We start from the raw sequence: 50769 nt of genomic DNA, 5'->3' as shown, positions 1-50769 counted from the left end.
CCGCAGAAACGGATATGTACTCAGTCGCTTTTCAGAGCGGCTCCACACCCTCGACAATAATCACCTCAGCCAAAGCCACACCCTCACGGTGCCCCCTAGCCTCCTGATACAACGCCGAGTGATAGCACGCCACCGCCTGCTCATAGGAATCGAACTCAATCACCACACTGCGTTGCGGCGTAGGCCGGCCTTCCATCGCCTCACTGCGCCCACCGCGAGCCAGAATCCGACCGCCATACAGAGCAAACGCCTGCGGCGCCCGTTGAGTGTATTGGCTGTATTGATCAGGGTCGGTGATATCCACATGAGCAATCCAGTACGCCTTCATAGTGACCTCTCGGTTTATTTTGTATTATGGTATACCACATTACCAATCCAACAAACACTGAGACTCCAGCATGGCCTTCAACAGCATCGAAGAAATCATCGAAGATTACCGCCTCGGCAAAATGGTCCTGCTGGTCGACGACGAAGACCGGGAAAACGAAGGCGACCTGTTGCTGGCCGCCGACTGCTGCACGCCCGAGGCGATCAGCTTCATGGCCCGTGAAGCCCGGGGCCTGATCTGCCTGACCTTGACCGACGAACACTGCAAACGCCTGGGCCTGGAGCAGATGGTGCCGAGCAACGGCAGCGTGTTCAGCACCGCCTTCACCGTGTCCATCGAGGCCGCCGTCGGCGTGACCACCGGTATCTCCGCAGCAGATCGCGCCTGCACCGTGGCCGCTGCCGTCGCCGCCCATGCCGGCCCCGCCGACATCGTGCAACCCGGCCATATCTTCCCGTTGCGCGCCCGGGAAGGTGGCGTGCTGACCCGCGCCGGCCATACCGAAGCCGGCTGCGACCTGGCACGCCTGGCCGGCCATACGCCCGCCTCGGTGATCGTCGAAGTGATGAACGACGACGGCACCATGGCCCGGCGCCCGGACCTGGAAGTGTTCGCGCGCAAGCACGGGATCAAGATCGGCACCATCGCCGACCTGATCCACTATCGCCTGAGCACCGAGCACACCATCGTGCGCATCGGTGAGCGTGACCTGCCGACGGTGCACGGCACCTTTCGTCTGATCACCTTTGAGGATCGCATCGAAGGCGGTGTCCACATGGCCATGGTCATGGGCGATCTGCGCCGCGAGCAACCGACACTGGTGCGCGTGCATGTGATCGACCCATTGCGCGACCTGGTCGGCGCCGAATACAGCGGGCCGACCAACTGGACGCTGTGGGCCGCCTTGCAGCGTGTCGCCGCCGAAGGCCACGGCGTGGTGGTGGTACTGGCCAATCACGAATCCTCCCAGGCGTTGCTCGAGCGGGTACCGCAATTGACCCAGCCGCCCCGGCAGTTCAGCCGTTCGCAGTCACGGATTTATTCGGAAGTGGGCACCGGTGCGCAGATCCTGCAGAACCTGGGTGTCGGCAAGCTTCGTCACCTCGGGCCGCCGCTGAAGTATGCGGGCTTGACCGGGTATGACCTGGAGGTGGTGGAGAGTATTCCATTCACCGAGTGATTCCGAGTTTCCTCCAATGTAGGGGCTTGCCTGTGGCGAGGGAGCTTGCTCCCGTTGGACTGCGCAGCAGTCCTTTTTGGGGCCGCTCCGCGACCCAGCGGGAGCAAGCTCCCTCGCCACAGTCATGCTCACTTGAGCAACAAAATATTCGCTTTCGGCTGATAGCCGGTACGGCAAAGTGCTTGCACAAAGTTTGGAATACCATAATATGATATTCCATAGACCGGACAGTCAGCACTGACTCGCCGGACCTACTGCTCCCGATAGGCGGGCACAAAAGCCCCGCTCATAAACACAACAATGAGGGCGTGAAAATGGTGTTGAACAAACGTGCGACCGCAGTTCTTTTTGCGGGACTGCTGAGCGTGACCAGCCAGGCATTGCTGGCGGCTGAAAGCGTCAACTTCGTCAGTTGGGGCGGCAGCACCCAGGATGCGCAGAAGCAGGCCTGGGCCGACCCGTTCAGCAAGGCCAGCGGCATCACCGTGGTGCAGGATGGTCCGACCGACTACGGCAAGCTCAAGGCCATGGTCGAAAGCGGCAACGTGCAGTGGGACGTGGTCGACGTCGAAGCCGACTTCGCCCTGCGCGCCGCCTCCGAAGGCTTGCTCGAACCCCTCGATTTCAAAGTCATTGATCGCGACAAGATCGACCCGCGCTTCGTCAGCGATCACGGCGTCGGCTCGTTCTTCTTCTCCTTCGTCCTCGGCTACAACGAAGGCAAGCTCGGCGCCAACAAGCCTCAGGACTGGTCCGCGCTGTTCGACACCAAGACCTACCCCGGCAAACGCGCCCTCTACAAATGGCCAAGCCCTGGCGTGCTCGAATTGGCACTGCTGGCCGATGGCGTACCTGCCGACAAGCTCTACCCGCTGGACCTGGACCGCGCCTTCAAAAAGCTCGACACCATCAAGAAAGACATCGTCTGGTGGGGCGGCGGTGCGCAGTCGCAGCAGCTGCTGGCCTCCGGTGAAGCGAGCATGGGCCAGTTCTGGAACGGCCGGATTCACGCGCTACAAGAAGACGGCGCTCCGGTCGGCGTAAGCTGGAAGCAGAACCTGGTCATGGCCGACATCCTGGTCATTCCCAAGGGTTCGAAAAACAAGGACGCGGCGATGAAGTTCCTGGCCAACGCCAGCAGTGCCAAGGGCCAGGCGGACTTCTCCAACCTGACCGCCTACGCCCCGGTCAACGTCGACAGCGTACAGCGCCTGGACTCGGTGCTGGCCCCGAACCTGCCGACCGCTTACGCAAAGGATCAGATCACTCTTGATTTCGCGTACTGGGCCAAGAACGGTCCGGCCATCGCGACACGGTGGAACGAATGGCTGGTCAAATGAAAATGACGGCAACCGCGTCTCGTCCATCCACTGCCACCGGGAGCGCCACGGGCGCTGCCGGTTCGGCGCCTGCCAAGGCAGCTGTGATGACGCAATCTCCTTCCCTGGCGCAGCGCTGGCGTGGCGCGAGCAACCTGGTGCCCGCCCTGCTGTTTCTTGGCCTGTTCTTTCTGGCGCCGTTGATTGGCCTGCTGCTGCGCGGCGTGCTGGAACCGGTGCCGGGCCTGGGCAACTACGAACAACTGTTCGCCAACTCGGCCTATGCCCGGGTCTTGCTCAACACCTTCTCGGTGGCTGGCCTGGTGACCCTGTTCAGCCTGTTGCTGGGCTTCCCGCTGGCCTGGGCGATCACCCTGGTACCCCGTGGCTGGGGTCGCTGGATCCTCAGCATCGTGCTGCTGTCGATGTGGACCAGCCTGCTCGCCCGCACCTACTCCTGGCTGGTGCTGCTGCAAGCCTCCGGGGTGATCAACAAGGCGTTGATGGCCATGGGCATCATCGATCAGCCGCTGGAGATGGTGCACAACCTCACCGGCGTGGTGATCGGCATGAGCTACATCATGATCCCGTTCATCGTGCTGCCGTTGCAGGCGACCATGCAGGCCATCGACCCGATGATTTTGCAGGCCGGTTCGATCTGCGGCGCCAGCCCCTGGACCAACTTCTTCCGGGTGTTCCTGCCGCTGTGCCGGCCGGGACTGTTCTCCGGCGGCCTGATGGTGTTCGTGATGTCCCTCGGTTACTACGTGACCCCCGCACTGCTGGGCGGTGCGCAGAACATGATGCTGCCCGAGTTCATCATTCAGCAGGTGCAGTCGTTCCTCAACTGGGGCCTGGCCAGCGCCGGCGCCGCGTTGCTGATCGTGATCACGCTGGTGTTGTTCTACTTCTACCTGAAGCTCCAGCCGGAATCACCGGTTGGCGCCAGCAACGCGAGGTAAGCCGTTATGCTCCTGACCCCCAATGCCATGAGCCGGCGCATGCGCTTCGGCCTGTATGCCACCACCGGGCTGATCGGTCTGTTCCTGCTGCTGCCGATCGTGTTCATCGTGCTGCTGTCGTTCGGATCGTCGCAATGGCTGGTGTTCCCGCCACCGGGCTGGACGCTGAAATGGTACGGCCAGTTCTTCTCCAATGCCGACTGGATGAACGCGGCCATGGCCAGCCTCAAGGTCGCGGTGCTGACTACGTTCTTCGCCGTCGCTTTGGGCCTGCCAACCGCGTTCGCCCTGGTGCGTGGCCGCTTCCCCGGCCGGGAAATGCTCTACGGCCTGTTCACCCTGCCGATGATCGTGCCGCTGGTGATCATCGCCGTGGCGGTGTACGCGCTGTTCCTGAAACTGGGTTACACCGGGACCATGTTCGCCTTCGTGGTCAGCCATGTGATCGTCGCGTTGCCGTTCACCATCATCTCGATCATCAACTCGCTGAAGCTGTTCGATCAGTCGATCGAGGATGCGGCGGTGATCTGCGGCGCCTCGCGCCTGCAAGCGGTGTTCAAGGTGACCTTCCCGGCGATCCGTCCGGGCATGGTGGCCGGCGCCCTCTTCGCCTTCCTCGTCTCGTGGGATGAAGTGGTGCTGAGCGTGATGATGGCCAGCCCGACCCTGCAAACCCTTCCCGTGAAAATGTGGACCACCCTGCGCCAGGACCTGACGCCCGTGATCGCCGTCGCTTCGACGCTGCTGATCGGCCTCTCGGTATTGGTCATGGTGATCGCCGCCGCTCTGCGCCGGCGCAACGAAATCAGCGCTTGAGCGCCAGGAGTACGACATGAGTGCAGTGATCAAAGATTCCGCGCAGCAAAATGACAAACCCCTGGTCAGCTTGCGTAACCTGAACAAGCACTACGGCGACTTTGCCGCCGTGGACAACATCTCGCTGGACATCAAGGACGGTGAATTCCTCACCTTCCTCGGCTCCAGCGGCTCGGGCAAAAGCACCACGCTGTCGATGCTGGCCGGCTTCGAAACCCCGAGCAGCGGCGAGATCCTGGTCAACGGCCAGTCGCTGGTGAACGTGCCGCCGCACAAACGCGACATCGGCATGGTGTTCCAGCGCTATTCGTTGTTCCCGCACCTGTCGGTACGCGACAACATCGCGTTCCCGTTGGCCATCCGCAAACTGGCCGCCGCCGAGCGTGAGCGTCGGGTCGATGCGATGCTCAAACTGGTGCAGCTTGAGCAATTTGCCCATCGCCGCCCTTCGCAACTCTCCGGTGGCCAGCAGCAACGGGTCGCCATTGCCCGGGCGCTGGTCTATGAGCCGCGCATCCTGCTGATGGACGAACCCCTCGGTGCGCTGGACAAAAAACTGCGCGAAGACTTGCAGGATGAACTGCGCCAGCTGCATCGGCGCCTGGGCATCACCATCGTCTACGTGACCCACGATCAGGAAGAAGCCATGCGCCTGTCCCAGCGCATCGCGATTTTCAGTCACGGCAAGATCGTCGGCCTGGGCAGCGGCTATGACCTGTACCAGAATCCGCCGAACGCCTTTGTCGCCTCGTTCCTCGGCAACTCGAACTTCCTCAAGCTCAAGGCCCAGGGTAATGCGGTGGCGACCTTCGAAGGGCAACCGCTGTCGATCCGACTCACCGCCGGCCTGCAAACCGATCAGGACGTGCTGTTGATGGTGCGTCCGGAAAAAGCCCTGGCCCTGAGCAATGAACAAGCCCTTGCCGAACCGCTGGCCGCCGGCTGGAACGAAGTCTCGGCCAAGGTCGTGGAAGTGTTGTTTCTCGGCGAAAGCCAGACCTGCAGCGTGATCACCGCTGGCGGCACCTCGATGACGGTCAAGGCGCTGTCAGCCGCCGGCATGCCGCTCAAGGCCGGCGACCCGGTGCGAGTGCGCTGGGCCACCGCCGATGCCTGCGTGTACACCGAATGGACCGAAAGCGACCTGAACAAGGCCGCCGGCGCTCACTGATCCTTTGGCCTGCGCGTGCGGGCCACTATAATGAGTCACCCTCGGGCCACCACAACGTCGGGTTGTGGTGGCCTTTTTTCTGTCACCTGTAAGATAAATTGGACAACGGATTCCTAAAATCCCGGTTTAATGCTAAATAGTGCTCAGTATTTTTAACACCCGACCCTGTCGTGCCACACAGTGCAACGAGAATAACGATATGAAAGTCCATTTCGAGAAAAGTGAAGTGTTTGGGACCCTCCACCTGCAAGCGGCGGTGGCAGCATGATCGAAGTTACCGAAGTTTCCATTGCCGAGCTGCGCGCCGCGCTCGAATCCGGCCAGACCACCTCGGTTGAACTGGTCCAGGCTTATCTCGCGCGGATCGACGCCTATGACGGCCCCGAAACGCCTACCGCATTGAACGCCGTCGTGGTTCGCAACCCCGAGGCGCTCGCCGAAGCGCAAGCGTCCGACGCCCGTCGCGCCAAGGGCCAGACCCTGGGAGCACTGGACGGTATCCCTTACACCGCCAAGGACAGCTATCTGGTCAAGGGCCTCACCGCCGCTTCCGGCAGCCCGGCCTTCAAGGACCTGGTCGCCTATCGCGACGCGTTCACCATCGAACGCCTGCGCGCCGCCGGGGCCATCTGCCTGGGCAAGACCAACATGCCGCCGATGGCCAACGGCGGGATGCAGCGCGGCGTCTACGGCCGCGCCGAGAGTCCGTACAACGCTGACTACCTCACCGCCCCATTCGCCTCCGGTTCGTCGAACGGCGCGGGTACTGCCACTGCCGCGAGTTTCGCGGCCTTCGGCCTGGCGGAAGAAACCTGGTCGAGCGGTCGTGGCCCGGCCTCGAACAATGGCTTGTGTGCCTACACCCCTTCACGCGGGGTGATCTCAGTGCGGGGCAACTGGCCGTTGACCCCGACCATGGACGTGGTTGTGCCGTTCGCCCGGACCATGGCTGACCTGCTGGAAGTGCTCGACGTGGTAGTGGCCGATGACCCGGACACCCGTGGCGACCTGTGGCGCCTGCAACCCTGGGTGCCGATCCCGAGCTCGTCCTTGGTGCGCCCCAAATCCTACGCCGCACTGGCCGCCAACAGCGAAGCGCTCAAAGGCAAGAAGTTCGGCATTCCACGCATGTACATCAACGCCGACCCTGAAGCCGGCACTTCCGAAGCACCGGGCATCGGTGGGCCGACTGGCCAACGCATCAACACCCGTCCTTCGGTGATCGGGCTCTGGGAACAGGCGCGCAAGGCCCTCGAAGCCGCGGGCGCCGAAGTGCTCGAAGTGGACTTCCCGTTGGTCTCCAATTGCGAAGGCGATCGCCCTGGCGCGCCGACCGTGTTCAATCGCGGCATCGTTTCCAAGGAATTTTTACACCATGAACTGTGGGACCTGACCGCCTGGGCGTTCGATGATTTCCTGCAAGCCAACGGCGATCCGAAACTGAATCGTCTGGTGGATGTCGACGGCCCGCAGATCTTCCCTCACGACCCGGGCACCCTGCCCAACCGCGAGGGCGACCTGGTCGCCGGCATGGATGAATACGTGCGCATGGCCGAACGCGGCATCACCCCGTGGGACCAGATCAGCACGATGCCGGACGGCCTGCGCGGGCTGGAAAAAACCCGCAAGATCGATCTGGAAGACTGGATGGATCGCCTGGGCCTCGACGCGGTGCTGTTCCCGACGGTTGCCGATGTAGGCCCGGCAAATGCCGATGTCGATCCGCAATCGGCGGATATCGCCTGGAGCAACGGCGTGTGGGTCGCCAATGGCAACCTCGCCATCCGTCACCTCGGCGTGCCGACGGTCACCGTGCCGATGGGCGTGATGCCGGACATCGGCATGCCGGTCGGCCTGACGTTTGCCGGGCGCGCCTATGACGACTCTTCGCTGCTGCACCTGGCGTCGGCGTTCGAGTCGACCGGCAGCAAGCGCATGATCCCACCGCGTACCCCGCCATTGGTCGCTGACAAGCGCTAACCGGTAAGACCGTGGCGGCTCACTCGAGCCGCCACGGCTGGCAAATCAGGGATCAACCTGGGCCATCAGTTCCGGAATCGATTCCGGTCGGTTGGCATAACGCTGCGCCAACATCGCACAGACCATCAGTTGAATCTGGTGGAACAGCATCAATGGCAAGATCAGCAAGCCAATGGTGCTACCGGCAAACAACACCTGCGCCATCGGCACCCCGGTCGCCAGGCTTTTCTTCGAACCGCAGAAGAGAATGGTGATGCGGTCTTCCTGGTTGAAACCGAATGCCTTGCCCAGTACGGTCGAGGCCACCAGCACCAGCGCCAGGACCACGCAGCACGCCACCACCAGCCCAACCAGATCCAGCAACGGAATCTGGTGCCAGAGGCCTTCGATTACCGCCTCGCTGAACGCACCGTAGACCACCAGCAGAATCGAGCCCTGATCGACGAACTTCAACCAGCTCTTGTTGCGCGCCACCCAATTGCCGATCCAGCGCCGCGCGATTTGCCCGGCAATGAACGGCAGCAGCAACTGCACGCTGATCTTGAGGATGGCGTCGAGAGTCGAGGAGCCTTCGCCGTGCACGTTCAACAGCAGGGTCACCAGCAACGGCGTGAGGAAAATCCCGAACAGGCTGGACGCCGCCGCGCTGCAAATCGCCGCCGGGATGTTGCCCCGCGCCAGCGAAGTAAAGGCAATCGCCGACTGCACCGTGGCAGGCAGCGCGCACAGGTAAAGCATGCCCATGTACAGGTCATTGCCGATCAGCGGCGACAGCAGCGGCTTGAGCGCCAGGCCGAGCAGCGGGAACAGCACGAAGGTCAGGCTGAACACCAGCAAATGCAGGCGCCAGTGTCCGGCACCGGCAATGATCGATTCGCGGGACAGCTTGGCGCCATGCAGGAAAAACAGCAGCGCGATGGCGATGTTAGTCAGCCAGCCAAAACCGACCGCGACCTGGCCGCTGGCGGGCAGCAGGCTGGCGAGCGTCACTACGCCGATCAGGGTCAGGGTGAAGTTGTCGGGTAACAGACGGGGGCGAGTCATGGGGTTGATCATCCGGGGGTTGCCAGTACGTGAAAACGACTCTAACGTGACTGGGAATTACCGACTAACGCCGATGAGCCAGCTGATGCCGCCTAAAGGACATGACAAGAGTGTTCGACGCAGTATTCCCGGGCTGTCCAGCCTGCCACGACCGCTCTACGGCCGTACCGAATCGCTGCCCAATCGCGCCCTGACCCGGCGCCACAGCCACCCGTGGGTGCAGCTTTCTTATGCAATTCAGGGCGTACTCGAAATACAGACCGGCGTCGGGCGTTTCGTCGCCCCACCAGAGCGGGCGGTGTGGATTCCGGCGGGCATGCCGCACCGGGTGTTCAGCTCGCCGCGCACGGAAATGCGCAGCCTGTACATCGATTGCAGCGTTTCGACATGGGCGCCGCCGGGCTGTCATGTGTTGGGGGTTAGCGATTTGTTGCGCGAGTTGATCCGCGCCTTCAGTCAGATACCGGTGGAATACGATCAGAACGGTCCGCATGGCCGGTTGGCCCAGGTGATTCTGGATCAATTGGCGCAGGCGCCACAAATCGATTTGATGCTGCCCCTGCCCCAGGACAGCCGATTACGGCAAATCGCGCAGAGCCTGGAGTCGCACCCGGAGCAACAGACCACCCTCAGTCACTGGAGCGACCAATTCGGGGTCACCGAGAAAACCCTCAGTCGCCTGTTCCTGCGCGACACCGGCCTGACCTTTCGCGCCTGGCGCCAGCGCTTGCGCCTGCTCGGCGCCCTGACGCCACTGGAACAGGGCGAGCGCGTGACCGACGTCGCGCTGTCCTGTGGCTACGACTCGACGTCGGCGTTTATCGCTGCCTTCCGCCAGCAGTTCGGCGAAACACCGGGGGAGTTTTTTCGCTGAGCCCAGCACAGGGCCATGGGTGTACACAGAATCTGTACTCGACACAAAACCCTGTGGGAGCGAGCTTGCTCGCGATGGCGGTGGATCAGTCGACACATGTATTGACTGACACTACGCCTTCGCGAGCAGGCTCGCTCCTACAGGGATCTCACACAATCTCTCGGTGTTACTGATCGGACTTGATGCTGGTCCAGACCCGGGTACGCACCCGCTCAAGCTTTTGCGGCAATGGCTGCACGACGTACAGCGTCTTCAAGGCCTCGCTGGTCGGTGTCAGGTTCGGGTTGCCGGTGATGTCCTTGTCGATCAGCGCCAGCGAGTCCTTGTTGGCATTCGGGTAACCGAGGAAGTCGCTGATCGGCGCGATGACTTTCGGGTCCAGCAGGTTGTTGAGGAATTCGTGGGCCTCGGCGACGTTCTTCGCACTTTTCGGGATGGCGAAGGTGTCGAACCAGATCGGCGCGCCCTCTTTCGGCAGGCGCCAGTCCACGACCACACCGTTGCCCGCCTCTTTGGCGCGATTGCCGAATTGATAGAAACTGCCGGAGTAACCGATGGCCACGCAGATATCGCCGTTGGCGATGTCGGTCATGTACTTGGCGGAGTTGAAGTAGGTGACGTAAGGGCGAACCTTGAGCATCAGCGCCTTGGCTTTTTCGTAGTCATCCGGGTTCTGGCTGTTCGGGTCCAGGCCCAGGTAATGCAGGGCCAGCGGCAGGATCTCCGACGGCGAGTCGAGCATGGCGACGCCACAGGCCTTGAGCTTCTCCATGTTCTCGGGCTTGAACACCAGGTCCCAGCTGTCCACCGGCGCATTCTCGCCCAGCGCCGCCTTGACCTTGGCCGGGTTGAAGCCGATCAGCACGGTGCCGTACATGTAGGGCACGCCGTACTGGTTGCCCGGGTCGTTCTTGTCCAGCAGCTTGAGCAATGCAGGGTCCTGGTGCGACCAGTTCGGCAGCTTGGACTTGTCGAGTTTCTGGAACACGCCCGCCTTGATCTGGGTTTCGATGAACTGGTTCGACGGCACCACCAGGTCGTAACCGGAGTTACCGGTGAGCAACTTGGCCTCCAGGGACTCGTTGGTGTCGAAGGTGTCCCAAGTCACCTTGATCCCGGTGTCCTTGGCGAAATCCTTGGGCACGGACGGCAGGATGTAGTCCGCCCAGTTGTACACCCGCAATTCGTGCTGTTCGGCGTGCACCGCGCTGGCCAGCAGCGACAGTCCGCAAACGGTGGCGCCCAGTATGCGTTTCATTGAGTCCATGGATCATTTCCCCAAGTGTGGCGTGAGTTCGATGGTTTTTATGTTCTGTACACGGCAGCGGCCTTGAAAATAGCCAAGGGCAAGGAAGTGAAGCGTTTGGTTGTGGTTTTCATCCTGGGTGGCCGACTCAGCCACCCGCGTCTGATTCTTGCTGACGGCGTCGCGGGTTCACAGCGTGAGGCAGGCCAAAAGGAGACCGAAATGGCCAAAATACCTGTCCGCATTGATCAGCGGCGCGAGGCACTTCACCAAGGGTTAGTCCAAACAGCCGATGCCCGGGCAGTCTCCTTGCTGCTTATTGCGCATCACACCAATAACAAGATCGCGAGGCTTCGATGCGTGCTCCACTCCTGCTTGCCCTGCCCCTGCTCGGCCTGCTCAGTGCCTGTTCCGAACCCTATGACCCACAACCGCTGGCCAGCACGGGCAATGCCACTGCATTGATCGGTAGCGCCGCTGTCGCACGACCGCTGAGCGGCGCCGTGCCTGCCAACCCCTTCATGGCCAGCAACGGCAGCAGCTACATGCATGCCGATGGCTACAGTTCCGACACGCACCCCGGCCCCGGTCCATTGGGCGGCGACATGCAAGTGAGCAGCCGTGACGGCAGTCGCAAACCCGGCGGCATGTGCCCGATTCATACCTTCGACCAGCAGGGTCGCCTGGTGGTGCTGTGCGCCAACCTGATGCAGTTCGAACTGCAACTGCTGGAACCGCGTACTCTCAAGCTGCTGGCCCGCTACCCGCTGCCGCCGCGTCCGTCGACTTTCCACGCGCTGATTACCCTGGACCCGGACAAGATCATGGCGGACACCTCCGGCGCCTATTTCTATGTCGACGAACAGAATCGCGTGGTCATCGCCGATGCCGAGCAGCACATCCAGCGCGTCGTGCATCGTCAGGATGAATCCGGTGCGTGGTCGTTCGAAGAGGTCGACAACTGGGACCTGAGCGATAAGGTTCCCCACGATTGTGTGCGGCCCACCAACTGGTTTGCCAAAGGCGAATGCGACCCCATCACCGGGGTCATGCCCGATCACCAGGGCTTGATCTGGTGGATCACCCGGCGTGGCCGTATCGGCACCCTGAATCCCGACACCGGCAAGGTTCAGGGCATTCAACTGGCCAACGAAGAAATCCAGAACGGCATGTCGGTGGCGGTCGACGGTGTCTATCTGGTGTCTGATCACGCCATGTACCGCTTCGCCGCCGATGCCGAGGGCAAGCCCGTGCAAGACTGGCGCGAAGTGTACGACCGTGGCACCGGGCGCAAGGTCGGGGCGATCAATCAGGGCAGCGGTACCACCCCGACCCTGCTGGGCGAGCGCTACGTCACCATCACCGACAACAGCGACGGGCGCATCAACCTGCTGGTCTACCGTCGCGAACAGGACTACGCCGGCAATCGCCTGATCTGCAAGCTGCCGGTGTTCGACAACAATGCCTCGGCCACCGACAACTCGGCCATCGGCTGGGGTCGCTCGATCATCCTCGAGAACAACGCCGGCTACACCAGCGCCTTCGCGCAGAAGGACTGGCAGGCCGTGCACGGCGGCATCAGTCGCATCGATATCCGCACTGATGAGTCGGGCTGCGACCGGATCTGGGAATCGAAGGAGCGTTCGCCATCGGTGGTTCCCAAACTCTCGGTGAGCAACGGCCTTTTGTACTTCTACACCTTCGAGCCGCAGCCCGACGGCGAAAACGCCTGGTACCTGACGGCGCTGGATTTCGACAGCGGCCAGACCCGATTCAAGGCGCTGAGCGGGGTCGGTCAGGCCTTCGACAACAACTGGTCGCCGATCACACTTGCACCGGATGGAACGGCCTATGTCGGGACTTTCGGTGGGTTGGTTGCGCTTTGGGACAAGGGTGTGAATGCGGCGAAGGAGCAGCCGCAGTTGAGCAAGAAGTAGCAACCGTGAAGTGAGCCGGGCCGAAAATAGACCCGGCCCTGTCGAACAACACTACACCTGTGGCGAGGGAGCTTGCTCCCGCTGGGCCGCGAAGCGGCCCCAACGCACGCCATCTCAACTCAGTCAGAACGGGTTGTCCGGATAGCGACTGCTGCGCAGCCGAGCGGGAGCAAGCTCCCTCGCCACAATCAACCGTCTGTTCTATCGCTTTGCTCACCTACAACAACGACAAGGTGTAATTGATGATGAACCGGTTCTGATCCACATTGCGCCCGGCATCGGTATTGGACTTGGCGTTACGCAGTGTGAACCCCACCCCCTTGAACGTGCCTGACTGCAACACATAGTCAAGGGTCATGTCGCGCTCCCACTCTGACTGGTCACTGGCGTTTTGCGCCTTGATGTCCGTGCCCTTCAGATACACGATCGAGGCTTTCAGGCCCGGCACGCCCAAGGGCGCGAAGTCGTAGGTGTATTGCCCGAAATTGGTCTGCTCGCCGGCCCGGGCAAAGTTCTGGATCATCTTGTCGGTGGGCAGGTAGACACTGCCGCCGCCCGCCCCCTTGTCCACCAGGCTGCCCTGGTTGGGCTGGACAAAGTTGCTGCCATCGCCCACCCGTTGATGCCCCACCGACACCGCGTGCCCGCCATGGGTGTAGGTGACCATCGCAGCCCAGGTGCTGTTGTCGATTTCACCGTCGTTGTCGTCGGTGTAGCCCGACACCCGATAACCTTGCGCGCGGCCGGAGGCAGAGCTGTTGGCACCGCTCGAGGTGGTGCGGAAGTAGCGCAGGTCGGTGGTCAGTGAGCTTGCGCTGTCGATGGACAGGATGTGCGTCAGGCCGAGAAAGTTCTGGTTGTAGAAGTCTTCCAGCTGCGCGAAGTAGTACTGGGTCTTAAGCGTTTTGGTGAGGTTGTAGTCACCGCCGGCGTAGTAAAACTTGTTGCTGTCCTGCGTGCTGCCGGCGACCGACAAGCCTGTGCGGTCCGTCGAGGCGCGCCCTACCGCGTGCTCCAGTACACCGCTGGTCAACGTCAGACCATCGATGTCGTTCGAGGTAACCTGCGCTCCGGTAAACGATTGCGGCAACACACGGGCATCGTTCGCCAGCAGGATCGGCAACTTCGGCAGCAAGGTGCCGTAGCGAAATTCAGTTTTGGATACCCGCATCTTCGCCGTAGGGCCGAAGCTGCTCCAGGCGTCGGCCGCGCCGTCACCGTCGGAAGGAATCATGCCGCTACCGACGTGACGCCCCGCTCCGCTGTCCAGTGTGATGCCGAGCAATGCCTGAGCATCGAGCCCGAACCCCACCGCGCCCTGCGTAAACCCGGACTCATAGCGCAACACGAAACCCTGGGCCGCTTCTTCAGTTTTCGAAGGGACAGCGCTGCCATCGCGATTGTCGCTGTTGAAGTACAGGGTGCGCATCGAAAGGCTGGCCTTGCTGTCTTCCAGAAAACCATGACCTGCGGTGTCAGCCGCCTGTGCGCACACCGAAGTGGTGGCCAGCAGGACTGCGGTGGGAATCGCTCGTTTGAACATAGGGTGCTCCTGGGTGTTTCTTATCGTTATTTGAAGGTTTCACCGCCAGGCAGGCCCCGATTGCCGCCCACGCAACAGCGCTCAATACGGACGCAAAAACAGGCGCGCTCGCTGAGTGACATGAGTCATCGGACGTTCGAGGTGAGGGTTGACTGGCTGGCTTGTGAAACTCTTAAAACATTTCGAGAGGCTATTATCAAACGCGGTGAAAGTAGTTTTCGTACAGGGATAAGCCTTGTCGCGCAGGGGTATGGACGATCACTGTTTTTGTATATCGGTGCGGCGGATTTTCATCATACTGACATCATCGGCGGTGTTCGGTGACTGCTTGCATGTCCCAACAAGAGCAATGACCCATGAACGATCAAATCGAACTGTACGGCGCGAACACCGGCAACAGCCTGCGGGCAGCGATTGCCCTGGAAGAGTCGGGCATCGCCTACACCGCACGCAGGCTCGACCTGTACGCACAGGAACACCGTGGCCCGGCCTTCCTGGCGCTTAACCCGGCCGGGAAAGTCCCGACCCTGATCGATCACGGGCCAACGCCGATGCTGGTCATCAACCAGTCCAACGCCATCATCCAGTACGCCGATTCCATTGCACCCGGAAGGCTGGCACCGGCGCAGCCGGGACCTGCACGCACCCGGGTGATCGACCGCTATTTCTTTTTCGTCACCGATGTCATCGCCCCCAGCCATGCCGCCTTTTTCCTGCACCAGGCGGGGCAGGACAAGGCAGCGGCGATCATCGATCTGCGGGTGATCGAGCAACTGACTTACGCGGAAAGTTTTCTGACTGCCGACTTCATGGCTGGAGAGCAGTTCTCCATGGCCGACATTTCGGCGTTCACCATCGTCACAGCGTTCCGTGATCGACTGGAATGGCAAGAGCTTCCGCAACTTTCGCGCTGGTTTGACTCGGTCGAAGCCAGGCCGGCGGTACAACGCGGTCTGAATGCGTTCAAGCATTCCTGAGCGGTTGCCGAAAACAAAAATGCCCAACAAAGCGCCGACCATGTGCCCGAGGGCAATCGCCAGCAAACCCCAGAACAGGTTGAGGTGGAACACCTGGACCACCATGGCGCCGGTGACGATGGGCAGTGGCGCGATGTTGGTGCTGAACCACAGGGTGAACAGATCGCGGGCCTTCCCGTGGCGCTCTGCGAGTGGAACGTAGTCGACCGTGTGGTTCTCGATGAACGGATCTTGCCGGGACATCTGGGACATGTGCATGAACTCCAGTTTGTCTGTTCTTATCTTTGTATGAAGCCAAACCGGGGGGACTCTCTGGCCGCCCCTCAGATGCAGACCATATTATGGCATCCCAAACGTCAAACAAGACCGATCCGGTCTTTGAACAAGCATTTGAGCCGGCATCCTGCCCGAACCGCGCCAGCGCTTGCTAGCTTAAAGCCCCGTAATCATTGGGTTTCAGACGAAAACATTACGTTTATCAGTTCACCTAAAAAGACCTTGCAATCGATGTATTACGGTATACCATCAGACCTACAAATACATAAAAACGCGTCACACCACCCGAGGACCGTCCAATGATCGATGCCGCCATCTACAAACAAGTCATGGGTTCGTTCCCGTCCGGAGTGACCGTGATCACCACCTTGGATGACGATGGGCAAATCGTCGGCCTGACCGCCAGCGCCTTCAGTTCGCTGTCGATGGACCCGGCCCTGGTGCTGTTCTGCCCCAACTACAGCTCCGATTCCTACCCGGTCCTGATCAAGAACAAACGTTTTGCCATCCACGTGCTGTCCGGCGGCCAGCAGAACGAAGCCTATGCCTTCGCGCGCAAAGGCAAGGACAAGGCCCAGGGGATCGAGTGGACGCTGAGCGAGCTGGGCAACCCGATTCTGGCCAACGCCACGGCGGTCATCGAATGTGAACTGTGGCGCGAATATGAAGGCGGCGACCACGCCATCATGGTCGGCGCGGTGAAAAACCTGATCGTGCCCAACCAGAATGCCGGCCCGCTGGTGTATTGCCACGGCAAGATGGGTGCCCTGCCCGTTCTGGCCTGAAGCGATCACATGACAGCCACAAGTCAGTCGGCGCTTGATCTACCTTTTACTGACTGAGATCCGGACTGTTCGTCAGAATATATTTTTCTACAATTTAGTATTATGGTATACCAACAACCAGCAGGCCCGCAGTCGACAGGCCAACAACAAAAGATCCGAGGTAAGCGTCATGAAGTTTTCCCTGTTCGTACACATGGAACGTTGGGACGAAAGCGTCAGCCACCGCCAGTTGTTCGAAGACCTGACCGAACTGACGCTGATGGCCGAGGCCGGTGGTTTCAGCACCGTGTGGATCGGCGAACACCACTCCATGGAGTACACCATCTCGCCAAGCCCGATGCCGCTGCTGGCTTATCTGGCGGGCAAGACCACCACTATTCACCTGGGCGCCGGCACCATCATCGCGCCGTTCTGGCATCCGCTGCGGGTGGCCGGTGAATGCGCGTTGCTCGACGTGATCAGCAACGGGCGCATGGAAGTCGGCCTGGCCCGTGGCGCCTACCAGATCGAGTTCGACCGCATGGCCGGCGGCATGCCAGCGTCCTCCGGCGGTCAAGCGCTGCGGGAAATGGTTCCGGTGGTGCGTGCCCTGTGGAACGGCGACTACGCCCATGACGGCGACATCTGGAAATTCCCGACCTCCACCAGCGTGCCCAAGCCGATCCAGCAGCCGAACCCGCCGATGTGGATCGCTGCCCGCGACCCGGACTCGCACAACTTCGCCGTGGCCAACGGCTGCAACGTCATGGTCACGCCGCTGATGAAAGGCGACGAGGAAGTCCTCGACCTGAAGAACAAATTCCAGGCCGCGCTGGACAACAACCCTGGCGTGCCGCGCCCGCAACTGATGGTGCTGCGTCACACCCACGTGCACACCGCCGACGATCCGCAAGGCTGGGAAGTCGGGGCCAAGGCGATCTCCAGGTTCTACCGCACCTTCGATGCCTGGTTCGGCAACAAGACCACCCCGGTCAACGGCTTCCTCGCGCCGAGCCCGGAAGAGAAATTCGCCGGTCGCCCTGAGTTCGAGCTGGAAAGCCTGCACAAGACCGCCATGATCGGCACCCCGGAAGAAATCATTCCGCGCATCAAGTACTACCAGGAACTGGGGGTCGACGAATTCAGCTTCTGGTGCGATAACAGCCTGCCCCACGCGGAGAAGAAAAAATCCCTGGAGCTGTTCATCAAGCACGTAGTGCCTGCGTTCCGGTAGGAGCGAACTCGCTCGCGATGGACGCCAACGATAACGCGCGCCATCTGAATGACCGCGTTATCCAGAAGTTTTTCGCGAGCAGGCTCGCTCCCACAAGGGTCGATTCCAATGATGACTGGTCGCCTCCCATCACTCGCCCTTCCCTCCGGCGCCGCGCGGGCTTACCTGCGCGGTGAATGGACCGCTTCGCACCTGCATTTCAAGCGCCTGCGCGCCAGCGTTTCGGCCAAGCAGAACGGCTTCTGGCAAACGGTTCACTGAGCCCACCCGAACAGCCAATCACGCACCCCGCGTCTCGCCATTGCATGGCGCGTACGGTGCTTTGTGTTTCGCCTTTGATCAGGTTTGCCCAATGAACAATAACAACGCGCTGTTGATCATCGACATGCAGCAGGAGGACGGTTTCGTCCTGGAAAACTTCGACAGGGTGGTCACCCATACCGCCGCCCTGCTCGATACCGCCCGCCGTCAGCGGATGCCTGTCATCTATACCCGCCACATCAATCAGGCCGACGGCAGTGACCTGCCCCGAGGCGAACCCCTGGCCGCCGACGGTGGCCCCGGCAGCTACCGCGCCGGCACCCGGCAAGTGGAAATCATCGAGTCGCTGACGCCGCAGCCCGGTGAATTGATCATCGACAAGGGCCGTTACAGTGCCTTTCACCGCACCGACCTCGATGCCCGACTCAAGGCAATGGAGGTCGACACACTGACCGTCTGTGGCGTGCTGACCGACGTCTGCGTGCTGACCAGCGTGTTCGATGCCTTCGCCCTGGGCTATCGCGTGCGCCTGGTCAGCGATGCCTGCACCACGACCACCGAGGCCGGGCATTACTCGGCCCTGCTGATCATGGCCAACTGGGTCTACGCGCTGGAAATCCTCACCACGACCGAGTGCCAGCGCGCCCTGGAGCACCGCGATTACATCAGCCTGATCCCCGAGCAACCGGACCTGTTTGCCCACCAGCCCCATGAGCTGCAAAGCACCATCGCCCGTCTGCAATCCCGTCTCGTCCGGACTCAGGAGTGATCGCCATGCAAGTCGAAAAAAGAAGCATCGATTTCATCCCCGAGACCGAACGCCACGGCAAGCCGGGTTCGCTGTTCTATATCTGGTTCGGCGCCAACATGAACATCACCACCATCGCCTCCGGCGTGTTGCCGGTGGTGATGGGGCTCAACCTGTTCTGGAGTGCGCTGGCGATCATCTTCGGCTCGTTGCTGGGGGCGATTTTCATGGCCTCGCACTCGGCCCAGGGACCGAAACTGGGCATTCCGCAAATGATCCAGAGCCGGGCGCAATTCGGCGTGTTGGGGGCGGTGTTGCCGCTGCTGTTCGTGATGCTGATCTACCTGGGTTTCTTCGTCAGCAACACCTTGCTCGCGGCCCAGGCGCTGGAGTCCGTCAGCCCGCTGCCGATGTCCGGCAATATCTACCTGATCGGCGCGTTGTGCTTCGTCGTCGCGCTCTATGGCTATCGGTTGATTCACCGCTTGCAGAAGCTGCTGTCGATTCTGTCGCTGGTGGTGTTCGTCGCCGCCACAGTGCTCGCCTTGCAGTTGCCGATCCCGGCCGAACAATGGCTGCCAACAGGCTTCTCGCTGTCGAAGTTCCTGGTGGCGGTGAGCATCGCCGTGACCTGGCAACTGTCCTACGCGCCTTACGTCGCCGATTATTCGCGCTATCTACCGAGCAACACGCCGACCGCCCAGGTGTTCTGGTACAGCTACGCCGGCACGGTCAGCGGGGGCGCATGGATGATGATTCTCGGGGCGATCCTGAGCGTCGGCATCGGCGACTTTTCCAGCAACGTCGGCGGGCATGTCGCCGGTCTGTTCGGCGCTGGCGCGGTGCTGCTGTTCGCCTTCATCGTCTACGGCCAGGTGTCGATCAACGTGTTCAACCTGTACGGCGCGTTCATGTCGACCATCACCGTGATCGAACCCTTCGCCCGGCTCAAGGTGACCCCGCGGGTACGCGGTGTGTTCATGCTGCTGATCAGCCTGGTGGCCACGGCCCTGTGCACCATCAGTCAGGACGACTTCATCAGCTTCTTCCTCAACTTCATCTTCTTCATGAGCTACTTCCTGATCCCGTGGACGGCGATCAATCTGGTGGACTACTACTGCCTGCGCAAAGGCCAGTACCGGATTGACGACATCTTCGACCTGAACGGGATCTACGGGCGGGTCAACTGGATCGCCTGCGGCAGTTTCCTGCTGGCGATTGCCCTGGAAATTCCGTTCATGAACACCACGCTGTACGTCGGCCCGGTGGCCACTGCGCTGGATGGGGTGGATCTGGCGTGGATCGTCGGGTTGCTGGTGCCGGCGTTGAGTTATTACTGGCTGATGAAGCTCGGCAAGCGGGCGCCAGTGTTGGATTCAGTGACGTAATGATAAACGGGTGATAGAAAAAGGTCGCAGCCTGCGGCAACTCCTTGTATCTCGACTATCGCTCCGTCAGGAGCGATAGTTCTCGACTGATCATCGAGGGCGGGATCTGGAAGACGCGCAGCTCCTTAGGCGTTAAGCCTGCAACAACGTAGCAGGCTAATTACCGGATGCATCCTACAAGGCACACGGAAACGTCCTATTTCTAACTAAATCAACTTCGCCAAAGCTATGCAGCCCCAGGACCGGGGCGCAAATGCAGACCTTCCTGCTCGCCCCCATTCAGACCAGGAAGGCCTGATCATGCTCCCCCAACTGTCCACCTTCTTCGATGACAGCCGCCTCAAACGCTGGGGCCGTAACCTTGACCATGGTCTCGACGTCCTCACCTTCCCCGGCAGCAAACGCCTTGACCATCCCTTCACCCATCGCGTCGAACGGCTTATGCCGAGATTGTCATTCGCTACGTTTCCGCTGTCCTTGTTCTGCGTTCTAGTCGGTACGTTGTTCGCTCAAAGTACTCAGGCTGGCACCCTTGAAGCAGTTAATCACACCCACTGGGCCATCAATCGATTCAGCGTTGAGGGTCGTTCTGGAATCGACATTATTGGGCCATATCAGGGCGGAGGTGGGGGGTGTTGTTACAGCGCGCCAGCGCGCTGGAAGCCGGGGATGACGGTGCGGGTTGATTGGGAGACTGGCGCCAGTGGAGTGAGCGATCTCGCCGACGAGTTCCCAGGGTTTGCCGATCGACCCAAGTACTTGGCATGGATAGATAAAGTCGATGCTCAAAAACGCCAACACAGCAAAGTCGTGCCGGTCCCGGACTACACCGACCAAAAAACCTGCGGCCTCACCGTGCACTTCCTGCCCTGCGATGACCTCCTGGTCACCACCTCTTGTTACGCCTACGGCAGCCCCGAATACCCGATCAAGACCCCATTGCACTTGCCGGAGCCTCAGTCATGTCCGAAGTGAAACATGCCCGCGTCTGCTATCCGCCGCCATTTCCGCTGGAGGGCCGATTGCCCCGCCAGGCCTATCAGGTCCATCAGAACCTCTCGCGCCAACACCAGCAGGAGAGTGATTACCATGATGCCCTGTGTATGGCCGCCGGCCGCCGGGTGCTGAGGCCATGTTGCAAGTCCTTGCACATCAGCCTGTTCTTCGACGGCACCGGCAACAACCTCAACAATGACCTGTACGAATCCACTCAGCCACACCCGACCAATATTGCCCGGTTGTTTCGCGCGACTATTGGCGACGGCCATGCCGGCGGCACTGCGCACAACGCCAGGGCCCAACGCCTGACCGATGCCGTGGGTACGGGCTATGGCGAGTACTTCAAATACTACATGCCTGGCGTGGGGACGCCTTTTGCGGAAGTCGGTGATCTGGATTACACCACGCTGGGGCTGGCCGGCGCCTGGTACGGCGAAGAACGGATCAACTGGGGCCTGCTGATGATCATCGATGCCCTGCGCCGCGCGCTGGGCCAGCCACGGCTGGACGATGCCAGCTTGCTGGCGGCGGTCAAGGCCATGGGCACTGTGCCGGGCATGGAGTGGGCGGCGGGGCAGACAAACCGTCGCATTGAGTTTCGCAAGCAGCTCAAGGCCATTGAAAAGCCCTTGCATATCGCCCTGAGCCAGCCGCAGCCCGGTATGTCGAAGCTCTTGGGTATCAAGCTGTTTGTCTATGGCTTTTCCCGTGGTGCGGCAGCGGCGCGGGCCTTTGTCAGTTGGCTGAACGAGCTGATGCGTTATACGCCAGCGCTGAAACTGGGCGAACTGGAGCTCCCCGTCAGCGTGGAGTATTTGGGGCTGCTGGACACCGTGGCCTCGGTGGGCTTCGCCGATATCGTGCCGGGCGCGAACGGTCATATGAGCTGGGCCGATGGCAATCAGGAGTTACCCGGTGGCGGACTGGTCAAGCGCTGTTTGCACCTTGTGGCCAGCCATGAGCAACGACTATGTTTTCCATTGGAATCGATTCGGCGTGAGAGCGGAGATTATCCGGTTAATGCCGTGGAGGTTATTTATCCGGGTGTGCATTCCGATCAGGGTGGGGGCTACCCGCCGGGGGATCAAGGCAAGGCTTTCAGCCCGGATACTCGAAATGGAGATGGCCTATTATTGTCGCAGATCGCCCTTAACGATCTGTATGCCGACGCCTTTGTTCATGGCGCCCCCTTAAAGGTACCCAAAGCTACCTTGCCAGTATCCATTAGCGATGAGCTTTGGCGGGCGATGGATCTCGAACTTGTGCGAGAGTTTGACACTACGACTGAACTTGTTACGCGCTTCAACGCCTGGCGCCAAACAACGCTGGGTCTGCCCCCTGTTTCTCAGCCGCTGCCCACTGAGCAGACCGAACGATACCAACCGCTCCCATCCACCATTACTCTCGAACAGGCCGTGCGCGAACAACTCGGCTGGATCACCGCCTGGCGCATCGACCGCTATGCCTTTGCCAGTCTGAGAAAGACCGCTTTCTATCTCGACGCGAGCGATACCCACGCTGATCCCGACACACGGGCCACCGCCGAGACCCAGCGTACAAAAGCCCAGGCGGAGATTGAAAAAAACCGTCTCCAACAACGCGCCCGCGAACGCAACGGGCGCACGCCGAAAACGCCCCTGGCGCCCGGGGTCCCGGATTTCGATCCGGACCTTGCAAGAACCCAACTGCGCGAAGCGGCCGAAGAGTTCCGTGCGAACTACCACGACCCCGATCACCTGGCCTCCAGTCTCAGCCGAGTATTACCGGCCAACGCTCCGCCTGCCGTCGTTATGCGCATCATCACCGCCGATGCGCGGGTCGAGTGCCGGCAGATGAAGGCCGCCGGTCGGGCCAGGGTCAGTGAGTTGTTTCCACCTCCTGAACGCGAACGCAATCACTGGGACGAAAAGAACCGTGGCAATGTCGACGAGAGCCGCAATGCCAATCAGCCGGCAGGCCTGCTGCGTGCGCTGTTCGATGATCAGGTCCACGACTCCCGCGCCTGGTTTCTTTATTCGTTCGGGCGCGAACCGCTGGGCAGCTATTTTCGCGAACGCATGGTGTTCTTCGGTGAAGCCAGCCGCAGGGAGCTGGCACTCCATCCCGAAACGCAGGCGGCAATGCTGGCGAGCGGCACGCCATTGCCAGCCTATGCACCTGGCGTGGTCGCACGTCCTCCCGTCATGGATGCTCAACACCTGGCTGAGGTCCACCAGGCCATCGACGCCATCTGGGAAGACTTTTACAGCAAAGTCGGCGACGCAGGCGATGCACAGGCCTGACTCGGTGGTTCGACACTCGGTAGAAGGAACAAAACCCATGTCCCATCGCAATGCGTGTCGCCTGCAGATCCGGGCTCTAGCGGGCTTGGCTACGGCCGTGCTCCTGCAAAACGTCGAGGCCAGCTCTCTCGAAGCCATCAATCACACCCACTGGGCCATCAATCGATTCAGTGTTGATGGTCGTTCGGGCATCGACATCATTGGCGCCTACCAAGGCGGGGGTGGAGGGTGTTGTTACGTCGCACCAGCGCGCTGGCAGCCAGGGATGACGGTGCGCGTCGACTGGGAGACCGGGGTAGCCGGTTCAAAAGGTTTTCCCGGTTTTGCTGATCGAGACAAATACTATGCTTGGTTGGACAAAATGGAGGCACAAAAGCGCAAACACAGCAAAGTCGTGCCAATTCCCGACTACACCGGCCAAAAAACCTGCGGCCTCACCGTGCACTTCTTGCCCTGCGACCAGCTGCAGGTCACCACCTCTTGCTACGCCTATGGCAGCCCCGAATACCCGATCAAGACCCCGCTGCAATTGCCGGAGCCCCGGTCATGTCCTAAATAACGCGGTGATTTCGTCACGGCGAGGAGGCCGAAACTCTGAATGCCATGACCGCAGATACGGGTATGGTCCCTGAAAAACAATTAGCTTCCGAGCCGCCTTCGCTAGCTACGCCATGCACACCAAATCTCAGGCAAAAAAAATCCCAGGCAGCTGATGGACGCCTGGGATTTAAAAATGCATAAACCGTGGTGGTGAACGCGGCGCGGATATTACGGAATATTTCGGCCTGTAACAAGATATTTTTATTCACTATCCAGTTACTAATCCTTCTAACCCCTTCAATATCCACATATTTTCTAAGGGCGACTACAGGAACCAGCGATACTCCCGCGCGCTGATGTCATGCAGAAATGCCAGATGATCCTGACGTTTGTTTTCGCAATAGACGTCCACAAACTCCGCCCCCAAGCCTTCGCGCAGCGATGCATGACTTTGCATGGACTGCACCGCTTCGAGCATTTCCAGCGGAAAATCGATGCCACTGCCACGGTCTTCGTTGAGCGGTGCAATCGGCTCGCGTTCCCCTTCCAGGCCTTGCTCCAGCCCTACCAGAATCGCCGCCAACGCCAGATAGGGGTTGGCATCGGCGCCCGCCAGGCGATGTTCGATGCGCAGGTTCTTGATGTCCGACTCCGGAATACGCAAGCAGGCATCGCGATCCTCGAAGCCCCAACTGGCGCGGGACGCGACGTTCACCGTGCCGCTCAAGCGGCGCATGGCGTTGTGGTTCGGGGCAAAGATCGGCATGCAGTGCGGCAACACCTCCAGGCAACCGGCCACTGCATGGCGCAGCGCCCGCTGGCCGTTCGCCGCCAACAGGTTGTTGCCGGCCTGGTCATACAGGCTGACATGCACGTGCATGCCGCTGCCGGGGTGCTGCAAGTAGGGTTTGGCCATGAAGCTGGCGCGGTAGTTGTGCTTGAGCGCCACGCCCCGGGTGCTGCGGCAGAACAGGGCCGCCCAGTCGGCGGCGCGCAGGCCGTCATCGCAATGGCCGAAGTTGATTTCGAACTGGCCCGGGCCGAGTTCGGCGGTGATCACCGTGGCATCGACGCCTTGGGCTCGCGCGGTCTCGACCATTTCATCGAGCACCGGGGCGAAACGCGACAAGCGTTCGATGTGCATGTTCGGCTGATCGTCGGCATCGCCGGTCAATTCATCACGAGGGAACTGCGGCAAGCCGTCCTTCAAGCGGCTGTCGAACAGGTAAAACTCCAGCTCGAAGGCCACCACCGGGAAAATGCCCTTGCGCTTGAGCCGGTCCAGCACCTGCGCCAGCACTTCGCGGGGTTCGAATTCGATGGGTTTTTCGGTGCCGTCGGAGGTGATCAGCATCTGGCCCAAGGGCTGTTTTTCCCAGCTCACCAGCTTCAAGGTGCCGGGCACCAAACGGCGCTGCGCATCCGGGTCACCATCGTTGAAACAGTAATCGCCGATCTTGAACAGTCCGCCCTGGGTGCCGAGCAGCACGCAGTTCTGCGGCAGCTTCAGTGCACTGCCGGCAGCGACTTTTTCCAGCATCTCGATCGGGTAGCGCTTGCCGTAGAAATGCCCCGGAATGTCCAGGGAGATCAGGTCGACGTAACGCACTTCGGGGTTGCAGTGGCGGAAGTTGCGAACCTCGGCCAGCAGTTCAGAGCACACAGCATCCATCGTTTTGTTCCTTGTTGTTATCAGGTGTAAACCCAAAGCACACGGGTCAGTTGGTCGGACAGGTTGCCGTAGCGGCAGTGCGCATGGCTGGCCAGTTGAAAGCTGTCACCGGGATGCAGGGTCACCGGTTCGTTGTCGTCGAGCCACAGGGTCAACTGCCCTTCCAGGACGTAACCGCCCTGCTCGGAGCTGTCCTTCATGTGTCGGTCACCGCTGCTGGCGCCGGGCTCGAGCTGGCTTTCGAGCATCGAAAAAGACGCGCGCATCTTTGGCGACACGAGGATGTCGGTGATGCCGTCGGCGTAGTACAGCGTGCGGCGCTCGTCCGGGCGGGTGACCCAGGACAAGGCCATGGGTTTGGGCAGGCTGTAGAAATAGGTGGTCGGCACCCCCAGGGTTTCGCTGATGGCGGTCAGGTCCGCCACGGTCGGGCGCGACAGGCCGCGCTCGACCTGGGACAGAAAACCCACGGAGCGACCGATTTTGTCCGCCAGTTCCTTCAGGGTGTACTTCTTGTGTTTGCGCAGGTCCTGGATCAGGATCGCCAGCGCCGAGATTTCTTCTTGCATGTCCATCTAGATGGCTTCCAGAAAGTGTCGCTTCAAATGCTGTCGCGCAGTCGATACCAGGCTTTGCCGATGGCTTCCAGCGGCGCGGCCAGGTATTTGCCGCCGGGAAAACTGCCGTTGTTCAGGCCCTGGTACAGGGACAGCTCGTCGGGCTGACCGAGTACCGCGTCGGACACCGCCCGCGCCGCGGCCAGTGTCGGTAGCACGCCATGCCCGGAGTACCCCTGCATCCAGTAAAGATCGCCGCGCCGGCCGATATCCGGTGTGCGTTTGAGGGTCAGGTCGATGTGGCCGCCCCAGGCAAACTCCAGCCCGACGCCGGTGAGTTGCGGGAACACGCGTTCCAGGAATGGCCGGGTCGCGGCGGCGATGTCCTTGGGCATCCCGCCCAGGTAAGTGCAACCGCCACCGAACAGCAGGCGGTTATCCGGGGTGCGGCGGAAATAATCGAGTACGAACTGGTTGTCGGTCACGCACACGTTGCTCGGCAGCAGCGCGGTGGCTTGCTCCTCGGTGAGCGGCGCAGTCGCGACCTGATAGGTCCCGACCGGCAACACGCAACTGGCCAGTTGTGGGTCGAGTCGGTCGAGGTAAGCGTTGCACGCCAGCACCAGCACATCGGCGCGAATACGACCGCGCTCGGTGTTCACCACAAACCCGTCGCCCTCCTCGCCATAGTTCAGCGCCTTGCTGAGCTCGTGGATGCGCCCACCGGCCCGCTCAATGGCATCGGCAAGGCCCAGGGCCAGTTTCAGCGGATTCAGATGCCCACCCTCGGGATCGAACAGGCCGGCCCGATAGCGCTCGCTGGCAACCCACTGCGGCAAATCGCTGCGCTCGATAAATTGCAGTTTGTCGTGGCCCCACTTGTGGCTGGCCTCGTGTTGCCATTCGGTCAGCAGGCCTACCCGACGGGGCATCACCGAGGTCCAGAGATGACCGGCGCGGTAGTCGCAATCGAACTCATGGCGACCGGGCAAGTCACGCAGCTCCCGTGCGGCCCAGCGCATGCCGTCCCACAGTCGGCGTGCCCGTTCGTAACCCAGTGCCGCTTCCAGCGGTGGCATGTCGCACGACCAGCCAAGAATCGCCTGGCCGCCATTACGCCCGGACGCGGCCCAGGCCACCCGGCTGGCTTCGAGCAAGGTCACGCGCTTGCCGGCCAGCGCCAGGCGCAAAGCCGTGTGCAATCCACTGAAGCCGGCCCCGATGATCAGCACTTCGGTGTCTTGCTCACCTTCCAGTGCGGCTCGATCGACCAGACGATCGGCACAGGAATGGGCGTAGTAACTGTCGACATGCCGGGTGGATTGCTGAAACATACGGCCTCGTGAAATTTTGTATTTTTAATTTCATGAAAAAATACACGGTAAATTTCATACAGGCAATCAATGCGTAAAAAATCCCGCTCAGGCGAACCCGAGCGGGATTTTTTTATTCAGACGTGATGTTCGAATCAATCAGGCCACAGGAATCATCGGATCCGCCGCGGCTCACGCGGTGTCGCGTTTAGCCGCTGGCGGGTAGATCCGTTGGGTGTTGATCTGGGTTTTCAGCGACTTGGCCTCCTCCTTGACCAACTTGACCTGACGATCCCAACCCTCGGTGTACACCACACCCCAGGCCCCCAGGTCCAGGCAGGTCACGTACTTCGGCTGGCTGTACGGCGTCGGGTCGACACCGAGGATCTGTGCCGCCACGTTACTGCCGGCGTGACGCCCCAGGACAATGGCGTGCTGGCAGGTCATCAAGGCGTCCCCCAGGACTATCTGGCGAAAATCTTCACCAAGCTGGCCAAGGCCAGACTGGTAGTCGCCACCGAAGGCGTGCGCGGAGGCTTCAAGCTGGCCCGGCCCGCTGACGAAATCACCTTGCTGGACATCGTCAACGCCATCGACGGCCACAAGTCGATTTTCGATTGTCGGGAGATCCGTGGCCGTTGCGCAGTGTTTGACGGCGCCCCGCCTGAATGGGCATTGGAGGGTCTGTGCGCGGTCCATGGTGCAATGATGGTTGCGCAAAAACGCATGGAAGAGGCACTCGCCCAACAAACCATCCTCGACATCGCCAGGAAATTCGGGCGCAAGGCCCCGCCAGAGTTCGGCGTCAAGGTGGAAAGCTGGATGGGCGAACGTCGGGAACGCAAAAGTGCCGCCCAGGCCAGCGAGCAAATCATCCCGACGACCAACCTTTCAGACTGATCCACAAAAAAAACCGGATGCACGCCAGGCATCCGGTTTTTTCTCAATTGAGTCGAAAAACGGTCGGTGACCGATTTTCACTCTCCCGCGCTTACAAACAGTCGCGCACGATTTTGCGCAGGTCGCCGGACTTGGCCCAAGGTGGCCCCTGATACAGCGAAACCTGGCTGCCGTCCTTGTACTTCACGATATCCAGCACTTCGTCGGCCGTGATCACACTGGGCGCGGTGATGCGGTATCCGTTGGATATCGAAATCTGGGTCGTATTCGATACTTCCTTTTGCCAGGCAGGCAACACGCACGCCGCATACTCTTTTGGCGCCTTCGCGCTGTGCTTGCTGACATTCGGCTCGCCCGGTACCAGCGACGCCGGCAACGAGCACCCGCCCAGCAATGCCAGCACGACCCCCCCCATCAACATCCGCATGCTGCTTCCTTAAATTAGAAAAAAGAGAATGTAGCTCGCCGTCGTCACTACATCCATCCCCAACGATTCGGCGTGTCATTGATATCGCTTCTACCGGTTAGTTCCTTGCCTTCAGATAATCCATCCATCTTTCGCGGGCTTCATGCTGGCGTTGCTTGACTTGCTCCCATTTCGGCCCGATGAGTTGATGAGCCGATATCAGTTTTTCCCGACCAAAGGAAACCCCGCTGATTCAGACAAACACAACATCCGGTGCGGTAAACGGGTCTAAAATTCCGGAATGAGGAGTTCAGGAGGTCATCATGTGGCTTAACGAATCGGAACAGGAACTTCGGCGTGATCTGCAAGGGCTTGCATCAGATTTGCGCTGGTCGGCCGTGGAGCTTTTGCGCATCGAGCAGCAATTGCGCCTGCTCGGAAACGACATCGACGCGCAAGCCGTTCAGAAACTGTGTGCTTTGTTTCAGGGAGATGAAGCAAAACTGTCCGGCTACGCCGAGGAAGTGAAAGCCAAGGTCATTAGCCGCAACAAGGCTCAATAGCGGGAGCGCTGCCATGAACAGGCCTCTTTTCACGCTGGTCGTCGCACTGACCACGTTGGCAGGCTGCAGCACCAACTCGATCTACCAGGACCAGCCGCTGGTCGCGAAAGTCGACACCGGCATGACCCAGGAGCAAGTCCGGCAAATCGGCGGGCAGCCCCTGGCGGTCAGCGACCGTACTATCGAACCCGGCACCTGCTTTGACTACAAGCTGACTCAGTCCGGCCATCAACAGGCGTTCAATGTCAGCTTTGATGGCCGGGGCATGGTCGACCACAAGAGTTTCATGACCTGCGCGGAATGGAGCCACACGCAACAAAAGGCCCGGGAACCCTCCCGCCCCAGTGGCGGCGGCGGCTACTAGCGTCGTTGCATCATGAAAAAGCCCCGGAGAACCGGGGCTTCGGGCCTGATTTCATTTTGTCTGATGGCTGCCCGCAGGCCTGCCGGCACGAGCCCTGTAGCCGGGCAGCGACGCGGCAAACGCCAGCGCTTCTTCCCGATTGGTAAACGAGCCCAGTCGGTCGCCTTGGGTACACACCCGCCAGGGGCCGTTGTTGACGCTGAGTACGTCGTAACCGTTCATGTGCATTTTGTTCAGCATCGGAACGCTCATAGTCACCTCCTCTTGGGCAGTGATATCAGGTTGACTTGCTTACCTTACACCCACCCTTGTCCAAAATACCGACCAGACGTCGCCATGGAAATTCCATGTTTCGGTTGCACTTATCGTCACATCGGCAGCTCAAATTACTCAGATAGCAGCGTAATCGCGGCCCTGGCCCGAATGCTGCACTTGCATGCCTGCACCATGACAACGGCCATCGGGTAATCCATGAAAGTACGCGCAACGATCATCTGCGAGCAGGAAAGGCATGTACTGCTGGTACGCAAGCCGGGAGGACGCTGGACGCTGCCTGGCGGCAAGCTCGAATGGGGTGAAAGCGCAGCCGATGCCGCCGTTCGCGAGTTGCTGGAAGAAACCGGCCTGCGGGTCGACGAGTTGATGTATGTGCAGGAGTTGGAATCGGACGGCACCCGACACCATGTATTCGAGGTGTCGGTGCTGAACCTGGAACAATTGCGGCCGCTGAACGAGATCTCTGATTGCATCTGGCACCCGCTGGATGCGGTTCACAACCTGAACATCAGCGCCGCCATGCGCAGTATTGTCGGCACCTTTGTGCGCCGCTTGTAGACCCTAGCCTTTGGCCAACGCCGTCGCGGCCCTGTCGATCAAGGCTGCCACTTCGGCTGGCATCGACGCCAGTGACGCATGGCTGGCATGCAAGGTCAGAATCTCCCGGGCGTTGAGCCGCGCCGCCATCCATTGCTGGTTTTGTGGCGCGATCATCCGGTCGTCGGTCGAAACCTGATACCACGATGGTTTGTTCTTCCAGGCCACCGTGCCAATGGTGTCACCGAAGGTGCTCGCCAGCGGCGCTTTCTGGGTGAGGCCCATGACCAACCCTTCGGTCGCAGGAAGGTCCTGGCAGAAGCTCTCGTGGTAGAGCTCGGGCTTGACCCACAGGTAACCGTCGCTATCCGGCGCCAGGTTTGCCGCTGCCGCAGGCGGGTGCCGTTGCGTGATGCCGCCGGGGCTTTCGCCGGCGTCCGGGGCGAACGCGGCGATGTACACCAGCCCGACCACATTCGGCTGGTCGCCGGCTTCGGTGATCACTGCGCCGCCGTAGGAGTGCCCCACCAGCAGCACCGGACCGGGCACCTGGGCGACCATCTTGCGCGTGCGCTCGGCATCCTCGGCCAGCGAAGTCAGCGGCAACTCGACGGCACGAATGTGCGTGTCGCCCCGACTGAGCAATTTGACGATGACCTTGTTCCAGTGGGCAGCACCGCCCCAGAAACCATGGACCAGCACGATCGTGGGTTTGTCACTCATCACCTTGACTCCGTTTGCCGTTGGGTTTGTCTGTCGCTTGCCTCAGCCCTGATCGCCACCGCCCACGGGCATGACCATACCGGTGATATAGGACGCTTCGTCGCTGGCCAGAAACAGAATAGCCCCCGCCTGCTCATCCAGGGTGCCGTAGCGTTTCATCAAACTGCTGTCGAGGGTCTGGTCGACGATCTGCTGGTACCAGAGTTTTTCCTGCTCACTCTGCTCGGCACCGTTGCGGGGTATGCGTCGCGGCGGTGCTTCGGTGCCGCCTGGCGCCGTGGCATTGACCCGTACGCCGCGACCGGCGGTTTCGAACGCCAGACAAGCGGTCAAGGCGTTGACCCCACCCTTTGCCGCACCGTAGGGCACGCGGTTGAGGCTGCGGGTGGCGATGGAGGACACGTTGACGATCGCACCACTGCCCTGCTCCAGCATGAACGGCAGCGCGGCATGGCAACACCACAAGGTCGGGAACAGCGAACGGCGAACCTCGGCCTCGATCTGCGACGCGTCATAGTGCTCGAACGGCTTGGCCCAGATTGTCCCGCCAACGTTATTGACCAGCACATCGAGGCGACCGAAGCGCTCGACGGCGGTTTGCATCACCCGACTGCATTCCTCGTATTGCTCAAGGTCGGCGGTCAGGGCCAATACCTGGGTGGTTGACGCCAACTGTTGCTGGACTTCGAACACCAGGTCGGAGCGATCCACCAGGATCAGCTTCGCCCCTTCGGCGGCCATACGCTCGGCCACCCGCCGACCGATGCCTTGGGCAGCGCCGGTGATCAGGGCGACTTTGTCTTGAAATCGGTTCATCTCTGTCTCCCACAACAACGCGATTCAAGCCGCGCTGGCGGCAAATTTTTCGAAGTAAAAGTTGGCCGGTGCGATGCCTTGTTCGCGAATGAACTGGCTGACGGCCTCGACCATCGGCGGCGGCCCGCACAGGTAGACGTCGACGTCGCCATCGTTCAGGTGCTTCGGCTCGATGTGCTGGGTCACGTAGCCCTTGAGCGGGTGCTGGCTCTCGGGGCTGGCGACGCAGGCGCTGAAGGTGAAGTTGGGGATGCGCGCGGCAAAGGCTTCGAGTCGGTCGATTTCCACCAGGTCGAAATCGTGGGTCACGCCGTAGATCAGATGCAGCGGATGATCGCTGCCCTGCTCGGCGATCTTCTCCAGCATCGCGGTAAATGGCGCCAGCCCGGTGCCACCGGCCAGCAGCAACAGCGGCCGACGAATGTCACGCAGGTAGAAGCTGCCCAAGGGACCTGCCAGGCTCATGCAGTCGCCGGCCTTGGCCATGCCGGTCAGGAAGCTGCTCATCAGGCCGCCGGGCACATTGCGGATCAGGAAGCTGACCTCGCCATCGCGCTGCAACGAGCTGAACGAATAGGCGCGGGTCTGCTCGCTGCCGGGAATCCCGAGGTTCACATATTGCCCCGGCAGGAACGCCAGCTTGCTCAGGGCCTCACCCTTGATCGACAGCGCGATGGTGCTGTCGGACAACTGGCGCACGGCACTGATGGTGGCGTCGTAGCTGGCCTGACGGGTGCGGCAGACTTCGGAGGATGTCGGTACACGCACCACGCAATCGCTTTTGGCGCGCATCTGGCAGGTCAGGACAAAACCCTGTGCGGCCTCTTCAGGGCTGAGGGCGTCCTCGATGTATTCCTCACCCAGATCGTATTGACCGGCTTCGGCAAAACACTTGCAGGTACCGCAAGCGCCGTCGCGGCAGTCCAGCGGGATGTTGATGCCCTGGCGGTACGCGGCGTCGGCCACGGTTTCGCCGGCGTTGGCGTCGATGAACCGGGTGACGCCGTCTTCAAAATTGAACGCAATGGAATGGGTCATGACGGCAGTCTCACAAGTGGTAAACATCGATGACCTGGCGAACGTAGTCGTTCTTCAGGATCACTTTCTTGGCCAAGATCTGCGTGTTTTCACCGCGCACGTCGAGGGTGTAGAAACTGCTGCCGAAATAGCTGTCGACGGTCTTGTAGCGAAAACTCAGGGTGTGCCAGTTGAAGCGCACCTTGCACAGTCCGTCGCTCTGTTCGAGCAGCTCGATGTTGCTGATGTTGTGGGAGGTGCGAGTGTCCGGCACGCTGGCGCTGGAGCGCTCGGTCTTGATGCGGAAGATGCGGTCTTCCAGGCCCGTGCGGTTGCCGTACCAGATCAGCGAGATTTCCCGCTGCGGGTCCTCGGTCAACTCGTCGTTGTCGTCCCAGGACGGCATCCAGTACGTCGCGTCGGGGGCGTACAGTTCCAGCCATTCGTCCCACTGGCGGTCGTCGAGGTAGCGTGCTTCGCGGTAGAGAAAATCGCGCACCGCTTCATAGGAAATGGTCATTGCACGTCCTCCACGGCGATCAGCTTCGACTGCTCGGCCGCCAGGGCCTTGAGCATGGTCTGCTGCCAATACTTGTGTTGCAGCACGAACAGGCCCTCATCTTCGGTGCGCACGCCGCTGAGCAGCGGATGCAGGTCGATTTCCTTGGCTGCTTCGTCGGCGCCTTCGATCCAGTGCTCGGCGCCACGGGACATGTCGTTCCAGGTGGTGACGCTGCCCTGATAGCTGGTCTGGCAGGAGCGGAACTCTTCCAGATCGTCCGGCGTGGCCATGCCGCTGACGTTGAAGAAATCCTCGTACTGACGAATCCGGCTGGAACGGGCGTGGTCGCTCTCGCCTTTGGGGGCGATGCAGTAGATGGTGATTTCCGTGCGGTTGACCGAGATCGGCCGGGCGATGCGGATCTGCGAGCTGAACTGGTCCATCAGGTACACGTTCGGGTACAGGCACAGGTTGCGCGAGTTCTCGATCATCCAGTCGGCGCGGGCCTTGCCGAAGTCTTGCGCCAGCTCATCGCGGCGCTCGTAGAGCGGACGATCCTCGGGGTTGGCCCAGCGGGTCCAGAGCAGCATGTGGCCCTTGTCGAAGGAATAGAAACCGCCGCCCTGCTTGGCCCAGCTGCCGGCGCTCATGGTCGGATTGCTGTCACCCGCCTCGCGCTGCTTGCGCTGGTTCTGGGTGGCCGCGTAGTTCCAGTGCACGGAGCTGACGTGGTAGCCGTCGGCGCCGTTCTCGGCGGTGAGCTTCCAGTTGCCTTCGTAGATGTAGCTGGAAGAGCCGCGCAGCACTTCCAGGCCATCGGCGGACTGGTCGACGATCATGTCGATGATCTTCGCCGACTCGCCCAGGTGCTCGACCAGTGGCAGCACATCGGCTTTCAGGCTGCCGAACAGGAAGCCGCGATAGGACTCGAAACGCGCAACCTTGGTCAGGTCATGGGAGCCTTCGCAGTTGAAGCTCGACGGGTAGCCGGCGTTGGCCGGATCCTTGACCTTGAGCAGTTTGCCGGAGTTGTTGAAGGTCCAGCCGTGGAACGGGCAGGTGTAAGAGCTCTTGTTGCCGGACTTGTGCCGGCACAAGGTCGCGCCACGGTGACTGCAGGCATTGATGAAGGCGTTGAGCACACCGTCCTTGTTGCGCGCGATGAAGATCGACTGGCGCCCCATGGTGGTGGTGTAGAAATCGTTGATGTTGGGGATCTGGCTTTCGTGGGCCAGGTACAGCCAGTTGCCCTCGAAGATGTGTTCCATCTCCAGATCGAACAACCGGGGGTCGGTGAACATCTCGCGTTTGCAGCGATAGAGGCCCTGCTCGGGATCGTCTTCAAGCAAGGAATGTACGTATTCGGGTCGCAGGGTCATGGCCGCCGCCTCCATTGTTATTGTTCAGGCAGGGGTCATGCTAGGACGGGGCAATGGGGCGGACTATCCGCGGGGTGCAGACCTTTATCCGTTTTGTGCAGTCACTGGCGGTGTGTCAGGCGCCGTCAATGGTGAATGTGCCGGCCCCATCGTCGGATCAGACAACATCAAACCTGAAGGTCTCAATGCCGACGTTTGAGGGTATCGGACGGCAATTCGCCGAACTGCTTGCGGTAGCTGTCGGAGAACCGTCCCAGGTGCAGGAAGCCGTAATCCATCGCCACTTCGGTGACGTTGCGCACGTTGCAGGTCGGGTCGCTCAGGCAGGCATTGATGCGTTCCAGGCGTTTCTGGCGCAGGTAGTTTTTCGGCGTAACGCCGGCATTGCGCTCGAACAGTCCATACAACGAGCGCAGGCTCATGTGCGCCTGGCGCGCCAGTGCTTCGCTGTCGATGTCCTGCTTGAGGTTACTGGCGATGTAATCGGCAATCGCCTCGAACGTGGCCGTCTGCGAGCCCAGATCGAGGCGGCAGACATTGGTTTTCATCAGGCTGAGCATCTTGCTGACGATGATCTGCGTGTAATGCTCCTGCACCCTGGGGATCTGCTCGGTGGATTCAGCCTCCTGGCAGATCATCCCCAACAAGTTGACGAAACCTTCCAGTTCATTGAGCTGATAACGGTTTTCCAGAAAACGCACGCCCTGCGCCGGATAGCGCCAGCGCTGCTCATCGCAGACCGATTCAAACAAGCGGGTCGGGACTTTGAGGATGAATTTTTCGCAATCGTCGGAGTACGTCAGGTCCACCGGATCGTCGGGATTGATCAACAGCAGTTCGCCGGGGGCGAAGTAATGCTCCTGACCGTGGCCGCGCCACAGGCAATTGCCGCGCAGCAGCACTTGCAGGTGATAGATGCTGTCCAGCGCACCGGACGTCACGCGCACACTGGCGCCGTAGCTGATGCGGCACAGGTCGAGGCTGGCGAACTTGCGATGGTCGAGACTGGCCAGCGGGCTGCCGGCACGGGGCATGACAATGCAGTGGTTACCGACGTGCTGATTGACGTAGCCCGACACCGCATAAGGGTCGGCATGGTCGAACACTCTGCTGCGCTGACTCAACAGTTGAGCTTGCATCATCGGGTCACTCTCATTGTTGTTATAGGTTGCGTCGGGCCATTCTAGAACAGTGCGTCAGTCCCTTGAGATATTTCCGGCGAGTTGCACAAACACCCTGTAGTAGCGAGCCTGCTCGCGATGACGGAGTACCAAACAACATAGATGTTGAATGTTAAACCGCTATCGCGAGCAGGCTCGCTCCTACAGGATTGTGTTATCAGTCCTCCAATGCGCGAACCCGCTCGTGGCGCTGCTGTTCTTCAGGCTGTGCAGACGACTGCAAGGTGAAATCGAATTCGATTTCGGCAAAGCGACCGCTCACACCATGGGCCGCCGCGCGCTGCTGATCGTCGCTGAAGGTGATCTTGGCGATCAGCTCGTCACGGGTGGCGTAGGCGAAATCGTCATGCAGGTACTTTTCGCCATCCAGATTGATCTGGGTAGTCAGGTGGCGATGATCCGGCGCGGAAATGAAGAAGTGCACGTGCGCCGGACGCTGGCCATGACGGCCCAGTTGATCGAGCAGTTGCTGGGTCGGACCGTCCGGTGGGCAACCGTAGCCCGACGGCACGATGCTGCGGAAACGGTAGCGGCCTTCGGCGTCGGTAACGATGCGGCGACGCAGGTTGAATTCCGACTGTGCGGTGTCGAAGTACGAGTAGGTACCGCCAGTGTTGGCGTGCCAGACGTCTACCACGGCACCGGCCAAAGGTTCGCCAGCGGTGTTGAACACGCGGCCTTGCATGAACAGGGTCACACCCGGATCGATGCCATCGTCGAGGCGCGCTTCGCCTTCCGACAGCGGCGCGCCCGCCACGTACAGTGGACCTTCGATGGTGCGCGGGGTGCCGCCGGACTTGCCGGCCTGCTCGTCTTCGGCGTCCATCAGCAGGTCAAGGTAGTGCTCCAGACCGAGACCGGCCACCACCAGCCCGGCTTCCTGGCGAGCGCCCAGCACGTTGAGGTAGTTGACCGCTTTCCAGAACTCTTCCGGGGTCACGGCCAGGTCTTCGATGATGTTCACCGAATCACGCAGGATGCGGTAGACCAATGCCTTGGTCCGTGGGTCGCCGGCGTCGTTGTGCAGGCCGCTGGCCTCTTCGAGAAATTTCTGGACTTCGGCAGTGTGGGAAATCTTGACGTTCATTCTGGGTTCCTCATCTTGTAATTATTAGGGTAGCGCGCTGAACAGGCTGGGCTCAGCGGTCATCGTCACGGATGGAAGAAGGATGCCGGCACATCGCGTCGATCTCGATGGCCATGTACGGAAACAGTGGCAATTGCATCAGCAGGTCATGCAGTTCCTGAACGCTGTCGACATCGAACACGCTGTAGTTGGCGTAGTGCCCGGCGATGCGCCACAGGTGGCGCCACTTGCCCTGCTCTTGCAGACGCTGGGCCAGGGCTTTTTCGTCAGCCTTGAGTTTGGCTGCCGCTTCCGGGTTCATGTCGACCGGCAGGTTCACGGTCATTTTTACGTGGAACAGCATAATGCTCTCCTCAGGCTTGGTGAATGGCAGTGGATGTCTTGTCGCGGCGGAAAAACGCCAGGCGTTCCTCATCCAGGCTCAGGCCCAGACCCGGGGTGTTCGGCACGTGCAGTTCAAAATCGCGATACACCAGCGGTTCGCTGAGAATGTCTTCAGTCAGCAGCAGCGGGCCGAACAGTTCGGTGTCCCACGCCAGTTTGTTCAGGGTAACGAAGGCATGGGCCGAGGCCATGGTGCCCAGGCCACCTTCAAGCATGGTGCCGCCGTACAGGGCGATACCGGCCGCTTCGGCGATGGAGGCGGTGCGCAATACGGCACGTGGGCCACCGTTCTTGGCGATTTTCAGGGCGAACACCGAAGCCGCGCCTTCGCGGGCCAGGTTGAACGCATCTTCCACGCATTCGATGGATTCGTCGGCCATGATCGGTGCCGGGCTCATGGCGTTGAGGCGGGCCATGCCGGCGCGGTTGTTGCGCGAGATCGGCTGTTCGATCAGGTCGATACCATTGGTGCCGAGAATCCGGCAGGCCCGTATCGCCACCGCTTCGTCCCAGGCCTGATTGACGTCGACCCGTACGCTGGCGCGGTCACCCAGGGCTTTTTTGATCGCAATCACATGGGCCAGGTCGCGGTTGACCTCACCGGCACCGATCTTCAGTTTGAAGATGCGGTGGCGACGCAGGTCGAGCATTTTTTCCGCCTCGGCGATGTCCTTCTCGGTGTCGCCACTGGCCAGGGTCCAGGCCACCGGCAGCGCGTCGCGAACACGGCCACCAAGCAATTCGCTGACCGGCAGGCCGAGGCGTTTGCCCAGGGCATCGAGCAGTGCGGTTTCGATACCGGATTTGGCGAAGGTGTTGCCGCGAATGCTGCGCTCCAGACGCAACATGGCCGCGTTGACGTTATTGCTGTCCTGGCCGATCAACAGCGGTGCGAAGTGCGTGTCGATGTTGGTCTTGATGCTGTCCGGGCTTTCATTGCCGTAGGCCAGGCCACCGATGGTGGTGGATTCGCCGATGCCTTCGATGCCGTCGGCGCAACGCACGCGAATGATCACCAGGGTCTGGTTCTGCATGGTGTGCATCGCCAGCTTGTGCGGGCGGATGGTCGGCAGATCGACGATGATCGTCTCGATCGACTCAATGGCTGTTGCAAGCATTTCGATACCCGTCAGGTTCTTGAAGTTCTGGAATCGATTCTCGTACGGCTTTTTTCCCGATGCCAATATAGAATTGGTCTGACTTGATACCTTAAAGGTATGCAACAGATCCGCGTCTGGAGGCTCCATGGAACTGCGTCACCTGCGTTATTTCCAGGTATTGGCTCAAACCCTCAATTTCACCCGTGCGGCCGAGTTGCTGCACATCGCCCAGCCGCCCTTGAGCCGGCAGATCCAGCAACTGGAGGACGAACTGGGGGTGATGCTGCTCGAGCGCGGCCGACCGCTGAAGTTGACCGACGCCGGGCGGTTTTTCCATGAGCACTCCACCGCCCTGCTCGAACAACTGAACAAGGTCTGCGACAACACCCGGCGTATCGGATTGGGAGAAAAGACCTGGCTGGGTATCGGTTTTGCGCCGTCGACACTGTATGGCGTGTTGCCGGAGCTGATCCGGCGGTTACGCAGTGGCGAGCCGCTGGAGTTGGAGCTGGGGCTTTCGGAGATGACCACCCTGCAACAGGTGCAGGCGCTCAAGGCCGGGCGCATCGACATCGGTTTCGGCCGGATCCGTATCGACGACCCGGCCATCGTCCAGACCGTGCTCACCGAAGACCGCCTGGTTGCCGCCCTGCCCGCCGGCCATCCGTTGCTTGCAGGTCCCATCAGCCTGCGGGATCTGGCGAAGGAACCCTTTGTGCTGTACCCCGGCAATCCACGGCCGAGTTACGCCGACCATGTGATTGCCCTGTTCGAGTCCTACGGCGTGAGCATCCACGTCGCGCAATGGACCAACGAACTGCAAACGGCGATCGGTCTGGTGGGGGCAGGAATCGGGATCACCCTGGTGCCGGCCTCGGTGCAGTTGCTGCACCGCGACGACATCGGCTTCACCCCGCTACTGGAAGACAACGCCACCTCGCCGATCATTCTCAGCCGACGGGTGGGCGATGTATCGCCGGGGTTGAACCATTGTTTGCGGATGATTGATGAGCTGTTGCCACGAGGCTGACAACGATCAACCGGCAAACGCCCGGCGCCCTGCCCTCATCTCGGTACGCAACTCGCCGACAAAATCAGAGATGGCGCGTACGCTGGTCAGCTCCGCCGTCGAAACACCGCTGATCAACAACTCCACTCGCTTGGTGACGGAATCGTAGACTTCGATGCGCAGCAGTCCGAGACTCTCCGTGCACTCGCACGACAGCGGCTCAAAACCGGACTCTACGATGTTGCAAAGAACTGAAATCGGAAGCATGGCCGGTCCCTCGGGCGATAGTCAGTTGGATTGGATCCGTATCAGCATAGTTACACTTTGCCGATTTTGCGCCAGTAAATTGCCGTCAATTTTGTTATACCCCTCGCATTTCCGGCAACTCAGTGGGAATTACCACCCCAGATCCAGTTCCAGAACCCCGGCAACTCGACTGGCTGCGAACCGTCGCGTACGGTTCGCGCCATGGCCGCCCGCTGTAGCGCAGCCTGATCGTCGTAAAACGGCTTGTCGGCGGTTTTCACTCCGGTCTCCCGGGCGCTGTCGAGCAGAATCTGCAGGTACTCACGGGTATGCCGGGCGGTATAGCGGTTGAGGTCGTGGAAGGTCACCACCACCGGAATCACGCCGTCGACCACCGGCAATTCGCCACGGGCAATGCGTTCGCGAACTTCGGACATCGAACGCAGCATGTGCGACCGGCGCCGGGGGCTGGCGTTGAAGCCCCAGATCTTGCCGTCATTGGCGCTCAAGTCGGTGAGCAGCACGCGCAGGCCATGCTGCTGATAAGCGGCGAAGGTGCGTTTGTCGTAGTTCCAGAATGGCGGGCGCAACAGGGTTGGCGGGGCGCCGGTAATCGCGGCGATGTCGGCGCTGCCATCATTGAGGGCCTGCTCCAACACTGGCGGGTCAAGGGAGCGATGATTGGTGTGCCAGGGTGTCGCCGTGTGAAAGCCCAGGATATGACCTTCGGCATGTTCGCGACGCATGATGTCCCGGCCCAACTCGCTGCCACCGGCTCGCGGAGCGCGGGTTTGCACGAAGAACACGGCCTTGATGTCCGGTTGCAGCGGGTTTTGCGCCAGGCTCTCCAATACCGTGACGGTCGGATTCCACCAGCTCGATGCGCTGGGACCGTCATCGAAGGTCAGCAGAAACCGGATGGGGGGCTGCGCCTGCAAACGCTGCTCGGTCCGCGGAGTCATTTCGATCGGTGCGGCGATACAACCCAGCAGACCCACTGCCAGGGCGCACACTGTCAAACACTTGAACAATCGTTTCATCTTTTGCCTTGGGCCAGACCATCACGGTCGATACTTCAATGGGCAAGGATCCTTCGCCCGCTCATCCGTCGTCGGCCCGCATCGAGACGACGGGCCGAGGTTGGATAGGGTACACCGGGTTTGGTTCCGGAGCTTGCCAGGCCCGTTTCGCCACAAGCAACTAGACTCAAAGCTTCGGTCGGAGCGTCTTAACCGGAGTGTCAGGCCATGTGCGGACGACTGTCGCAATACCGTGGAATCCACGACTTCGTAGCGGTGCTGAGCATCCCCGACGCGCTGATCAATCACGTCGGCAACGAACCCCTGGGGCACTACAACGCCGCCCCCACCACGCAACTCGCCCTGTTGCACCTGGAGAATGAGCGACTGCACGCCGACGCCGTGCGCTGGGGTTGGCGACCGCACTGGTCGACGGATCGCACGGAGCCGGTCAATGCCCGGGTCGAGAAAGTCGCCCACGGCCCCTACTTCCGGGCGATCTGGCCCCATCGTGCGATCTGCCCGATTGATAACTGGTTCGAATGGGTCGACGCCGGTGACGGCAACAAACAACCGTGGTTGATCCGGCGACGGAATCGGGCACCGGTTTTCTGCGCGGCCATCGGCCAGTACCCCATCGGCGGAGCCCCTCACAGGGAGCACGATGGTTTCGTCATCCTGACGGCCGACAGCGCAGGCGGCCTGCTTGACGTGCATGACCGGCGACCGGTGGTGTTCTCGCCCGAACTGGCGCGGGAATGGCTGGACCCGGCCACGCCCAAGGAGCGGGCCGAGGAAATGGCGTTATCCCAGGGCGAGGTCAGTGAGGTATTTGAGTGGTACAAGGTCGACAGGGCCGTTGGCAATGTCAGGAACCAGGGCGCCGCGCTCATCAATAAGGTTCCATGAACTTATCAATCACGACAAAGCCTCGCTTAATGGCGGGGCTTTGTTGTATTCGCGTGCCGGTCAGAACTTGCGGTCAGGCTCTGACAGTTCCTTACCGTCGTCAGGATGCTTCCAGTCCGGTATCGAACGCTTCTGCTGCTCAATCTCTTCTTCCGTGGGTTCGTCCTCGTCTTCTTCCGGGTCCGGTTGCTTGGGTTCATTGGCCATGTTCACCTCTCTTCCTGAAGGGATCGGTCATCAATTTAAGCTTAGATCAGTTCCCTTGCCCCGCTCAGAGCCACCAGCGCAGCAAAAAGAAGAAGCCCATGCTCAACAGCATGCTGAGCAACGTATTGCGCGTGTAAAGCACCAGAGCGACCGCCACCAGCGAGCTGATCAGGTAGGGATTGTCCCAGTGCAGATTCAGCTGTTTATCCGGCATGAACACAATCGGCCCGCAGATGGCGGTCAACATGCCCGGTACGGCAAACCCCAGGAACTGCCGGGCATTGCTGCTCAAGCGTAGCGGCAGTCGCGGTTCCAGAAAAACATAGCGGTTGAGGAACACCAACACGCCCATTCCGATAATCACTGCCCAGACCATCATGTGCGGCCACCGTAGAATTTATTGCAGACAAACCCGGCGGTCATGCCCGCCAGCCCCGACAGCACCAGCGCCGAGCCCCATTGCCAGTAGCTGAACAGCACCGAGCAGAACAGCGACACCGCCACGCACACCACGGTCGGCACGTTGCGCACCACCGGGGTGATCAGGGCGATGAAGGTCGCCGCGATGGAGAAATCCAGGCCCAGGTGTTCAAGTCCGGGAATACTGCTGCCAAGCACAATGCCCGCCAGGGTGAACAGGTTCCAGGCGATGTAGAACGTCAGGCCCACGCCCAGGGCGTACCAGCGGTTGAACTGCTGTTTGTCGTGCTGGCTGGTCAGGGCGAACAACTCATCGGTGAGCAAAAACCCCAGGCCCGCGCGCCAACGCCCCGGCAAGGGCGAAATCACCGAGCGCATGCTCATCCCGTAGAGCAAATGCTGGGAAGTCAGCAGCAACGTGGTCAGCAAGATCGAAAAAATCCCGGCACCGCCCTTGAGCATGCCGATGGCCACCAGTTGCGCGGCACCGGCAAACACAATGCTCGACAGGCCCTGGCCTTGCAGGGGCGTGAGGTTGGCTTCGATGGCCATGGAACCGGCCAGCAAGCCCCAGGGCGCGGTGGCCAGGGACAACGGCATGATCGCCGCTGCACCGCGCAAAAAGGCACTGCGCGGCATGATTGAGTTGGACATAACGTTCTACAGACAGGGAAAGACCCCAGACTGTGCCAGCAGTCGCGGCCGAAGGCTTGAACAATCTTGCTCACTGATACGCGGCGTACCATTCATCGGCTGCCCGCTTGATTCGCCAAAGTGCTAGCAACATGATGGCGCTGCATTTTCATCGAGGCAGGCCCTTCATGAGTTCAGTGGAAACCGACAGCGACGTTTATAAAACCCTGCTTGAGTCGACCCGGGCGATTCCCTGGCGCATCGACTGGAAAACCATGACGTTCAGCTACATCGGGCCACAGATCGAAGAACTGCTGGGCTGGAAGCAGAACAGTTGGGCGTCGGTCAACGACTGGGTCGAGCGCATGCACCCGGATGACCGCGACTACGTGATGGACTTCTGCGTCTCGCAATCGCGCGCCGGCATCGATCACGAGGCCGACTATCGCGCACTCACCGAAAGCGGCGAGTACGTCTGGATCCGCGATGTGGTGCATGTGGTGCGCAAGGACGGCGAAGTCGAGGCGCTGGTGGGTTTCATGTTCGATATCAGCGAGCGCAAGAAAACCGAAGAGCACCTGATCCGCCTGCAAAAACAGCTTGAAGAGTATTCCTTCCAGGACGGCCTGACCGGCATCGCCAACCGGCGCATGTTCGACACCGTGCTGGAGCGCGAGTGGAACACGGCCCAGCGCACCGGCTTGCCGTTGTCGGTAATCGTGCTGGATATCGACTATTTCAAGCAGTACAACGACCATTACGGCCACATCAAGGGCGACGAATGCCTGCGCCGCGTCGCACAAACCTTGTCCCTGGCGGCGAACCGGCCACGGGATTTCATTGCGCGGATCGGCGGTGAAGAGTTTGTCTGGCTGCTGCCGGAGACCGATGCCGAGTCTTCGCGGCTGGTGGCGCACAAGTGCCTGCACCTGATTCGCCTGCAGCAGATCCCCCATGAATTCTCGAACGTGTCGAAGCTGCTGAGTATCAGCCTCGGCGTCGGCACCACCCTGGCGTCGATGCATGCGACGGCCCTGGAATTCGTCGAACAGGTCGATCATCTGCTCTACAAGGCCAAGCACAATGGCCGGATGCGCGCCGAGTACGCTGATTTTCGTGATTGACAAATGGCGCTCCGGCTTTTAAAACTGGGCGCCTCACTCAGGGTGTAAGCAAGTATGTCCGCAACCTTCAATCTCGACTCTTCCGTCATTGGCTTGATTGCCAAGGCGCAAGGTTGCGTTGCGCACGCCCTCAAATCGAAGAAACAGTCGCTCATGTGACCGGGGCGCGCTGTCCCGTCAGATGAGCTGACAGGACATTGAGCGCGACGGACCACCCTCCCCATGCTTACTCTCCTTCCATGCCCCTGACGGTGACGAAATCGGTCAACCATCAGGAGAAAGTGCATGTCAGCGTTTCAAGGTATCTGGGTTCCACTCGTCACACCCTTCCACAACGGCGCCATCGATTTCGTCGGCTTGCGCCGGCTGGTCAGCCATCTGCTGGAAAAAGGTGTCGACGGCCTTATCGTTTGCGGCACCACCGGCGAACCGGCGGCGATGGGTAAGCATGAGCAATTGGCGGTGCTGGATGCCGTGCTGGAGTTGGTGCCGGCGCAACGGGTGGTCATGGGCCTGGCCGGTAACAACCTGAGCGAGTTGTTGCAGTTTCAGAGCGAGATCCTCAAGCGCCCGGTGGCTGGCCTGCTGGTGCCGGCGCCGTACTATATCCGCCCTTCCCAGGCCGGCCTCGAAGCGTTTTTCCGCACGGTCGCCGATGCCTCCAGCGTTCCGCTGATTCTCTACGACATCCCTTACCGTACCGGCGTGGCCTTCGAACAGGCGACCCTGCTCAACATCGTCGCCCACGAGCGGATCGTCGCCATCAAGGATTGCGGCGGCAATTTTTCGAACACCCTCGCCTTGCTCGATAGCGGCCATGTCGACGTGCTGTGCGGCGAAGACAACCAGATCTTCAATGCCCTGTGCCTGGGTGCCAAAGGCGCGATTGCCGCGTCGGCGCACGTCCATCCCGAACTGTTCGTGCAGTTGCACCGGCAGATCCGCGACAACCAATTGGCTGAAGGCCGCGCCACGTTTTTCCGTTTGCTGGCGCTGATCAACAGCCTGTTCCTGGAGCCCAACCCGGCCCCGGTGAAAACCGCGCTGGCCCTGGAAGGCTTGATCGGTGACGAACTGCGCGCGCCCATGCAACGCAGCAGTGAATCGATGACCGAGCATTTGAAGGGCGTACTCAGGGCATTGGATCGCGACAATCGATAGAGCGCCGGCCTGCGGCCCGAGTACCATGGAGCGATTCGTTCAGCCTTCAGGGGCACCGACATGCTGTACCGAATCGCCGCCGATGGGCTGATGCTGTTTCACTTGCTGTTCATTGTGTTCGTGTTGTTCGGCGGGTTGCTGGTGCTCAAATGGCGTCACCTGATCTGGTGGCATCCGCCAGCTGCGTTGTGGGGTATGGCGGTGGAATTCTTCCACCTGTCCTGCCCGCTGACCGAATGGGAAAACCACATGCGCCATGAAGCCGGGCAAACCGGCTATGGCGGTGGATTCATCGAGCATTACATTTGGCCGGTGATTTACCCGGCGGGCCTGACGCCAACCATTCAACTGGGATTGGGCTGCGTAGTGCTGGTAATCAACCTGCTGGTCTATCTTCGATTGATCAAGCGATGGGCCGCCTGAACCGTCAATCACCCGTTAAGGACTGAACACATGTTGTCGACAGAAGACCTGGCGCTGCTCGAAGCGATCCGCGAAACCGGCAGTCTGTCGCGGGCGGCGGCACACCTGGGCAAGGCGCCGTCGACCGTGTCCTATGCGGCGCGGCAACTGGAGGAGCGCTTCGATGCGTTGCTGTTCGACCGCCGCCGCTACCGTTTGCAACTGACCCCGGCGGGTGATTTGCTGGTCAACGAAGCGGCGCGGCTGATGCAGGACGTCTCGCGCCTGACCCAACGGGTCCAGCAAGTCGCCAACGGTTGGGAGAGCCGCCTGTGGATCGTGACCGACGAACTGCTGGAGTTCGAAACCCTGATCCCGGTGATCCACGAATTCGATGCGCTGCAATCCGGCGTACCGCTGCGCATCACCCAGGAAGTGCTCAAAGGCGTCTGGGAAGCCCTGCGCGAAGGCCGCGCGGACCTGGTCATCGGCGCCACCAATGAACCGCCAGCCATTGCCAACCTGCGCTGGATGCAACTGGGGGAAATGGAATGGGTGTTTGCGGTGTCGCCCAAGCACCCGTTGGCCAAGGCCAAAGGCCCGATTACCCGAGCCATGGTCGCGCAGCACCGGGCGATTGTGGTGGCCGATTCGTCCCGAGTCACCGAGGGCAGCACCTACGGCGTCACCGGGGGGCAACCGGTGCTGGCCGTGCCGACCATGCGAGCAAAAATCCTCGCCCAGTGCAATGCGCTGGGGGTGGGTTGGTTGCCGCGGAACCGGGTTGGCTCACTGCTGAAGAGCGGCACGCTGGTTGAAAAGCCGATGGCCGACCCGCGCGAGCCGAACATCCTGTACGCCGGCTGGCGTGGCGACCATGACGGTCGCGCCCTGGGCTGGTGGCTGGAGCAGCTGAAGAAATCGTACCTGGCCACCCGACTGGTCCAGGGCACGGACCGGTTTGACTGACACCTGAGCCTCAGTTGGCAATCACGCTCATGTTGCGCCCACTGGCCTTGGCCACGTACAGCGCCTTGTCTGCCGCGCCAATCAGGTCGTCGGGGCGGACATGGGACGCGGCATTGCTGGCACACACACCGACGCTGACGGTCACGGTAGCCTCCGGGCTGTCACTGTGGGCAATGTCGGCCTGCAGTACCGCGCGGCGGATTTTCTCCGCCACCAGAAATGCCCCCACGTAGTCGGTGCCGGGCAGCACCACGGCGAACTCTTCGCCACCATAGCGGGCGGCCAAGTCACCGGGGCGCTTGATGTTGTCCGTGATGATCGAACTGACCTTGCGCAAACACTCATCACCGGCCAGGTGGCCGTAGCGGTCGTTGAACGGTTTGAAATGGTCGACATCAATCATCAGCAACGCCAGCTCGGACTGGCTGCGTCGGGCACGACCCATTTCGGCATCGATGAAAGCGTCGAGCTGACGCCGGTTGGCCAGCCCCGTCAGCGCGTCCTTGAGGGCCAGGCCTTCGAGGTTGCGATTGACCTCCAGGAGCTTGTCCTGGGTGTCCAGCAACTCGACCTGCACCAGGTTCTGCTGCTTCATCAGCTTGATAAGCCGAACCCCCAGTACCCCGAGAAAACTCAGCAACAGCGTGACGATGCCGGCGCTGAGCAGCGTCTCCTTGCGCCAGCTACCGAGCACTTCATCCTTGTTCAACGCGGTAAAAACGATCAGCGGATAACCCTCGACCCGGCGATACCCTATCACCCGCTCGACACCGTCGATGATCGACCTGATCGTGGCCGTACCCGCGTCGCCCTTGGGCAACAACTGGGTGAACAACGGGCTCTTGGCGAGGCTGGTGCCGATGTCCGCCTCCTTGAAGGGTCTGCGAATGACAATGCTGGCATTGTCGGCGATCAGGTTGATCACGCCGTTACTGCCCATGTCGATGCTGTCGTAGAGCTGCAGGAAATGACTGAGGTAGATCGACGCCAGTGCCACCCCGGCAAAGCTGCCGTCGGGATGATTGACCCGGCGCGAAACCGTCATGACCCATTCACCGCTCGAACGGCTCTTGATCGACGGCCCGATGTGCGGCCCACGGCTGGGGTTATCGCGATGGAAGATGAAGTATTCGCGGTCGGAATTGTTGACGCCGGTCTGGCCGGCGCCATTTGAATTGGCAACCCACTGCCCTTTTTCGTCGAAAACAAATACACCATGGAGCTGGCTCAACTCACTGCGCTGGGCGTTGAGCAAGAGCGGCAGCCGGGATTGATCCACGCCGTCGTGTTCCAGACGATCGACCAGGGTGACCAGCAGCGTGTCGGCCTGCTTGATCGTGGCCTGCGCTTGCGATGCCAGGGTCTGCGCAAGGTTGGACATCGCCACTTCCTTGTCATGCAGGTGGTACTGGCGTGAGCTCCAGGCTTCCCAGATCACGATAACCACCATCGACAGGCACACCGCCACCAGCAGGATCACCGCCGAGCGGACCTTGAGCCGGGGCACGGCTGGCCGGAGCATTTCAATATGATCGTGGATCGACGGTTGTCCCATGATGCTCCCTGAGGGTCTATGACGGGCGAGCCTTCCTGATCGCCGCTTTTACTCACTATGCCTGATCCAGGCTCGCAAAGATGTTAGCCCCTGGCTTGTTTTACCGCTTCCAGCCATGCCGGATCCAGCCGCGTCTGTTCGATATCGATGCCCAGCGCTTGCATTCGTTCCTTGTGCTGATCCATTTCGCGGAGCAACTGGCCGTGATCGCTGGAGTTGCCGTCGAGCTGATGCATCTGGTTCAACCCCAAATGGTAGAAACGCAACAGCTTCATCGCAACCGGATCGCCCTCTTCCACGGCTGCCGTTACATGATGCATGACATTGGTAACGCTCATCAGGCTGCGCTTGAGTCGCCAACTGTAGACCGCTGGCGCCATCCATTCCTGGCGCCAGAACACCTGGCGCATCAGCGCCGCCATCGCCAGCACCGCAACAAATACGCCACCGACGTTGAAGCGCAGATTGTCGCCCCCCGGCGTGCCGAACAGAGCCACTGCCGCCGTGGACAGCACCATCGCCAGCGCCAGAAAGATCAGGGCAATGATGACCGTGCTGCGCCGCGTCTGTTGCCGGTAGGTCTGGGCGTTCATCGGCTGGATTTCGAACATTGCGTCGGGTTTCCTGAGTTTGAAAGGGGTCTGAGGCAAAAAGACAGCGGGCCATTATCGCCTCTGCGCGGGATTTAGCTATGCTGGGGCTCCTTTTCATCTTTTCATCGTCAAGCCGGGGACATGGCAAGACCGCGCAGTTCGTGCCATCTTCTTTCATGAATACACATTATTCGGATGCCATTCGTAGTTGCTGTGTGAATGACATCGTTTTAAGGATCATTGAATGACCCAACGCCAAGTTATCAACGCCTCCGTCAGTCCCAAAGGCAGCCTGGAAACGCTCTCGCAACGGGAAGTCCAGCAATTGAGCGAAGCCGGTTCCGGCAGCACCTACACCCTCTTCCGCCAGTGCGCCCTGGCCATCCTCAACACCGGCGCCCATGTCGACAACGCCAAGACCATCCTTGAAGCCTATAAAGATTTTGAAATACGCATTCACCAGCAGGACCGGGGCGTGCGCCTGGAACTGCTGAACGCCCCAGCCGACGCCTTCGTCGACGGCGAAATGATCGCCAGCACCCGGGAAATGCTGTTCAGCGCCCTGCGTGACATCGTCTACACCGAAAACGAACTCGACAGCCAACGCATCGACCTGAGCACCTCCCAGGGCATCAGCGACTACGTTTTCCACCTGCTGCGCAACGCCCGCACCCTGCGCCCCGGGGTCGAGCCGAAGATCGTGGTGTGCTGGGGCGGGCACTCGATCAACACCGAAGAATACAAATACACCAAGAAAGTCGGCCACGAATTGGGCCTGCGCAGCCTGGACATCTGCACCGGTTGCGGCCCCGGCGTGATGAAAGGCCCGATGAAAGGCGCGACCATCGCCCACGCCAAGCAACGCATCCACGGCGGCCGCTACCTGGGCCTGACCGAACCCGGGATCATCGCCGCCGAAGCGCCGAACCCGATCGTCAACGAACTGGTGATCCTGCCGGACATCGAAAAACGCCTGGAAGCCTTCGTCCGCGTCGGCCACGGCATCATCATATTCCCGGGCGGCGCCGGTACGGCCGAAGAGTTCCTGTACCTGCTGGGCATCCTGATGCACCCGGGCAATGAAGGCCTGCCCTTTCCGGTCATCCTCACCGGGCCGAAACACGCCGCGCCGTACCTGGAACAACTGGACGCGTTCGTCGGTGCAACCCTGGGCGACGCCGCCAAGCAGCACTACCAGATCATCATCGATGACCCGGCCGAAGTGGCACGGCAAATGACCCAGGGCCTCAAAGCGGTCAAGCAGTTCCGTCGCGAGCGCAACGATGCGTTCCACTTCAACTGGCTGCTGAAAATCGACGAAGGCTTCCAGCGCCCGTTCGACCCGACCCACGAAAACATGGCCAACCTGAAACTGAGCCTCGACCTGCCGTCCCACGAACTGGCGGCCAACCTGCGCCGCGCGTTCTCCGGCATCGTCGCCGGCAACGTCAAGGACAAGGGCATCCGCCTGATCGAAGAACACGGGCCGTACCAGATCCGTGGCGACGCGGCGATCATGCAACCGCTGGACCTGCTGCTCAAAGCCTTCGTCGCCCAGCACCGCATGAAACTGCCGGGCGGCGCGGCGTATGTGCCGTGTTATCGGGTGGTGGCGTAAGACTGAGCCATGGCTATCGCGAGCAAGCGCCCACACATTGGGTTCCCGGTTTTACGCGGGACTTGTGGCCACTGAAGATCCCTGTGGGAGCGAGCTTGCTCGCGATGGCTTTGTGTCAGGCGATGATTGTTTTGCGGGTGTACATATCCGTTGCTGCGGTAACGGCGGCTATAGGTTCCGCCCTTACGGCGGGTCACTTTCGAAGAGCGCGAAAGTAACCAAAGCGCTTTGCCCCTTACATTCGGTGCCTCGCCGTGG

53 protein-coding genes and 2 pseudogenes are annotated in these 50769 nt (G+C 60.8%); 28 read left to right on the top strand and 27 right to left on the bottom strand.

Going from position 1 to position 50769, the window contains the following annotated elements:
* Positions 1 to 31: 31 nt before the first annotated feature.
* Positions 32 to 328 carry a DUF1330 domain-containing protein gene (locus VC35_RS26235; RefSeq protein ID WP_046043526.1) on the bottom strand — a complete coding sequence of 99 codons (297 nt, stop codon included), beginning with the start codon at positions 326 to 328 and terminating at the stop codon, positions 32 to 34.
* Between the two features lie 70 nt (positions 329 to 398).
* On the opposite strand from VC35_RS26235, the gene ribBA reads away from it, so the two are divergent.
* From ribBA to VC35_RS26205, 6 genes are all read left to right on the top strand, one after another.
* Positions 399 to 1508: a bifunctional 3,4-dihydroxy-2-butanone-4-phosphate synthase/GTP cyclohydrolase II gene (gene ribBA, locus VC35_RS26230; RefSeq protein WP_046043525.1), complete on the top strand. Its 1110-nt coding sequence runs from the start codon at positions 399 to 401 to the stop codon at positions 1506 to 1508.
* 314 nt (positions 1509 to 1822) lie between these two features.
* Entirely contained in the window at positions 1823 to 2848 is a 1026-nt protein-coding gene (locus VC35_RS26225) for an ABC transporter substrate-binding protein (RefSeq protein ID WP_046043524.1), read from the top strand.
* Complete coding sequence (locus tag VC35_RS26220) at positions 2845 to 3789, top strand: ABC transporter permease (RefSeq protein WP_046043523.1); 945 nt, start codon at positions 2845 to 2847, stop codon at positions 3787 to 3789. Before VC35_RS26225 ends, VC35_RS26220 begins: the two co-directional genes overlap by 4 nt.
* Positions 3790 to 3795: 6 nt before the next feature.
* Positions 3796 to 4605: an ABC transporter permease gene (locus VC35_RS26215; protein WP_007976227.1), complete on the top strand. Its 810-nt coding sequence runs from the start codon at positions 3796 to 3798 to the stop codon at positions 4603 to 4605.
* A gap of 16 nt (positions 4606 to 4621) precedes the next feature.
* Positions 4622 to 5776, top strand: coding sequence for an ABC transporter ATP-binding protein (locus VC35_RS26210; RefSeq protein WP_046043522.1), 1155 nt, complete (start codon positions 4622 to 4624; stop codon positions 5774 to 5776).
* A 264-nt stretch (positions 5777 to 6040) separates the two neighbouring features.
* Positions 6041 to 7756 (top strand): amidase, encoded by a 1716-nt coding sequence (locus VC35_RS26205; RefSeq protein WP_046043521.1) that lies wholly within the window; start codon positions 6041 to 6043, stop codon positions 7754 to 7756.
* Positions 7757 to 7801: 45 nt separating this feature from the next.
* Here VC35_RS26205 and VC35_RS26200 read toward each other — a convergent pair whose 3' ends face one another.
* Complete coding sequence (locus tag VC35_RS26200) at positions 7802 to 8800, bottom strand: bile acid:sodium symporter family protein (protein WP_046043537.1); 999 nt, start codon at positions 8798 to 8800, stop codon at positions 7802 to 7804.
* A gap of 85 nt (positions 8801 to 8885) precedes the next feature.
* Here VC35_RS26200 and VC35_RS26195 point away from each other — a divergent pair, with 85 nt between their 5' ends.
* Positions 8886 to 9674: an AraC family transcriptional regulator gene (locus VC35_RS26195; protein ID WP_046043536.1), complete on the top strand. Its 789-nt coding sequence runs from the start codon at positions 8886 to 8888 to the stop codon at positions 9672 to 9674.
* A gap of 166 nt (positions 9675 to 9840) precedes the next feature.
* Here the strand turns inward: VC35_RS26195 and VC35_RS26190 are convergent, their stop codons facing one another.
* Complete coding sequence (locus tag VC35_RS26190; protein ID WP_046043520.1) at positions 9841 to 10941, bottom strand: polyamine ABC transporter substrate-binding protein; 1101 nt, start codon at positions 10939 to 10941, stop codon at positions 9841 to 9843.
* A gap of 335 nt (positions 10942 to 11276) precedes the next feature.
* Here VC35_RS26190 and VC35_RS26185 point away from each other — a divergent pair, with 335 nt between their 5' ends.
* Positions 11277 to 12857 carry a PQQ-binding-like beta-propeller repeat protein gene (locus VC35_RS26185; protein ID WP_046043519.1) on the top strand — a complete coding sequence of 527 codons (1581 nt, stop codon included), beginning with the start codon at positions 11277 to 11279 and terminating at the stop codon, positions 12855 to 12857.
* 217 nt (positions 12858 to 13074) lie between these two features.
* On the opposite strand, the gene VC35_RS26180 is transcribed toward VC35_RS26185, so the two are convergent.
* Positions 13075 to 14400 carry an OprD family porin gene (locus VC35_RS26180; RefSeq protein WP_046043518.1) on the bottom strand — a complete coding sequence of 442 codons (1326 nt, stop codon included), beginning with the start codon at positions 14398 to 14400 and terminating at the stop codon, positions 13075 to 13077.
* 356 nt (positions 14401 to 14756) lie between these two features.
* Here VC35_RS26180 and VC35_RS26175 point away from each other — a divergent pair, with 356 nt between their 5' ends.
* The gene (locus VC35_RS26175) at positions 14757 to 15377 is read left to right on the top strand and encodes a glutathione S-transferase family protein (protein WP_046043517.1); all 621 of its coding nucleotides are present in this window, start codon (positions 14757 to 14759) and stop codon (positions 15375 to 15377) included.
* A 32-nt stretch (positions 15378 to 15409) separates the two neighbouring features.
* On the opposite strand, the pseudogene VC35_RS29290 reads toward VC35_RS26175, so the two are convergent.
* Positions 15410 to 15629, bottom strand: a pseudogene (locus VC35_RS29290) (cytosine permease); the annotation flags it as partial.
* A 323-nt stretch (positions 15630 to 15952) separates the two neighbouring features.
* Here VC35_RS29290 and VC35_RS26170 point away from each other — a divergent pair.
* The 8 genes from VC35_RS26170 to VC35_RS26140 all read left to right on the top strand — a co-directional run bounded on the left by VC35_RS26170 (position 15953) and on the right by VC35_RS26140 (position 23888).
* Complete coding sequence (locus VC35_RS26170) at positions 15953 to 16438, top strand: flavin reductase family protein (protein WP_046043515.1); 486 nt, start codon at positions 15953 to 15955, stop codon at positions 16436 to 16438.
* 169 nt (positions 16439 to 16607) lie between these two features.
* A complete protein-coding gene (locus VC35_RS26165; RefSeq protein ID WP_046043514.1) occupies positions 16608 to 17651 on the top strand; it encodes an LLM class flavin-dependent oxidoreductase in 1044 nt (347 codons plus the stop codon).
* A 108-nt stretch (positions 17652 to 17759) separates the two neighbouring features.
* Entirely contained in the window at positions 17760 to 17912 is a 153-nt protein-coding gene (locus VC35_RS29690; protein ID WP_221174502.1) for a hypothetical protein, read from the top strand.
* Positions 17913 to 18003: 91 nt separating this feature from the next.
* On the top strand, positions 18004 to 18681 hold the full coding sequence (locus VC35_RS26160; RefSeq protein ID WP_046043513.1) for a cysteine hydrolase family protein: 678 nt from the start codon (positions 18004 to 18006) through the stop codon (positions 18679 to 18681).
* A gap of 5 nt (positions 18682 to 18686) precedes the next feature.
* Positions 18687 to 20048 (top strand): purine-cytosine permease family protein, encoded by a 1362-nt coding sequence (locus VC35_RS26155; RefSeq protein WP_046043511.1) that lies wholly within the window; start codon positions 18687 to 18689, stop codon positions 20046 to 20048.
* A gap of 441 nt (positions 20049 to 20489) precedes the next feature.
* Positions 20490 to 21023: a Tli1a family immunity protein gene (locus VC35_RS29285; protein WP_080925397.1), complete on the top strand. Its 534-nt coding sequence runs from the start codon at positions 20490 to 20492 to the stop codon at positions 21021 to 21023.
* Positions 21011 to 23329 carry a T6SS phospholipase effector Tle1-like catalytic domain-containing protein gene (locus tag VC35_RS26145; RefSeq protein WP_046043509.1) on the top strand — a complete coding sequence of 773 codons (2319 nt, stop codon included), beginning with the start codon at positions 21011 to 21013 and terminating at the stop codon, positions 23327 to 23329. Before VC35_RS29285 ends, VC35_RS26145 begins: the two co-directional genes overlap by 13 nt.
* 37 nt (positions 23330 to 23366) lie before the next feature.
* Positions 23367 to 23888, top strand: a complete 522-nt coding sequence (locus VC35_RS26140; RefSeq protein ID WP_080925394.1) for a Tli1a family immunity protein — start codon at positions 23367 to 23369, stop codon at positions 23886 to 23888.
* A 306-nt stretch (positions 23889 to 24194) separates the two neighbouring features.
* On the opposite strand, the gene VC35_RS26135 is transcribed toward VC35_RS26140, so the two are convergent.
* The 4 genes and pseudogenes from VC35_RS26135 to VC35_RS29280 form a co-directional block, all read right to left on the bottom strand.
* The gene (locus VC35_RS26135) at positions 24195 to 25541 is read right to left on the bottom strand and encodes a glutamine synthetase family protein (RefSeq protein ID WP_046043508.1); all 1347 of its coding nucleotides are present in this window, start codon (positions 25539 to 25541) and stop codon (positions 24195 to 24197) included.
* A gap of 20 nt (positions 25542 to 25561) precedes the next feature.
* Positions 25562 to 26116, bottom strand: coding sequence for a helix-turn-helix domain-containing protein (locus VC35_RS26130; protein ID WP_007976194.1), 555 nt, complete (start codon positions 26114 to 26116; stop codon positions 25562 to 25564).
* Positions 26117 to 26142: 26 nt separating this feature from the next.
* Complete coding sequence (locus VC35_RS26125) at positions 26143 to 27432, bottom strand: NAD(P)/FAD-dependent oxidoreductase (protein WP_046043507.1); 1290 nt, start codon at positions 27430 to 27432, stop codon at positions 26143 to 26145.
* Positions 27433 to 27603: 171 nt separating this feature from the next.
* Positions 27604 to 27864 (bottom strand): annotated as a pseudogene (locus VC35_RS29280) (NAD(P)/FAD-dependent oxidoreductase); the annotation flags it as partial.
* On the opposite strand from VC35_RS29280, the gene VC35_RS26120 reads away from it, so the two are divergent.
* Positions 27844 to 28311 carry an RrF2 family transcriptional regulator gene (locus VC35_RS26120; protein ID WP_223464946.1) on the top strand — a complete coding sequence of 156 codons (468 nt, stop codon included), beginning with the start codon at positions 27844 to 27846 and terminating at the stop codon, positions 28309 to 28311. The pseudogene VC35_RS29280 and the gene VC35_RS26120 sit on opposite strands and share 21 nt — an antisense overlap.
* 91 nt (positions 28312 to 28402) lie before the next feature.
* Here the strand turns inward: VC35_RS26120 and VC35_RS26115 are convergent, their stop codons facing one another.
* Positions 28403 to 28738, bottom strand: coding sequence for a hypothetical protein (locus VC35_RS26115; protein WP_046043506.1), 336 nt, complete (start codon positions 28736 to 28738; stop codon positions 28403 to 28405).
* Between the two features lie 302 nt (positions 28739 to 29040).
* On the opposite strand from VC35_RS26115, the gene VC35_RS26110 reads away from it, so the two are divergent.
* Positions 29041 to 29280, top strand: a complete 240-nt coding sequence (locus VC35_RS26110; RefSeq protein WP_046043505.1) for a hypothetical protein — start codon at positions 29041 to 29043, stop codon at positions 29278 to 29280.
* Between the two features lie 13 nt (positions 29281 to 29293).
* Positions 29294 to 29644, top strand: coding sequence for an osmotically-inducible lipoprotein OsmE (gene osmE / locus VC35_RS26105; protein ID WP_046043504.1), 351 nt, complete (start codon positions 29294 to 29296; stop codon positions 29642 to 29644).
* 51 nt (positions 29645 to 29695) lie between these two features.
* Here the strand turns inward: osmE and VC35_RS26100 are convergent, their stop codons facing one another.
* Positions 29696 to 29896: an SPOR domain-containing protein gene (locus VC35_RS26100; protein ID WP_046043503.1), complete on the bottom strand. Its 201-nt coding sequence runs from the start codon at positions 29894 to 29896 to the stop codon at positions 29696 to 29698.
* Positions 29897 to 30115: 219 nt separating this feature from the next.
* Here VC35_RS26100 and VC35_RS26095 point away from each other — a divergent pair, with 219 nt between their 5' ends.
* Positions 30116 to 30478, top strand: coding sequence for an NUDIX hydrolase (locus VC35_RS26095; RefSeq protein WP_046043502.1), 363 nt, complete (start codon positions 30116 to 30118; stop codon positions 30476 to 30478).
* A 3-nt stretch (positions 30479 to 30481) separates the two neighbouring features.
* Here VC35_RS26095 and VC35_RS26090 read toward each other — a convergent pair whose 3' ends face one another.
* From VC35_RS26090 to VC35_RS26050, 9 genes are all read right to left on the bottom strand, one after another.
* The gene (locus VC35_RS26090; protein WP_046043500.1) at positions 30482 to 31180 is read right to left on the bottom strand and encodes an alpha/beta hydrolase; all 699 of its coding nucleotides are present in this window, start codon (positions 31178 to 31180) and stop codon (positions 30482 to 30484) included.
* Positions 31181 to 31222: 42 nt separating this feature from the next.
* Positions 31223 to 31996, bottom strand: a complete 774-nt coding sequence (locus VC35_RS26085; protein ID WP_046043499.1) for a 1,6-dihydroxycyclohexa-2,4-diene-1-carboxylate dehydrogenase — start codon at positions 31994 to 31996, stop codon at positions 31223 to 31225.
* A gap of 24 nt (positions 31997 to 32020) precedes the next feature.
* Positions 32021 to 33034, bottom strand: coding sequence for a benzoate 1,2-dioxygenase electron transfer component BenC (gene benC, locus VC35_RS26080; RefSeq protein ID WP_046043498.1), 1014 nt, complete (start codon positions 33032 to 33034; stop codon positions 32021 to 32023).
* Between the two features lie 10 nt (positions 33035 to 33044).
* On the bottom strand, positions 33045 to 33533 hold the full coding sequence (gene benB, locus VC35_RS26075) for a benzoate 1,2-dioxygenase small subunit (protein WP_046043497.1): 489 nt from the start codon (positions 33531 to 33533) through the stop codon (positions 33045 to 33047).
* A complete protein-coding gene (gene benA, locus VC35_RS26070) occupies positions 33530 to 34894 on the bottom strand; it encodes a benzoate 1,2-dioxygenase large subunit (RefSeq protein WP_046043496.1) in 1365 nt (454 codons plus the stop codon). The genes benB and benA overlap by 4 nt, the downstream gene beginning before the upstream one ends.
* 182 nt (positions 34895 to 35076) lie before the next feature.
* Positions 35077 to 36036 carry an AraC family transcriptional regulator gene (locus VC35_RS26065; RefSeq protein ID WP_046043495.1) on the bottom strand — a complete coding sequence of 320 codons (960 nt, stop codon included), beginning with the start codon at positions 36034 to 36036 and terminating at the stop codon, positions 35077 to 35079.
* 196 nt (positions 36037 to 36232) lie between these two features.
* Complete coding sequence (gene catA, locus VC35_RS26060; protein WP_046043494.1) at positions 36233 to 37162, bottom strand: catechol 1,2-dioxygenase; 930 nt, start codon at positions 37160 to 37162, stop codon at positions 36233 to 36235.
* A 52-nt stretch (positions 37163 to 37214) separates the two neighbouring features.
* The gene (gene catC, locus VC35_RS26055; RefSeq protein WP_008053771.1) at positions 37215 to 37505 is read right to left on the bottom strand and encodes a muconolactone Delta-isomerase; all 291 of its coding nucleotides are present in this window, start codon (positions 37503 to 37505) and stop codon (positions 37215 to 37217) included.
* A 10-nt stretch (positions 37506 to 37515) separates the two neighbouring features.
* Entirely contained in the window at positions 37516 to 38664 is a 1149-nt protein-coding gene (locus VC35_RS26050) for a muconate cycloisomerase family protein (protein ID WP_185754859.1), read from the bottom strand.
* 127 nt (positions 38665 to 38791) lie between these two features.
* On the opposite strand from VC35_RS26050, the gene VC35_RS26045 reads away from it, so the two are divergent.
* The gene (locus VC35_RS26045) at positions 38792 to 39676 is read left to right on the top strand and encodes a LysR family transcriptional regulator (RefSeq protein ID WP_046043493.1); all 885 of its coding nucleotides are present in this window, start codon (positions 38792 to 38794) and stop codon (positions 39674 to 39676) included.
* Between the two features lie 6 nt (positions 39677 to 39682).
* On the opposite strand, the gene VC35_RS26040 is transcribed toward VC35_RS26045, so the two are convergent.
* Together VC35_RS26040 and VC35_RS26035 are read right to left on the bottom strand one after the other, a co-directional pair.
* Complete coding sequence (locus VC35_RS26040; RefSeq protein WP_046043491.1) at positions 39683 to 39922, bottom strand: DUF1652 domain-containing protein; 240 nt, start codon at positions 39920 to 39922, stop codon at positions 39683 to 39685.
* Positions 39923 to 40041: 119 nt separating this feature from the next.
* Complete coding sequence (locus tag VC35_RS26035) at positions 40042 to 40941, bottom strand: polysaccharide deacetylase family protein (protein WP_046043490.1); 900 nt, start codon at positions 40939 to 40941, stop codon at positions 40042 to 40044.
* Positions 40942 to 41148: 207 nt separating this feature from the next.
* Between VC35_RS26035 and VC35_RS26030 the strand changes: the two genes are divergently transcribed.
* On the top strand, positions 41149 to 41829 hold the full coding sequence (locus VC35_RS26030) for an SOS response-associated peptidase family protein (protein WP_046043489.1): 681 nt from the start codon (positions 41149 to 41151) through the stop codon (positions 41827 to 41829).
* A 60-nt stretch (positions 41830 to 41889) separates the two neighbouring features.
* On the opposite strand, the gene VC35_RS29685 is transcribed toward VC35_RS26030, so the two are convergent.
* The 3 genes from VC35_RS29685 to VC35_RS26020 form a co-directional block, all read right to left on the bottom strand.
* Positions 41890 to 42036 (bottom strand): hypothetical protein, encoded by a 147-nt coding sequence (locus VC35_RS29685; RefSeq protein ID WP_185754858.1) that lies wholly within the window; start codon positions 42034 to 42036, stop codon positions 41890 to 41892.
* A 64-nt stretch (positions 42037 to 42100) separates the two neighbouring features.
* Positions 42101 to 42412 carry an AzlD domain-containing protein gene (locus tag VC35_RS26025; RefSeq protein WP_185754861.1) on the bottom strand — a complete coding sequence of 104 codons (312 nt, stop codon included), beginning with the start codon at positions 42410 to 42412 and terminating at the stop codon, positions 42101 to 42103.
* Positions 42412 to 43110 carry an AzlC family ABC transporter permease gene (locus tag VC35_RS26020; protein WP_007978998.1) on the bottom strand — a complete coding sequence of 233 codons (699 nt, stop codon included), beginning with the start codon at positions 43108 to 43110 and terminating at the stop codon, positions 42412 to 42414. Before VC35_RS26020 ends, VC35_RS26025 begins: the two co-directional genes overlap by 1 nt.
* Positions 43111 to 43277: 167 nt before the next feature.
* On the opposite strand from VC35_RS26020, the gene VC35_RS26015 reads away from it, so the two are divergent.
* From VC35_RS26015 to VC35_RS26000, 4 genes are all read left to right on the top strand, one after another.
* A complete protein-coding gene (locus VC35_RS26015; RefSeq protein WP_046043487.1) occupies positions 43278 to 44213 on the top strand; it encodes a sensor domain-containing diguanylate cyclase in 936 nt (311 codons plus the stop codon).
* 285 nt (positions 44214 to 44498) lie between these two features.
* Complete coding sequence (dapA, locus tag VC35_RS26010) at positions 44499 to 45374, top strand: 4-hydroxy-tetrahydrodipicolinate synthase (RefSeq protein WP_046043486.1); 876 nt, start codon at positions 44499 to 44501, stop codon at positions 45372 to 45374.
* A 60-nt stretch (positions 45375 to 45434) separates the two neighbouring features.
* The gene (locus VC35_RS26005; RefSeq protein WP_046043484.1) at positions 45435 to 45797 is read left to right on the top strand and encodes a DUF2784 domain-containing protein; all 363 of its coding nucleotides are present in this window, start codon (positions 45435 to 45437) and stop codon (positions 45795 to 45797) included.
* A 30-nt stretch (positions 45798 to 45827) separates the two neighbouring features.
* Positions 45828 to 46745, top strand: coding sequence for a LysR family transcriptional regulator (locus VC35_RS26000; protein ID WP_046043483.1), 918 nt, complete (start codon positions 45828 to 45830; stop codon positions 46743 to 46745).
* 10 nt (positions 46746 to 46755) lie between these two features.
* Here the strand turns inward: VC35_RS26000 and VC35_RS25995 are convergent, their stop codons facing one another.
* Together VC35_RS25995 and VC35_RS25990 are read right to left on the bottom strand one after the other, a co-directional pair.
* Complete coding sequence (locus VC35_RS25995; RefSeq protein ID WP_046043481.1) at positions 46756 to 48300, bottom strand: sensor domain-containing diguanylate cyclase; 1545 nt, start codon at positions 48298 to 48300, stop codon at positions 46756 to 46758.
* An 83-nt stretch (positions 48301 to 48383) separates the two neighbouring features.
* On the bottom strand, positions 48384 to 48911 hold the full coding sequence (locus VC35_RS25990; protein WP_046043479.1) for a DUF3087 domain-containing protein: 528 nt from the start codon (positions 48909 to 48911) through the stop codon (positions 48384 to 48386).
* A 226-nt stretch (positions 48912 to 49137) separates the two neighbouring features.
* On the opposite strand from VC35_RS25990, the gene ppnN reads away from it, so the two are divergent.
* On the top strand, positions 49138 to 50511 hold the full coding sequence (ppnN, locus tag VC35_RS25985; RefSeq protein ID WP_046043478.1) for a nucleotide 5'-monophosphate nucleosidase PpnN: 1374 nt from the start codon (positions 49138 to 49140) through the stop codon (positions 50509 to 50511).
* Positions 50512 to 50769 lie beyond the last annotated feature (258 nt).

The sequence above is a fragment of the Pseudomonas fluorescens genome (assembly GCF_000967965.1).
GTDB classification, from domain to species: domain Bacteria; phylum Pseudomonadota; class Gammaproteobacteria; order Pseudomonadales; family Pseudomonadaceae; genus Aquipseudomonas; species Aquipseudomonas grandcourensis.
The sequence above is the reverse complement of the archived record's forward strand: the minus strand, read 5'-3'. Positions and strand labels throughout refer to the sequence as shown.

Bases quoted from the DNA above. Each gene is read 5' to 3' on its own strand.
- VC35_RS26235 (WP_046043526.1), bottom strand. From the start codon at position 328: ATGAAGGCGTACTGGATTGCTCATGTGGATATCACCGACCCTGATCAA.
- ribBA (WP_046043525.1), top strand. From the start codon at position 399: ATGGCCTTCAACAGCATCGAAGAAATCATCGAAGATTACCGCCTCGGC.
- VC35_RS26225 (WP_046043524.1), top strand. From the start codon at position 1,823: ATGGTGTTGAACAAACGTGCGACCGCAGTTCTTTTTGCGGGACTGCTG.
- VC35_RS26220 (WP_046043523.1), top strand. From the start codon at position 2,845: ATGAAAATGACGGCAACCGCGTCTCGTCCATCCACTGCCACCGGGAGC.
- VC35_RS26215 (WP_007976227.1), top strand. From the start codon at position 3,796: ATGCTCCTGACCCCCAATGCCATGAGCCGGCGCATGCGCTTCGGCCTG.
- VC35_RS26210 (WP_046043522.1), top strand. From the start codon at position 4,622: ATGAGTGCAGTGATCAAAGATTCCGCGCAGCAAAATGACAAACCCCTG.
- VC35_RS26205 (WP_046043521.1), top strand. From the start codon at position 6,041: ATGATCGAAGTTACCGAAGTTTCCATTGCCGAGCTGCGCGCCGCGCTC.
- VC35_RS26200 (WP_046043537.1), bottom strand. From the start codon at position 8,800: ATGACTCGCCCCCGTCTGTTACCCGACAACTTCACCCTGACCCTGATC.
- VC35_RS26195 (WP_046043536.1), top strand. From the start codon at position 8,886: ATGCCGCCTAAAGGACATGACAAGAGTGTTCGACGCAGTATTCCCGGG.
- VC35_RS26190 (WP_046043520.1), bottom strand. From the start codon at position 10,941: ATGGACTCAATGAAACGCATACTGGGCGCCACCGTTTGCGGACTGTCG.
- VC35_RS26185 (WP_046043519.1), top strand. From the start codon at position 11,277: ATGCGTGCTCCACTCCTGCTTGCCCTGCCCCTGCTCGGCCTGCTCAGT.
- VC35_RS26180 (WP_046043518.1), bottom strand. From the start codon at position 14,400: ATGTTCAAACGAGCGATTCCCACCGCAGTCCTGCTGGCCACCACTTCG.
- VC35_RS26175 (WP_046043517.1), top strand. From the start codon at position 14,757: ATGAACGATCAAATCGAACTGTACGGCGCGAACACCGGCAACAGCCTG.
- VC35_RS26170 (WP_046043515.1), top strand. From the start codon at position 15,953: ATGATCGATGCCGCCATCTACAAACAAGTCATGGGTTCGTTCCCGTCC.
- VC35_RS26165 (WP_046043514.1), top strand. From the start codon at position 16,608: ATGAAGTTTTCCCTGTTCGTACACATGGAACGTTGGGACGAAAGCGTC.
- VC35_RS29690 (WP_221174502.1), top strand. From the start codon at position 17,760: ATGATGACTGGTCGCCTCCCATCACTCGCCCTTCCCTCCGGCGCCGCG.
- VC35_RS26160 (WP_046043513.1), top strand. From the start codon at position 18,004: ATGAACAATAACAACGCGCTGTTGATCATCGACATGCAGCAGGAGGAC.
- VC35_RS26155 (WP_046043511.1), top strand. From the start codon at position 18,687: ATGCAAGTCGAAAAAAGAAGCATCGATTTCATCCCCGAGACCGAACGC.
- VC35_RS29285 (WP_080925397.1), top strand. From the start codon at position 20,490: ATGCCGAGATTGTCATTCGCTACGTTTCCGCTGTCCTTGTTCTGCGTT.
- VC35_RS26145 (WP_046043509.1), top strand. From the start codon at position 21,011: ATGTCCGAAGTGAAACATGCCCGCGTCTGCTATCCGCCGCCATTTCCG.
- VC35_RS26140 (WP_080925394.1), top strand. From the start codon at position 23,367: ATGTCCCATCGCAATGCGTGTCGCCTGCAGATCCGGGCTCTAGCGGGC.
- VC35_RS26135 (WP_046043508.1), bottom strand. From the start codon at position 25,541: ATGGATGCTGTGTGCTCTGAACTGCTGGCCGAGGTTCGCAACTTCCGC.
- VC35_RS26130 (WP_007976194.1), bottom strand. From the start codon at position 26,116: ATGGACATGCAAGAAGAAATCTCGGCGCTGGCGATCCTGATCCAGGAC.
- VC35_RS26125 (WP_046043507.1), bottom strand. From the start codon at position 27,432: ATGTTTCAGCAATCCACCCGGCATGTCGACAGTTACTACGCCCATTCC.
- VC35_RS26115 (WP_046043506.1), bottom strand. From the start codon at position 28,738: ATGCGGATGTTGATGGGGGGGGTCGTGCTGGCATTGCTGGGCGGGTGC.
- VC35_RS26110 (WP_046043505.1), top strand. From the start codon at position 29,041: ATGTGGCTTAACGAATCGGAACAGGAACTTCGGCGTGATCTGCAAGGG.
- osmE (WP_046043504.1), top strand. From the start codon at position 29,294: ATGAACAGGCCTCTTTTCACGCTGGTCGTCGCACTGACCACGTTGGCA.
- VC35_RS26100 (WP_046043503.1), bottom strand. From the start codon at position 29,896: ATGAGCGTTCCGATGCTGAACAAAATGCACATGAACGGTTACGACGTA.
- VC35_RS26095 (WP_046043502.1), top strand. From the start codon at position 30,116: ATGAAAGTACGCGCAACGATCATCTGCGAGCAGGAAAGGCATGTACTG.
- VC35_RS26090 (WP_046043500.1), bottom strand. From the start codon at position 31,180: ATGAGTGACAAACCCACGATCGTGCTGGTCCATGGTTTCTGGGGCGGT.
- VC35_RS26085 (WP_046043499.1), bottom strand. From the start codon at position 31,996: ATGAACCGATTTCAAGACAAAGTCGCCCTGATCACCGGCGCTGCCCAA.
- benC (WP_046043498.1), bottom strand. From the start codon at position 33,034: ATGACCCATTCCATTGCGTTCAATTTTGAAGACGGCGTCACCCGGTTC.
- benB (WP_046043497.1), bottom strand. From the start codon at position 33,533: ATGACCATTTCCTATGAAGCGGTGCGCGATTTTCTCTACCGCGAAGCA.
- benA (WP_046043496.1), bottom strand. From the start codon at position 34,894: ATGACCCTGCGACCCGAATACGTACATTCCTTGCTTGAAGACGATCCC.
- VC35_RS26065 (WP_046043495.1), bottom strand. From the start codon at position 36,036: ATGATGCAAGCTCAACTGTTGAGTCAGCGCAGCAGAGTGTTCGACCAT.
- catA (WP_046043494.1), bottom strand. From the start codon at position 37,162: ATGAACGTCAAGATTTCCCACACTGCCGAAGTCCAGAAATTTCTCGAA.
- catC (WP_008053771.1), bottom strand. From the start codon at position 37,505: ATGCTGTTCCACGTAAAAATGACCGTGAACCTGCCGGTCGACATGAAC.
- VC35_RS26050 (WP_185754859.1), bottom strand. From the start codon at position 38,664: ATGCTTGCAACAGCCATTGAGTCGATCGAGACGATCATCGTCGATCTG.
- VC35_RS26045 (WP_046043493.1), top strand. From the start codon at position 38,792: ATGGAACTGCGTCACCTGCGTTATTTCCAGGTATTGGCTCAAACCCTC.
- VC35_RS26040 (WP_046043491.1), bottom strand. From the start codon at position 39,922: ATGCTTCCGATTTCAGTTCTTTGCAACATCGTAGAGTCCGGTTTTGAG.
- VC35_RS26035 (WP_046043490.1), bottom strand. From the start codon at position 40,941: ATGAAACGATTGTTCAAGTGTTTGACAGTGTGCGCCCTGGCAGTGGGT.
- VC35_RS26030 (WP_046043489.1), top strand. From the start codon at position 41,149: ATGTGCGGACGACTGTCGCAATACCGTGGAATCCACGACTTCGTAGCG.
- VC35_RS29685 (WP_185754858.1), bottom strand. From the start codon at position 42,036: ATGGCCAATGAACCCAAGCAACCGGACCCGGAAGAAGACGAGGACGAA.
- VC35_RS26025 (WP_185754861.1), bottom strand. From the start codon at position 42,412: ATGGTCTGGGCAGTGATTATCGGAATGGGCGTGTTGGTGTTCCTCAAC.
- VC35_RS26020 (WP_007978998.1), bottom strand. From the start codon at position 43,110: ATGTCCAACTCAATCATGCCGCGCAGTGCCTTTTTGCGCGGTGCAGCG.
- VC35_RS26015 (WP_046043487.1), top strand. From the start codon at position 43,278: ATGAGTTCAGTGGAAACCGACAGCGACGTTTATAAAACCCTGCTTGAG.
- dapA (WP_046043486.1), top strand. From the start codon at position 44,499: ATGTCAGCGTTTCAAGGTATCTGGGTTCCACTCGTCACACCCTTCCAC.
- VC35_RS26005 (WP_046043484.1), top strand. From the start codon at position 45,435: ATGCTGTACCGAATCGCCGCCGATGGGCTGATGCTGTTTCACTTGCTG.
- VC35_RS26000 (WP_046043483.1), top strand. From the start codon at position 45,828: ATGTTGTCGACAGAAGACCTGGCGCTGCTCGAAGCGATCCGCGAAACC.
- VC35_RS25995 (WP_046043481.1), bottom strand. From the start codon at position 48,300: ATGGGACAACCGTCGATCCACGATCATATTGAAATGCTCCGGCCAGCC.
- VC35_RS25990 (WP_046043479.1), bottom strand. From the start codon at position 48,911: ATGTTCGAAATCCAGCCGATGAACGCCCAGACCTACCGGCAACAGACG.
- ppnN (WP_046043478.1), top strand. From the start codon at position 49,138: ATGACCCAACGCCAAGTTATCAACGCCTCCGTCAGTCCCAAAGGCAGC.